Annotated in this window: 54 protein-coding genes, 3 tRNA genes and 1 pseudogene (1 of these 58 cut by a window edge); 41 read left to right on the top strand and 17 right to left on the bottom strand. The window is 69.3% G+C overall.

Annotated features, from left to right (window positions below; all coding sequences use genetic code 11):
• Positions 1–540, bottom strand: the 5' portion of a protein-coding gene (locus ABD172_RS14270; RefSeq protein ID WP_344310721.1) for a TetR/AcrR family transcriptional regulator. 111 nt of this gene lie to the left of the window's left edge; only the first 540 of its 651 coding nucleotides appear in the window; the start codon lies at positions 538–540; the stop codon falls past the left edge of the window.
• A gap of 95 nt (positions 541–635) precedes the next feature.
• On the opposite strand from ABD172_RS14270, the gene ABD172_RS14265 reads away from it, so the two are divergent.
• From ABD172_RS14265 to ABD172_RS14230, 8 genes are all read left to right on the top strand, one after another.
• A complete protein-coding gene (locus tag ABD172_RS14265; protein WP_344310719.1) occupies positions 636–1,919 on the top strand; it encodes an acetyl-CoA C-acetyltransferase in 1,284 nt (427 codons plus the stop codon).
• On the top strand, positions 1,919–3,307 hold the full coding sequence (locus ABD172_RS14260) for a 3-oxoacyl-ACP reductase (RefSeq protein ID WP_344310717.1): 1,389 nt from the start codon (positions 1,919–1,921) through the stop codon (positions 3,305–3,307). The genes ABD172_RS14265 and ABD172_RS14260 overlap by 1 nt, the downstream gene beginning before the upstream one ends.
• Positions 3,307–4,227: a MaoC/PaaZ C-terminal domain-containing protein gene (locus tag ABD172_RS14255; protein WP_344310833.1), complete on the top strand. Its 921-nt coding sequence runs from the start codon at positions 3,307–3,309 to the stop codon at positions 4,225–4,227. The genes ABD172_RS14260 and ABD172_RS14255 overlap by 1 nt, the downstream gene beginning before the upstream one ends.
• Before the next feature lie 133 nt (positions 4,228–4,360).
• Positions 4,361–4,447, top strand: a tRNA-Leu gene (locus ABD172_RS14250).
• 607 nt (positions 4,448–5,054) lie between these two features.
• Positions 5,055–5,141 (top strand) — tRNA-Leu (locus tag ABD172_RS14245).
• A 217-nt stretch (positions 5,142–5,358) separates the two neighbouring features.
• Positions 5,359–5,445, top strand: a tRNA-Leu gene (locus tag ABD172_RS14240).
• A 910-nt stretch (positions 5,446–6,355) separates the two neighbouring features.
• Positions 6,356–7,666: an LCP family protein gene (locus ABD172_RS14235; RefSeq protein WP_344310715.1), complete on the top strand. Its 1,311-nt coding sequence runs from the start codon at positions 6,356–6,358 to the stop codon at positions 7,664–7,666.
• 61 nt (positions 7,667–7,727) lie between these two features.
• Positions 7,728–8,342, top strand: coding sequence for a hypothetical protein (locus ABD172_RS14230; RefSeq protein WP_344310713.1), 615 nt, complete (start codon positions 7,728–7,730; stop codon positions 8,340–8,342).
• Between the two features lie 3 nt (positions 8,343–8,345).
• Here the strand turns inward: ABD172_RS14230 and ABD172_RS14225 are convergent, their stop codons facing one another.
• Both ABD172_RS14225 and ABD172_RS14220 read right to left on the bottom strand, forming a co-directional pair.
• The gene (locus tag ABD172_RS14225) at positions 8,346–9,533 is read right to left on the bottom strand and encodes a glycosyltransferase family 4 protein (protein ID WP_344310711.1); all 1,188 of its coding nucleotides are present in this window, start codon (positions 9,531–9,533) and stop codon (positions 8,346–8,348) included.
• A 7-nt stretch (positions 9,534–9,540) separates the two neighbouring features.
• On the bottom strand, positions 9,541–10,827 hold the full coding sequence (locus ABD172_RS14220) for an NAD-dependent epimerase/dehydratase family protein (RefSeq protein ID WP_344310710.1): 1,287 nt from the start codon (positions 10,825–10,827) through the stop codon (positions 9,541–9,543).
• 143 nt (positions 10,828–10,970) lie between these two features.
• Between ABD172_RS14220 and ABD172_RS15340 the strand changes: the two are divergent.
• From ABD172_RS15340 to ABD172_RS14195, 5 genes and pseudogenes are all read left to right on the top strand, one after another.
• A pseudogene (locus ABD172_RS15340) lies at positions 10,971–11,378 on the top strand (ATP-binding cassette domain-containing protein); the annotation flags it as partial.
• A gap of 121 nt (positions 11,379–11,499) precedes the next feature.
• Positions 11,500–11,865 carry an ABC transporter permease gene (locus ABD172_RS14210; RefSeq protein WP_344310706.1) on the top strand — a complete coding sequence of 122 codons (366 nt, stop codon included), beginning with the start codon at positions 11,500–11,502 and terminating at the stop codon, positions 11,863–11,865.
• On the top strand, positions 11,844–12,146 hold the full coding sequence (locus tag ABD172_RS14205; RefSeq protein ID WP_344310704.1) for an ABC transporter permease: 303 nt from the start codon (positions 11,844–11,846) through the stop codon (positions 12,144–12,146). The genes ABD172_RS14210 and ABD172_RS14205 overlap by 22 nt, the downstream gene beginning before the upstream one ends.
• A gap of 228 nt (positions 12,147–12,374) precedes the next feature.
• On the top strand, positions 12,375–13,724 hold the full coding sequence (locus tag ABD172_RS14200) for a M20/M25/M40 family metallo-hydrolase (protein ID WP_344310702.1): 1,350 nt from the start codon (positions 12,375–12,377) through the stop codon (positions 13,722–13,724).
• 111 nt (positions 13,725–13,835) lie between these two features.
• Positions 13,836–15,161, top strand: coding sequence for a M20/M25/M40 family metallo-hydrolase (locus ABD172_RS14195; RefSeq protein WP_344310700.1), 1,326 nt, complete (start codon positions 13,836–13,838; stop codon positions 15,159–15,161).
• Between the two features lie 184 nt (positions 15,162–15,345).
• Here ABD172_RS14195 and ABD172_RS14190 read toward each other — a convergent pair whose 3' ends face one another.
• Both ABD172_RS14190 and ABD172_RS14185 read right to left on the bottom strand, forming a co-directional pair.
• On the bottom strand, positions 15,346–16,305 hold the full coding sequence (locus ABD172_RS14190; protein ID WP_344310699.1) for a DMT family transporter: 960 nt from the start codon (positions 16,303–16,305) through the stop codon (positions 15,346–15,348).
• Entirely contained in the window at positions 16,305–16,508 is a 204-nt protein-coding gene (locus tag ABD172_RS14185; protein WP_344310696.1) for a DUF5703 family protein, read from the bottom strand. Before ABD172_RS14185 ends, ABD172_RS14190 begins: the two co-directional genes overlap by 1 nt.
• A gap of 189 nt (positions 16,509–16,697) precedes the next feature.
• Here ABD172_RS14185 and ABD172_RS14180 point away from each other — a divergent pair, with 189 nt between their 5' ends.
• Positions 16,698–17,378: a histidine phosphatase family protein gene (locus ABD172_RS14180; RefSeq protein WP_344310694.1), complete on the top strand. Its 681-nt coding sequence runs from the start codon at positions 16,698–16,700 to the stop codon at positions 17,376–17,378.
• 33 nt (positions 17,379–17,411) lie between these two features.
• On the opposite strand, the gene ABD172_RS14175 is transcribed toward ABD172_RS14180, so the two are convergent.
• Positions 17,412–18,236, bottom strand: a complete 825-nt coding sequence (locus ABD172_RS14175; protein WP_344310692.1) for an undecaprenyl-diphosphate phosphatase — start codon at positions 18,234–18,236, stop codon at positions 17,412–17,414.
• Between the two features lie 90 nt (positions 18,237–18,326).
• Here ABD172_RS14175 and ABD172_RS14170 point away from each other — a divergent pair, with 90 nt between their 5' ends.
• Positions 18,327–19,232, top strand: a complete 906-nt coding sequence (locus ABD172_RS14170) for an aldo/keto reductase (protein ID WP_344310690.1) — start codon at positions 18,327–18,329, stop codon at positions 19,230–19,232.
• A 148-nt stretch (positions 19,233–19,380) separates the two neighbouring features.
• Here the strand turns inward: ABD172_RS14170 and ABD172_RS14165 are convergent, their stop codons facing one another.
• A complete protein-coding gene (locus ABD172_RS14165) occupies positions 19,381–19,749 on the bottom strand; it encodes a hypothetical protein (protein WP_344310689.1) in 369 nt (122 codons plus the stop codon).
• A gap of 77 nt (positions 19,750–19,826) precedes the next feature.
• On the opposite strand from ABD172_RS14165, the gene ABD172_RS14160 reads away from it, so the two are divergent.
• The 3 genes from ABD172_RS14160 to mshC all read left to right on the top strand — a co-directional run bounded on the left by ABD172_RS14160 (position 19,827) and on the right by mshC (position 22,619).
• Positions 19,827–20,390 carry a DUF3090 domain-containing protein gene (locus ABD172_RS14160; RefSeq protein WP_344310687.1) on the top strand — a complete coding sequence of 188 codons (564 nt, stop codon included), beginning with the start codon at positions 19,827–19,829 and terminating at the stop codon, positions 20,388–20,390.
• A 44-nt stretch (positions 20,391–20,434) separates the two neighbouring features.
• Positions 20,435–21,298 carry an SCO1664 family protein gene (locus ABD172_RS14155; protein ID WP_344310685.1) on the top strand — a complete coding sequence of 288 codons (864 nt, stop codon included), beginning with the start codon at positions 20,435–20,437 and terminating at the stop codon, positions 21,296–21,298.
• A gap of 88 nt (positions 21,299–21,386) precedes the next feature.
• A complete protein-coding gene (gene mshC, locus ABD172_RS14150; RefSeq protein WP_344310683.1) occupies positions 21,387–22,619 on the top strand; it encodes a cysteine--1-D-myo-inosityl 2-amino-2-deoxy-alpha-D-glucopyranoside ligase in 1,233 nt (410 codons plus the stop codon).
• A gap of 3 nt (positions 22,620–22,622) precedes the next feature.
• Here mshC and ABD172_RS14145 read toward each other — a convergent pair whose 3' ends face one another.
• Positions 22,623–23,459, bottom strand: coding sequence for a proteasome assembly chaperone family protein (locus tag ABD172_RS14145; protein ID WP_344310682.1), 837 nt, complete (start codon positions 23,457–23,459; stop codon positions 22,623–22,625).
• Positions 23,460–23,514: 55 nt separating this feature from the next.
• On the opposite strand from ABD172_RS14145, the gene ABD172_RS14140 reads away from it, so the two are divergent.
• A complete protein-coding gene (locus ABD172_RS14140; protein WP_344310680.1) occupies positions 23,515–24,240 on the top strand; it encodes an HAD family hydrolase in 726 nt (241 codons plus the stop codon).
• Here the strand turns inward: ABD172_RS14140 and ABD172_RS14135 are convergent.
• Positions 24,188–25,030 (bottom strand): RecB family exonuclease, encoded by an 843-nt coding sequence (locus tag ABD172_RS14135; RefSeq protein WP_344310679.1) that lies wholly within the window; start codon positions 25,028–25,030, stop codon positions 24,188–24,190. The two genes, ABD172_RS14140 and ABD172_RS14135, sit on opposite strands and share 53 nt — an antisense overlap.
• A 97-nt stretch (positions 25,031–25,127) precedes the next feature.
• Between ABD172_RS14135 and ABD172_RS14130 the strand changes: the two genes are divergently transcribed.
• Genes ABD172_RS14130 through arc form a run of 3 tightly spaced genes read left to right on the top strand, consistent with a single transcriptional unit; the run spans position 25,128 to position 29,228 of the window.
• Positions 25,128–26,291 (top strand): site-2 protease family protein, encoded by a 1,164-nt coding sequence (locus tag ABD172_RS14130; RefSeq protein WP_344310677.1) that lies wholly within the window; start codon positions 25,128–25,130, stop codon positions 26,289–26,291.
• 31 nt (positions 26,292–26,322) lie between these two features.
• Positions 26,323–27,510 carry a tRNA (adenine-N1)-methyltransferase gene (locus tag ABD172_RS14125; RefSeq protein ID WP_344310675.1) on the top strand — a complete coding sequence of 396 codons (1,188 nt, stop codon included), beginning with the start codon at positions 26,323–26,325 and terminating at the stop codon, positions 27,508–27,510.
• Positions 27,507–29,228 carry a proteasome ATPase gene (gene arc, locus ABD172_RS14120; protein ID WP_344310673.1) on the top strand — a complete coding sequence of 574 codons (1,722 nt, stop codon included), beginning with the start codon at positions 27,507–27,509 and terminating at the stop codon, positions 29,226–29,228. Before ABD172_RS14125 ends, arc begins: the two co-directional genes overlap by 4 nt.
• A gap of 48 nt (positions 29,229–29,276) precedes the next feature.
• Here the strand turns inward: arc and ABD172_RS14115 are convergent, their stop codons facing one another.
• Positions 29,277–29,657 (bottom strand): DUF3054 domain-containing protein, encoded by a 381-nt coding sequence (locus ABD172_RS14115; RefSeq protein ID WP_344310672.1) that lies wholly within the window; start codon positions 29,655–29,657, stop codon positions 29,277–29,279.
• A gap of 70 nt (positions 29,658–29,727) precedes the next feature.
• On the opposite strand from ABD172_RS14115, the gene dop reads away from it, so the two are divergent.
• From dop to ABD172_RS14080, 7 genes are all read left to right on the top strand, one after another.
• Positions 29,728–31,287: a depupylase/deamidase Dop gene (gene dop, locus ABD172_RS14110; RefSeq protein ID WP_344310670.1), complete on the top strand. Its 1,560-nt coding sequence runs from the start codon at positions 29,728–29,730 to the stop codon at positions 31,285–31,287.
• Positions 31,288–31,335: 48 nt separating this feature from the next.
• On the top strand, positions 31,336–31,530 hold the full coding sequence (locus ABD172_RS14105) for a ubiquitin-like protein Pup (RefSeq protein WP_344310668.1): 195 nt from the start codon (positions 31,336–31,338) through the stop codon (positions 31,528–31,530).
• A gap of 122 nt (positions 31,531–31,652) precedes the next feature.
• Positions 31,653–32,417: a proteasome subunit beta gene (gene prcB, locus ABD172_RS14100; protein ID WP_344310666.1), complete on the top strand. Its 765-nt coding sequence runs from the start codon at positions 31,653–31,655 to the stop codon at positions 32,415–32,417.
• Positions 32,414–33,112 (top strand): proteasome subunit alpha, encoded by a 699-nt coding sequence (gene prcA / locus ABD172_RS14095; protein WP_344310665.1) that lies wholly within the window; start codon positions 32,414–32,416, stop codon positions 33,110–33,112. The genes prcB and prcA overlap by 4 nt, the downstream gene beginning before the upstream one ends.
• Positions 33,112–34,566: a Pup--protein ligase gene (pafA, locus tag ABD172_RS14090; RefSeq protein WP_344310664.1), complete on the top strand. Its 1,455-nt coding sequence runs from the start codon at positions 33,112–33,114 to the stop codon at positions 34,564–34,566. The genes prcA and pafA overlap by 1 nt, the downstream gene beginning before the upstream one ends.
• A 153-nt stretch (positions 34,567–34,719) precedes the next feature.
• A complete protein-coding gene (locus tag ABD172_RS14085; RefSeq protein ID WP_344310662.1) occupies positions 34,720–35,679 on the top strand; it encodes an FKBP-type peptidyl-prolyl cis-trans isomerase in 960 nt (319 codons plus the stop codon).
• A 68-nt stretch (positions 35,680–35,747) separates the two neighbouring features.
• Positions 35,748–36,122: an FKBP-type peptidyl-prolyl cis-trans isomerase gene (locus tag ABD172_RS14080; protein ID WP_344310660.1), complete on the top strand. Its 375-nt coding sequence runs from the start codon at positions 35,748–35,750 to the stop codon at positions 36,120–36,122.
• A gap of 176 nt (positions 36,123–36,298) precedes the next feature.
• Here ABD172_RS14080 and ABD172_RS14075 read toward each other — a convergent pair whose 3' ends face one another.
• Positions 36,299–37,438, bottom strand: coding sequence for a DUF3866 family protein (locus tag ABD172_RS14075; RefSeq protein ID WP_344310658.1), 1,140 nt, complete (start codon positions 37,436–37,438; stop codon positions 36,299–36,301).
• A 107-nt stretch (positions 37,439–37,545) separates the two neighbouring features.
• Between ABD172_RS14075 and ABD172_RS14070 the strand changes: the two genes are divergently transcribed.
• The 5 genes from ABD172_RS14070 (at position 37,546) to ABD172_RS14050 (ending at position 43,538) form a co-directional block, all read left to right on the top strand.
• Complete coding sequence (locus ABD172_RS14070) at positions 37,546–38,613, top strand: helix-turn-helix transcriptional regulator (protein ID WP_344310656.1); 1,068 nt, start codon at positions 37,546–37,548, stop codon at positions 38,611–38,613.
• The gene (locus ABD172_RS14065; protein ID WP_344310654.1) at positions 38,603–39,541 is read left to right on the top strand and encodes a WYL domain-containing transcriptional regulator; all 939 of its coding nucleotides are present in this window, start codon (positions 38,603–38,605) and stop codon (positions 39,539–39,541) included. Before ABD172_RS14070 ends, ABD172_RS14065 begins: the two co-directional genes overlap by 11 nt.
• 117 nt (positions 39,542–39,658) lie before the next feature.
• Entirely contained in the window at positions 39,659–39,952 is a 294-nt protein-coding gene (gene tatA, locus ABD172_RS14060) for a Sec-independent protein translocase subunit TatA (protein WP_344310652.1), read from the top strand.
• Positions 39,953–39,975: 23 nt separating this feature from the next.
• On the top strand, positions 39,976–40,788 hold the full coding sequence (tatC, locus tag ABD172_RS14055) for a twin-arginine translocase subunit TatC (protein ID WP_344310650.1): 813 nt from the start codon (positions 39,976–39,978) through the stop codon (positions 40,786–40,788).
• Between the two features lie 20 nt (positions 40,789–40,808).
• The gene (locus ABD172_RS14050) at positions 40,809–43,538 is read left to right on the top strand and encodes a DEAD/DEAH box helicase (RefSeq protein ID WP_344310648.1); all 2,730 of its coding nucleotides are present in this window, start codon (positions 40,809–40,811) and stop codon (positions 43,536–43,538) included.
• A 34-nt stretch (positions 43,539–43,572) separates the two neighbouring features.
• On the opposite strand, the gene secA2 is transcribed toward ABD172_RS14050, so the two are convergent.
• Complete coding sequence (gene secA2 / locus ABD172_RS14045; RefSeq protein ID WP_344310646.1) at positions 43,573–45,843, bottom strand: accessory Sec system translocase SecA2; 2,271 nt, start codon at positions 45,841–45,843, stop codon at positions 43,573–43,575.
• 118 nt (positions 45,844–45,961) lie between these two features.
• The gene (locus ABD172_RS14040; protein ID WP_344310644.1) at positions 45,962–47,758 is read right to left on the bottom strand and encodes a 5'-3' exonuclease H3TH domain-containing protein; all 1,797 of its coding nucleotides are present in this window, start codon (positions 47,756–47,758) and stop codon (positions 45,962–45,964) included.
• 32 nt (positions 47,759–47,790) lie between these two features.
• Between ABD172_RS14040 and ABD172_RS14035 the strand changes: the two genes are divergently transcribed.
• From ABD172_RS14035 to ABD172_RS14020, 4 genes are all read left to right on the top strand, one after another.
• Positions 47,791–48,864, top strand: coding sequence for a metal-dependent hydrolase (locus tag ABD172_RS14035; protein WP_344310642.1), 1,074 nt, complete (start codon positions 47,791–47,793; stop codon positions 48,862–48,864).
• Between the two features lie 420 nt (positions 48,865–49,284).
• A complete protein-coding gene (locus ABD172_RS14030) occupies positions 49,285–50,034 on the top strand; it encodes a polyprenol monophosphomannose synthase (protein ID WP_344310640.1) in 750 nt (249 codons plus the stop codon).
• Positions 50,035–50,213: 179 nt separating this feature from the next.
• The gene (locus tag ABD172_RS14025; RefSeq protein ID WP_344310639.1) at positions 50,214–50,675 is read left to right on the top strand and encodes a hypothetical protein; all 462 of its coding nucleotides are present in this window, start codon (positions 50,214–50,216) and stop codon (positions 50,673–50,675) included.
• A 52-nt stretch (positions 50,676–50,727) separates the two neighbouring features.
• A complete protein-coding gene (locus ABD172_RS14020) occupies positions 50,728–51,240 on the top strand; it encodes a hypothetical protein (RefSeq protein ID WP_344310637.1) in 513 nt (170 codons plus the stop codon).
• Positions 51,241–51,350: 110 nt separating this feature from the next.
• Here the strand turns inward: ABD172_RS14020 and ABD172_RS14015 are convergent, their stop codons facing one another.
• Both ABD172_RS14015 and ABD172_RS14010 read right to left on the bottom strand, forming a co-directional pair.
• Positions 51,351–51,692 (bottom strand): RNA polymerase-binding protein RbpA, encoded by a 342-nt coding sequence (locus tag ABD172_RS14015; RefSeq protein ID WP_344310635.1) that lies wholly within the window; start codon positions 51,690–51,692, stop codon positions 51,351–51,353.
• 69 nt (positions 51,693–51,761) lie between these two features.
• Complete coding sequence (locus tag ABD172_RS14010; RefSeq protein WP_344310633.1) at positions 51,762–52,553, bottom strand: glycerophosphodiester phosphodiesterase family protein; 792 nt, start codon at positions 52,551–52,553, stop codon at positions 51,762–51,764.
• 82 nt (positions 52,554–52,635) lie between these two features.
• Here ABD172_RS14010 and ABD172_RS14005 point away from each other — a divergent pair, with 82 nt between their 5' ends.
• On the top strand, positions 52,636–53,094 hold the full coding sequence (locus tag ABD172_RS14005) for a hypothetical protein (protein WP_344310631.1): 459 nt from the start codon (positions 52,636–52,638) through the stop codon (positions 53,092–53,094).
• A gap of 80 nt (positions 53,095–53,174) precedes the next feature.
• On the opposite strand, the gene ABD172_RS14000 is transcribed toward ABD172_RS14005, so the two are convergent.
• Positions 53,175–53,657 carry a GNAT family N-acetyltransferase gene (locus tag ABD172_RS14000; RefSeq protein ID WP_344310629.1) on the bottom strand — a complete coding sequence of 161 codons (483 nt, stop codon included), beginning with the start codon at positions 53,655–53,657 and terminating at the stop codon, positions 53,175–53,177.
• Positions 53,658–53,758: 101 nt separating this feature from the next.
• Here ABD172_RS14000 and ABD172_RS13995 point away from each other — a divergent pair, with 101 nt between their 5' ends.
• On the top strand, positions 53,759–54,178 hold the full coding sequence (locus tag ABD172_RS13995; protein WP_344310627.1) for a hypothetical protein: 420 nt from the start codon (positions 53,759–53,761) through the stop codon (positions 54,176–54,178).
• A 588-nt stretch (positions 54,179–54,766) separates the two neighbouring features.
• Positions 54,767–55,327 (top strand): GNAT family N-acetyltransferase, encoded by a 561-nt coding sequence (locus tag ABD172_RS13990; protein WP_344310625.1) that lies wholly within the window; start codon positions 54,767–54,769, stop codon positions 55,325–55,327.
• Positions 55,328–55,505: 178 nt separating this feature from the next.
• Here the strand turns inward: ABD172_RS13990 and ABD172_RS13985 are convergent.
• Positions 55,506–56,314: HNH endonuclease signature motif containing protein (locus tag ABD172_RS13985; protein WP_344310623.1), on the bottom strand; the 809-nt coding region annotated here is incomplete at its 5' end.

Raw genomic sequence — 56,314 nt, 5'->3', positions numbered from 1 at the left:
GGAGAGCGCGGGACGGTGCTGAGCCCGTTCGACCAACCACTGCTGGGTGCAGGCGCGGACGAATCCGAGGGCACCGAACGCCCACAGCCGCTCCCGCGCCTCGTCGAGGCCGAGGCGTTCGGCGAGCAGATGAGTGACCGAGGTGAAGAAGTCACGGCCCGCCTCGTCCCCGGTGGGAAGGACGACGGCGTCGCAGAAGGTGTAGACGGCGGGGGAGCCGGCGGCGAGGCGTGCGAAGGCGCGGATCATCGCCGCGAGCGCCTCCCGCGGTTCGTCGGCGTGCGCGCCCGCCGCGTCGATCTCGCGGCGGATCACCCGCATCGCCCATTCGCCCATGGCGAGCTGCAGGCCCGCGCGGTCACCGAAGTACCGGTAGAAGACGGTCTTCGTCGTCCCGGCGCCGGCGGCGATGACGTCCATGGGGGCGTCGGGGCCGTGTTCGGCGAGGACGGCGCGGGTGGCGCGGAGGAGTTCCCGACGCCGGAGACGGCGGTGGTCGTCCCACCGCGAACTCCGACCGTCGGCTGTGACGGGTTTCATGAGACCGACGGTATCAGGTACGGTCGGTAGCGGAGAACCGTTCGTGCACCCACGTCCTCGCTCACCCTTTCCTCACACCGATGTCTGGAGACCCCATGACCGATCGAACAGCTGTGATCCTCGGCGGCAATCGCATTCCCTTCGCCCGCTCGAACAAGCAGTACGCGCGGGCGTCCGCGCAGGACATGCTCACGAGCGCGCTCGACGGGCTCGTGGCCCGTTTCGGGCTCGCCGGGGAGCGCCTCGGCGAGGTGGCGGCCGGTGCCGTGCTCCGTCACACGAAGGACCTCAACCTCACCCGCGAGGCCGTGCTCGGTTCGGCACTGTCCCCGCAGACCCCGGCCTACGACCTCGGCCAGGCCTGCGCGACCGGACTCGAGGCCGTCGTCCAGATCTCCCAGAAGATCCGCCTCGGGCAGATCGAGGTGGGCATCGCCGGTGGCACCGATTCCGCCTCGGACGCACCGATCGTCGTGAGCGAGGGCCTGCGCGAGGCGCTCCTCGGGCTCATGCGGGCGAAGACCGTCCCGCAGAAGCTCACAGCACTCTCCCGGATCCGCCCGACCGACCTCGCGCCGCAGGCGCCGAACACCTCCGAGGCCCGCACCGGGCTCTCGATGGGCGAGCACCAGGCCGTCACGACCGCCCAGTGGGGCATCAGCCGCGCCGATCAGGACGCCCTCGCGGCCGCCTCCCACCAGCGCCTCGCCGCGGCCTGGGACTCCGGGTTCTTCGACGACCTCGTCACCCCGTTCCTCGGCGTCACCCGCGACACGAACCTCCGGCCCGACTCGACGGTGGAGACCCTCGGCGGGCTGAAGCCGGTGTTCGGTCTCGGGCTCAAGGCGGAGCCGACGATGACCGCCGGCAACTCGACGCCGCTCACCGACGGTGCCTCGACCGTGCTCCTCGCGTCCGAGGCGTGGGCAGCCGAACACGGTCACGCACCGCTGGCGAAGCTCGTCGACGCCGAGGCGGCCGCCGTCGACTTCGTCCACGGCGCCGAGGGGCTCCTCATGGCACCGGCGTACGCGGTGCCCCGTCTGCTCGCCCGGAACGGACTCACGCTCCAGGACTTCGACGTCTACGAGATCCACGAGGCGTTCGCCGCGACGGTCCTCACGCACCTCGCCGCGTGGGAGTCGGAGGAGTTCTGCCGGACGAAACTCGGGCTGCCCGGCGCGCTCGGTTCGATCGACCGGGAGAAGCTCAACCCGCTCGGTTCCTCGCTCGCGGCCGGTCACCCCTTCGCCGCGACGGGCGGGCGGATCATCGCCTCGGTCGCGAAGCACCTCGAGGAGACGGGGAAGAAGCGCGCACTCGTGTCGATCTGCGCGGCCGGTGGACAGGGTCTCGCTGCGATCGTGGAGGCGGTGTGATGAGCAACTTCCCGAAGAACCACGCGGCGAAGAACTCCGATGCCTACCTCTCCCTCGTGAATGGGCCGCTCGGGCGGATCACGAAGTCCCTCGGCCTGCCGGCGCCCGTTCCGCTTCGCCGTTTCGACGCAGAGGATCCGCACGGTGGGTTCCTCACGGACCCGGTCCTCGTGCTCGGCTCGACCCCCGGCGCCGAGTTCGTGGCGGAGCTCCTCCTCGACGAGGGCTGCGACGTGCACCGGCAGCCCGGCGCCAGCACGCGGTTCTCGGCGATCGTCGCCGGTTTCGACGGGCTCTCGGACCCGGGTGAACTCGAAGGAACCTCGCTCGCGATCGGCAGTGCACTGCGGGCGCTCGCGACGTGCGGGCGGGTCGTCACGCTGTCCGACGCGGAGGAGGACGGAGCCTCCGTGGCCGCGAATGCCACCCGCCGCGCAGTCACCGGGATCGTCCGCTCCCTCGCCCACGAGATGCGCAAGGGCTCGACCGCGAACGGCATCGTCCTCGACGGGGTCGCCCCGAGCGCACCCTCGGTGGCGGCCGCTCTGTGGTTCCTCCTCTCCGCGAAGTCGGCGTACGTCTCCGGCCAGTTCCTCACCGTCTCCGGGGACGCCGGTTCGCCGGTGACCCGTACGGCCTTCGCGGCGACGGGGACCGCCGGGCCTCTTGCCGGCAGGGTCGCGGTGGTGACGGGCGCAGCCCGCGGCATCGGCGCCTCGATCGCGGAGACCCTCGTCCGTGACGGTGCCGAGGTGTACGGCGTCGACGTGCCCGCGGCAGGTGAGGCGCTCGCACGGACGATGAACCGCCTCGGGGGAGTGTCGATCCAGCTCGACATCACCCGGGCGGACGCGGCCGCCGTCATCGCCGCACGCGTGAAGAAGCCGATCGACGTGCTCGTCCACAACGCCGGGATCACGCGCGACAAGATGCTCGCGAACATGGACGAGGCACGCTGGGCGTCGGTCCTGGGCGTGAACCTGCAGGCGCAGTTGGCGATGAACGCCGGGCTCACGGAGGCAGGAGCCTGGGGCGAGGCGCCCCATGTGATCTCGCTCGCCTCGACCTCGGGCATCGCCGGGAACCGCGGGCAGACGAACTATGCGGCGTCCAAGGCGGGGATCATCGGCATGGTCGCCTCGGCGGCCGAGGAGTTCGCGGCTCGCGGGGGCACGATCAACGCCGTCGCCCCGGGATTCATCGAGACGGACATGACCGCGAAGATGCCGGTGCTCACGCGCCAGGTCGCTCGTCGACTGTCGAGCCTCCAGCAGGGCGGGCTGCCCCAGGACGTCGCCGAGGCGATCGCGTTTCTCGCCTCCGAGGGCGCCGCCGGCATCAACGGCACGACGCTCCGCGTGTGCGGACAGAACATGGTGGGGGCGTGATGAACGCGAGTGGTTCGATGGGGCCCGTCTACCTGCGCGCGCTGCTCGGCGCGGTCCCGGGCCGGAAGAAGAGCTCCCCCCACATGCCGTCACGGGTCATCGAACGGACGCACGTCCTCGACGCCGAGGCGGTCGCCGGGTTCCAACGGGTCGTCGGCGGGCGGGTCCAGGACGTCGTCCCTCCCGCGTACCTCCACGTGCTCGGCTTCCCCGAGAGCATGCGCCTCATGACCGACCCGGGGTTCCCGCTCTCGGTCCTCGGCATGGTGCACATCGCCAACGGGTTCACCGCCCTGCGCGCGGTTCGCGTGGGGGAGTCGGTGACGGTCGCGGTGCAACTCGGTCGCCCGCACGCGCACCCGCGGGGTACGACGGTGCAGGTGCTCGTGAGTGGCACGGTGGACGGCGAGGTCGTGTTCCGTGAGGTGTCGACGTACCTCGCGAAGGGGACGACCCTGCCCGGTGTCGCACCGGCGCTGCCCGAGGAACGCGCGGAGTTCGTCGCGCCCGAGGTCCAGGCGTTGTGGAGACTCACGCCGGAGATCGGGCCGCGGTACGCACGGGTGTCCGGCGACTACAACCCGATCCACCTCAATCCGCTCGCCGCGAAGGCGTTCGGGTTCCCCCGGACGATCGCGCACGGCATGCTCACCGCCGCGCGCGGCTTCGAGGCGGCCGGCGTGCGGGCGGACGCCTTCACCTGGGACGTGCAGTTCGCGAAGCCGGTGCTGTTGCCGGGGAAGGTCGCGTATGCGGTCGTCCCGGCGGATCACGCTGCGGATGTCACCGCGGATGCCGCTGCGTCGAACGGTTCGGGACCGGGCAGCGAGAACGCCGAAGCACCCGTGGCCTACGAGATCTGGAACCCGAAGTCCGGCAAGCCGCACGTGCGAGGGAGGATCACGCCCGCACAGGGGTGAACGTGCGGGGATGAACGTGCAGGGGTGAAAGTACAGGGACGAACCGCACGTGAGCGTCACCACACTTCACCGGAAGTGCCCGTCTCGATTTGTGAACGCACTGCGGGTCGGGATAGTGTCTACTCCGTTGCCCGCGCGGGTGGCGGAATAGGTAGACGCGCTAGCTTGAGGTGCTAGTGTCCACATATCGGACGTGGGGGTTCAAGTCCCCCCTCGCGCACAGTGTCGCAGGACGAAGAGTCGGAAACGGTTCACGTCGGAAGCGACGAGAAGGCCCCGGTCGAAAGACCGGGGCCTTCTGCATTTCCGGTGTCCGACTCTGCTGCTCCGGGTGAATCCGGGGTAAAGGCCAAATCGGGGTTGAAGGCCACATCGTGTGCACGGTCCGGCCGTCCACCGTCTGCGGCCGCGTTCCCGCCGGCGCGCCTCGTGCCTCGGGCGACCAACCCTCCTCAGGTTCCGGCCTTCGCGTCGAGATCGCGATTCCCTGCCGCTGTGGCGTTCAGGTCGCACTCGAATGCGCGATCTCGCCGAAACCCAGCCGTCGATCGCGACATGAAGGTCGACGACCGCATTCGATCGCGAAACGAAGGTCGGTGCCCGCAGTCGATCGCACACTCGACGCCGATTGCAGAGGCCGGTCGCGCGGCGAGGTGGCTTCACGTTCTTCGTCGCATCGGTCGCGCAGTCGACGCACCTCGAGGTTGTCGCCCCCGTCCGGTTCGTGAAACAGGGGAGTGCACGGCGCTTCTCCCGCAGTGGCGCACATCACGCCCGCCCGATTTGGCAATCATCCTTCTGACCTGGTGGAATAGTTCCTGTTGCCCGCGCGGGTGGCGGAATAGGTAGACGCGCTAGCTTGAGGTGCTAGTGTCCACATATCGGACGTGGGGGTTCAAGTCCCCCCTCGCGCACAATGGAGAAGTCCCGAGACATCGAGCCCGATGTCCCGGGACTTCGTCGTTTCCCCGACGGCAGTCGTCGTGGACGCCGGGAGGGCGAACGGGCTCCGGCTTCGTGAATCCGGCAGCGCGGTGACGCCGGCGCACCCCGGTTCTGCCGCGTGGCGCAGATCACCCGTCCTCGATTTGCTGGCCGTTCACCCGCGCGTGTAGATTATTCGTGTTGCCCGCGCGGGTGGCGGAATAGGTAGACGCGCTAGCTTGAGGTGCTAGTGTCCACATATAGGACGTGGGGGTTCAAGTCCCCCCTCGCGCACAGTGTCGCAGGACGCACCGTCTGAGGACGCGCAGTCGGAAGCGACGAGAAGGCCCCGGTCGAAAGACCGGGGCCTTCTGCATTCCCGATAGCCGGCTCGGCCGATCCGGGTGAATACCGGGTTAATACCCAAAATGTGCGTACCGCCCGGGTGTGTCACCGTCATCGTCCGCCCCAGCCTGGCCGGCTCCCGTGGCTCGTCTTCCCGACCGGATTCTGCATCGTTCCCCCATGTGAGCGTCGGCGGAGGGAATCAGCTGCGCACTTTCGCACGGTTCCGGGATCAGGTGCGCACTCCGGCACGATTTCAGGCGGCTGGATCGTGCCAGAGTGCACACGTAACTGCGGGATAGTGCACCCGGCGGCCCGGACCGGCCTGTCTTCGCAATCATCGTCCCGGGATGAGCCGGTCCGTGCAGCGAGATCGCGATCGGCTGTGACTGTGCGGTTCGGATCGCGATCGACTGAGCGACCTCGCGGAAACCCCACCATCGATCGCGATCCGACCAGCGGCAACCGCACCCGATTGCGACCTGAGGTGGTCGAAGCAGCGTCGAGCCGTCGAAGCCGCTGTCGTGGTGCACAGTCGAGCTCGGCGTGTACCTCGTGGGAACCGCGGGAGTTCCGGTGGTGCGAGGGACTACGTCCGGCGCGGCGGCACGTCCATCATGGCGGGGCTGATGTCGAGGATCTGGCACCGAACATGCTGACCGGGCATGTTCACGAGGGTTTCGCCTTACGGGTTACTGGGCAAGAGGCCTATCCTGTACACATATTTCGAGCATCAACCCACCGCTCCCCGGGGCCTTCCCGCTGCTTTCCCGCTGCTGCGCCCGGCTGTTCCGCCCTCGTCATCATCCGAACCGCCGCACTCGGGAGAGCTGCATCACACATCTGGAATGATGGCCTCATGACCTCTCCTCATGACCGCCGAGCCGACCTGCGGCAGACGCATTCCGGTCCTGCGACCACCCCGCACGCTCTCTCCCCATCGCCACGAGCCTCGCGTTTCCGCCGTGCCTTCGCGCCGACCGCGTCCGTTCTCGCCCTCGCGCTCGTCGCCGGTTGTTCCGGGGGAGCCGATGACACCGGCACTCCCGAACCCGTGTTCGCCGAGACGACGACTGTCGCCGAACTCCCGACCGTGACGACCGGGTTCGAGGACGCCGACCTCGGTGCGCTCGTCGAGGGCTGGTACCGGGGCGAGGACGTCGCACACGGGGACGCCGTGGCGGATGCCGCCGAGGCCCGCACGACCCGAGCCGGCAGCATCACCGTCGACGGCGCGACAGGAACATGGAACGGCACACAGATCGCCGTTCTCACCACGGGGGAGGACGTCACGCTGGCCGTCGGGCCGGCTGCCCCCGAGACCGCCGGAGATGGAGAGGATGACGGCGAGGACTCCGAGGACACGACCGTCCCGGCGGAATGGACCGTCGTCGGCGGCTGGTGGCCGGGCCTCGGGCTCGACGAACCCGCGCTGGGGGAGGGCGCCCGTCACCTCCTGTTCGTGGGTGCCGACGCCCGTGAGAAGGAGGGGGAGAGCATCACGAACACCCGAGCCGATGCCATCCAGATGGTGGGCGTCGACGGCGAGGGCGGTGCTGCCGTTGTCGGGATCCCGCGCGACCTCTGGGTCCCCCTCGAGTCCGGGCGGGAGGCGAAGCTCAACGCCGCGCTCGTCTTCGACGGGCCGGAGGGCCAGCAGCAGGCGGTGACGAATGCCACGGGCATCGAGTTCGACGGGTACGTGCTCACCGGATTCGAGGGTTTCAAGGCGATCGTCGAGGACGCCGGTGGCCTGCCGGTCGATTCCCCGAAGACGGTGAAGGAGGTCTCCGAGGGCGAGTCGACCCTCGATCCGGACACGGCCCTCATGTACGTCCGCGAGCGCAAGACGCTCTCCGGGGGCGACTTCGACCGGAGTTTCCATCAGGGGATCGCGTTACTGGGATTCGCCGGAGCCGCCCTCGGGAAGGGACCGACCGGACTCGTCGACTCCCTCTCGCTCGTCGATCCGCACGTGGAGACGAACGTGTCCGCCGAGGACATGCTCACCTTCGCCGCGTGGACCTACCGCGTCGACCTCGCGCAGGTCGGCCACGACGTGCCAGATGCGCCGTACGGCACGAGCAGCGACGGCCAGTCGATCCTCGTGAACGACGACGGGGTGAAAGCCGTCTTCGAGGACTTCTCCGACGGCAACCTCGACGGGTGAGCATTCCGTCGCGCCTCGTCCGCACGGCCGGGAGGGGAGCGAACGACTAGGGTGAGGAGGCATGGCCGCCCCTGCTTTCAGCCCCGAGTCCGTCACCGCTGCCGTTCATGCCGTCTACGCGACCGTGCACGGTCTGAGCGGCCCCGCCTCGTCCGTGCCTCCCGATCTCCGGGCGGCGATTCCGGCGGACGCGGGACGCGAGGTGCTCACGGCACTCGCAGGAGCCCTGGCCGCGGTCCGGTCCGGGACGGCGAAACCCCTGAGTGCCGCCGCCTACGACTCCGGTCGGGCGACGCTTCTCGCCGACCTCGCCGCCGCGACGGGGACGTCCCAGCCCGCTTCGCGCGCCTGGCCCCCGACCAGCCAGACCGTTCGGAAGGTCCTCGGCGGCGGCTACTGGAACGATGCGATGACTGCGGCCGGGTACCCCGGCACGCGGGCGAGCGTGGGCCGGGCCCGAGGCGCGGGCCGGTTCTCCGCGGACGACTACCGGGGCACCATGGTGGGGTTCTTCTCCGATCCGACGGGCGCCTCGGCGGCGGGGGAGTCGTTCACGGCGTTCTCCGACTGGGTGAAGGTCCGCCGGGAGGAGGGGGAGGCGCTGCCGTCCCCGGCCGCCGTGCGGAACCACTTCGGATCGTGGGAGGCGGCGAAGGACGCCGGCCGACCGGAGTGAACCCTAGACCGCCCGCGGCATCGGCCGACCGAGCGTCTTGATGCGCCACCGCGGCTCGACGTGGTCGCGCCAGTGCAGATCGATCGTGCGCTCGTAGTGCTCGACGAGGCGTTCGGTCGACGCGCGCCACCCGTACTGCTGGACATCCGCCAGACCGCCCTCGGCCAGACGTGCACGGAGGGACTCGTCCTCGAGCAGACGGTTCACCTGTCGGGAGAAGTCGACCGGGTCGTGCGGCGCGGCGAGGAGCCCTCCGACGTCCTCGGGGACCGCGAAGGGGATCCCTCCGGCGCGCGCACCGACGACCGGGACGCCCGAAGCCATCGACTCGAGTGCGACGAGACCGAGGGTCTCGGTCGTCGAGGGGAACACGAACACATCGGCACTCGCGTACGCGGCGTCGAGTTCGGCGCCGCTCATGTAGCCGGTGAAGACGGTGTTCGTCCCCGCGAACTCGGCGCGCAGTTCCTCGATGTGGGGTCCCGACCCCACCATCGCCAGGCGGGTGCCCGCCGGTGCGCGGTCGATGACGGAGCGGAGGACGGAGAGGTCCTTCTCCTTCGACATCCGTCCGACGTACACGAGGAGCCGGTCCTCCGGATGTCCATCGGTGAGCTTCGCCCGCATCGCCTCCGAACGGTTCTCCGGTCGGTAGCGGGCGGTGTCGACGACCTTCGGCCACAGCGCGACGTTGCGGATCCCGAGGCCCTCCGCCTTCTCGACCATCTGCGGCGAGGTGCAGAGGTTGACCTCGGCGAGGTTGTGCATCGTCCGTATCCACGAGGTCGTCGTGTTCGTGATGAAGTCGAGGCCGAGGCGCTGCGTGTACTCGGGGACGTCCGTGTGGAAGGACGCGAGCATCGGCAGATCACGGCGGGCCGAGGAAAGTGCACCGTAAGCCGCGAGCCACACCGGGTTCACCGCATGGACGACGTGCGGGTGGAACCGTTCCATCGTCTGCGCGATCCGCGGGGTCGGCATCCCGACCTTGAGCTCGGGGTACCACGGTTTGAACGACACCGCGCGGACCCGCTGGACCAGGTGGCCCGCATACCGCGCCGGCGGATTCCCGGGGGCGAAGACGACGGCCTCGTGACCGAGCTCGGCGAGCTGGTCGAGCGTGCCCATGAGGCGGGTCACGACGCCGTCGATCTTCGGCAGGAAGGTCTCCGTGAAGAGCGCGATCCTCATCGTGGGTTCAGCGGGCCGTGGCCGCCGACTCCTCCGACGGTGCCGTCTCGTCCGAGGCAGCCGCGTCCTCCGGCGCCGCGAACTCCTTCGGCACACCCGCGGCCTGGTTCTTCGTCCACAGCGAGCGGCTCGGGATCTTCGTGAGGTCCGCACGGTCGCGGTAGCGCTCGGCGGTCTCCTCGACCTCGAGGAGGAGGCCCTCGGAGAGCGTCGTCGGGTTGAGGCCGAGGTCGAGGAACGTCTTGTTCTCGACGTGCAGCTCGTTCTCCGCGGACTCCTGGCGCGGGTTCGGCACGAGCTCCATCGTCGCACCGGTGATCCGGCAGATGAGCTCGGCGAGGTCGCGCACCCGGTGCGTCTCCGTCATCTGGTTGAAGATCTTCACCCGGTCACCGGCCGCCGGCGGGTTCTCGAGGGCGATCTGCACGCAGCGGACCATGTCCTGGATGTGGATGAACGCACGGGTCTGTCCGCCGGTGCCGTGCACCGTGAGCGGGTACCCGACGGCCGCCTGCATGAGGAAGCGGTTGAGCACCGTACCGTAGTCGCCGTCGTAGTCGAACCGGTTGACGAGGCGCTCGTCCTGCTTCGTCTCCTGGGTGTTCGTGCCCCAGATGATGCCCTGGTGGAGATCGGTGATCCGCAGCTTGTCGTTCTTCGCGTAGAACGCGAAGAGGTGCTGATCGAGGACCTTCGTCATGTGGTAGACGGAGCCGGGGTTCGAGGGGTAGAGGATCTGCTGGTCGATGGGGTGCGGCGAGGTCGGATTGCCCTCGGCGTCCTCGTGCGCCATGACCTGCACGTCGAGGTATCCCTCGGGAATCTTCATGCCCGCGGTGCCGTACCCGTAGACGCCCATCGTGCCGAGGTGGGCGAGGTGGATGTCCTGCCCGCTCTCGACGATCGCGGCGAGCACGTTGTGGGTCGCGTTCACGTTGTTGTCGACGGTGTACCGCTTGTGGGAGGCGTCCTTCATCGAGTACGGGGCGGCCCGCTGCTCGGCGAAGTGCACCATGTTGTCCGGCCGGTACTCGTCGAGGAGGTCGACAAGGCTCTCGTAGTCCTGTGCGACGTCGATGTTCCGGAAACCGATCGTCCGCCCGGTGAGTTCCTCCCACGCGGTGATGCGCTCGTCGATCGGGCGGATCGGCGTGAGGGACTGTGCTCCGAGCTCCTCGTCGATCGCACGGCGCGACAGGTTGTCGACGATGAGGACGTCGTGGCCCAGCGCGGACAGGTGCAGTGCAGTGGGCCAGCCGCAGAAGCCGTCCCCGCCGAAGACGATGGTCTTCACTCGGTTCTCCTCGAAGTACAGGTGGTGTGATCGGTAACAGGACTCCCGGAAGCCTATCGGTTTTCGACCCACCCCGCGTTCGGCACCGAGGCGGGCCGACGAACACGAGGTGAACGGCAGGGAATCCTCCTAGGATCACGTGCGTGCTCGTCTCACTCCGTGACGTCCGTGTCCCGGGGATTCCGCCGATCGCGCACCTCGACGTCCCCACCGGGATCACAGCCGTGCTCGGTGCCTCGGGCGTCGACAAACCGACACTGCTGCGCGTGCTCGCCGCCCTACGGGAGCCGGACGGCGGCGACCTCCTCTTCCGCGGAAGACCCCTGCGGGACCGCGACCCGGTCGACCATCGACGGCGCGTGACGCTTCTTCCGCAGCACCCCGTGATCCGCCCCGGGACCGTCCTCGAGAACGCGGGAGTCGGCCACCGCCTGCGTGGCACGGCCCCTCCCACCGCCGAGGCGGTCCGCGCCCGGTGCTCCGCGCTCGGTCTCGAGGTCGAGACCTCCGCCGACGCCGCACTGTTGTCCGGCGGACAACAGCAGCGCCTCGCGCTCGCGCGTGTGCTGCTCCTCGGGCCCGAGGTGCTCCTCCTCGACGAGCCCACCGCGGCTCTCGACGCGGACACAGCCCGGCTCGTTCTCGCCCGGGTCCGCGAGCGTCATCGTCCTCGTGAGCGCCGCAGTGATGCTGTGCCTGCGCGTCTGTCGGACGGGCGAGATGGTCCGGGCGTGCCTGCGGATGACCGCACAGCTCGTCCTCGTCGGACACGTCCTCGGGTTCGTGTTCGACCGGCCGCATCCGCTCGTCACCCTGGGTGTTCTCGCGCTCATGGTCGTCTTCGCGATCACCACGGTGCTCGGCAGATTCCGGGGACGGACGACCCGGGCCCTCCGGCGGATCGTCGCTGCGGGGCTCACGCTCGGTACCCTCACGAGCACCGGCTGGTTCCTCCTCGTGGTCCTCCGCCCGGAACCGTGGTTCGACCCGCGTTTCGCCGTCCCCCCCTCGGCGGAATGCTCATCGGCGCGGCGATGACGGGACTCGGTGTCGCGGTGAAGGGGCTGGTCGACGGGATGACGCAGCGCACCGCCGAGATCGAGGACGCGCTCGCGCTCGGTGCGACACCCGCACTCGCCTGCCGGCCGGTCGTCGCCTCGGCGTTCGAGAGCGCGATCCTCCCGACGATCAGCAGCATGCTCGGGACCGGCATCGTCATCCTGCCGGGGATGATGTCCGGCCGGATCCTCGCCGGGCAGAACCCGTGCACGCGATCCTCCACCAGATCGTCGTCCTCCTCGGCCAGCTGGGCGCGGTGAGTGCGAGTGCGTACCTCGTCCTCGTGTGGGGGAGTCGGACGTTCTTCACCTCCCGAGCACAGCTGCGGCGATTCCCGACCCGGGATTCCCGACCCGGGATTCCCCACCTGACAGGGAACACGGAGGCGAGGATGCAACACGGAGGACATGTACGGTTCCTAGACTCGGAATCATCCCCTCACGAGTCCTCCGTCCGGGTTCCCCACCCGAGGAAGCAGGAATTCCCGCATGACCACCGAGATCCCCACCCCGGCCACCGCAGGCGCCGTCTCCTCCCGGTTCGACGCCGCCTCCCGCGAGGCCGTCGACATCTGCCGGGAACTCATCCGGTTCGACACCCAGAACTGGGGCAACGGGAAGGCGAACCCCGAGCGTCCCGCGGCCGAGTACATCGCCGGTCTGTTCGCGGAGGTCGGCCTCGAGTCCGTCATCCACGAGGCCGCCCCGGGCCGCGCGAGCCTCGTGGCACGCATTCCGGGGACGGACCCGAGTGCCGGCGCCCTCGTCGTCCACGGCCACACGGACGTCGTGCCGGCCGACGCCTCCGAGTGGTCCGTCGATCCGTTCTCCGGCGAACTCCGGGACGGCCTCGTCTGGGGCCGCGGTGCGGTCGACATGAAGGACATGGACGCGATGATCATCGCGGCCGTCCGGCAGATCGTGCGCGAAGGGCTGCGTCCGCGGCGCGACCTCGTCGTCGCGATGTTCTCCGACGAGGAGAACGGTGGCACCTTCGGCGCCCGGTGGATGGTCGAGAACCACCCGGAACTCTTCGCAGGGGCGACCGAGGCGATCTCCGAGGTCGGCGGCTACTCCGCCGATGTGCGCGGACAGCGCGTGTACCTCGTCCAGACCGCTGAGAAGGGCGGCGTCGGGATCACCCTCCGCGCCACCGGTACGGCCGGCCACGGCTCGCAGATCAACCGGGACAATCCGGTGACGAAGCTCGCGCGGGCGGTCGCCCGGATCGGGAACCACGAGTGGCCGCAGCGCCCTCCGCTCGCCACCCTCGAACTCCTGCGCGGTGTCGCGGACCTCACCGGCATCCCGTTCGCCGAGGAGAACTACCCGGTCCTGCTCGACGAACTCGGTTCCGTCCGGAAGTTCGTCGGCGCGACCTTCGTGAATACCTCCAATCCGACCCAGCTCATGGCCGGCTACAAGCAGAACGTCATCCCCGGTACCGCGGAGGCGGTCATCGACTGCCGAACCCTGCCGGGCCAGGCGGACGAGCTCGTCGCCACCCTCCGGGAACTCTGCGGTGATGACGCCGAGGTCGTCGTCCGGCTGAACCGCGATGCCCTCGAGGCGCCGATGGAAGGGCGCCTGTGGGACACGATGGTCGACTCGCTCCTCGCCGAGGAACCCACCGCGAAGGTGCTGCCGTACACGCTCTCCGGGGGCACGGACAACAAGTCCCTCGCACTCCTCGGGATCGAGGGCTACGGATTCGCCCCGTTGCGGCTCACGAACGACCTCGACTTCCCGGCGATGTTCCACGGCGTCGACGAACGCGTCCCGGCCTCGGCGATCGAATTCGGCACGAAGGTGCTCGGGCGGTTCCTGCTCGAGGCATGAGCATGCTCCACCGGCGACCCCATCGCCCCGAGGGTGAGAGAATCACCGGGTCACACACATCCCCACCGCGGCCGGCGGCACACCCGGCGGCCGCAGAACGGAGTTCCCCGCATGACTCAGGACGGCACCGCCCACCTCTTCGCCTCGGCAGAGGCGGAGGTCGTCGACATCTGCCGCGAGCTCATTCGCTTCGACACCCAGAACTGGGGTGACGGCAAGGCCAACCCGGAGCGACCGGCCGCCGACTACATCGCCGGTCTGTTCGCGGAGGTCGGCCTCGAGTCCGTCATCCACGAGTCCGCACCGGGCCGCGCGAACCTCGTCGCCCGCATCCCCGGCACGGATCCCACCGCCGGCGCCCTCGTCGTCCACGGCCACACGGACGTCGTCCCGGCCGACGCCTCCGAGTGGTCGGTCGACCCCTTCGCCGGCGAACTCCGGGACGGCCTCGTCTGGGGCCGCGGCGCCGTCGACATGAAGGACATGGACGCGATGATCATCGCGTGCGTGCGGACGATGCTCCGCGAGGGCCTGCGCCCGCGCCGCGACATCATCGTCGCGATGTTCGCCGACGAGGAGGCCGGTTCCGTCTACGGCTCGAAGTGGATGGTCGACAACCACCCCGAGCTCTTCGCCGGCGCCACCGAGGCCGTGTCCGAGGTCGGAGGCTACTCGGCGGAGATCCGCGGACAGCGCGTCTACCTCCTCCAGACCGCGGAGAAGGGCATGGCGTGGCTGCGGCTCATCGCGAAGGGCACGGCGGGCCACGGTTCGCAGATCAATCGCGACAACCCGGTGACGAAACTCGCCGAGGCGGTCGCGAAGATCGGGACGCACGAGTGGCCGGTCCGCATGCCGAAGGCGACCCAGGTGCTCCTCGAGGGCGTCTCCGAGATGACGGGCATCCCGTTCACCGCGGAGACCTACGGTGAGCTGCTGCTCGAGCTCGGCTCGGCCTCGAAGTTCGTCGCCGCGACCCTCACGAACACCTCGAACCCCTCGCTCCTGAGCGCCGGGTACAAGCAGAACGTCATCCCCGGCGCTGCCGAGGCGATCATCGACTGCCGCACCCTGCCGGGGGAGCACGAGGAACTCCTCCGCACGATCGAGGAACTCGCCGGTCCGGACGTCGACATCGTCAAGGAGATCGAGCTCCTCGCCCTCGAGGCGCCCATGGAGGGAGCGCTCTACGACGTCATGGAGTCCTCGCTCCTCGCCGAGGACCCCGAGGCGCGCGTCCTGCCGTACACGCTCTCGGGCGGCACCGACAACAAGTCTCTCGCGAACCTCGGGATCAACGGCTACGGTTTCGCCCCGCTCAAGCTCACGAGCGACCTCGACTTCCCGGCGATGTTCCACGGAGTCGACGAACGGGTACCCGTCTCCGCACTCGAGTTCGGGTGTCGCGTGCTCGGCCGCTTCATGCTCGAGGCCTGAGCTTCACGGTCGAGGCCTGAGGGGTCACCCACTTCACGGGCCGGCCCCCACGCTCAGCACCACCGCCGAGGCGCTGCTCGGGTGAGGAGATCTCCTCACCTGCGCGGCGCCTCGGCTGCGTTCTGCCCCTCCACTCCCGGACGCACAGGACAGTGTCCTTCGGGCCGATCCGGCCCGATCCGCGTCAGCGCCTGCGGTTGCCGAAGAGACTCGTGACGAGGACTCCGGCGACGACGATCGCCATGGAGAGGTAGGTCGTCCACGTGACGTCGGCGGCGGCCTCGGCGATCGTGAGGTCGATGACGAGCGATCCGAGGAGGTTGCCGAGGAGGCTGAAGAGGCTCATGAGGAGCACGCCGAGCTTGCCGACCGCCATCGCCGAGTACCCGATGAAGAGCAGGCCGTAGAGGCCGCCGAGGAGCATCCACCCCTGACCGGGGAGGTCGGGGAAGCCGGTGATCGGGGTGCCGAGAAGGTACACGACCGTGCTCGCGCCGAGGAGGAAGACGGAACCGGTGAGGAAGTTCGTGAACGTGGAGGCGACGGTCGAGCCGGCGGCGATCCGCAGCCGACCGTTGAAGGCCTGCTGGAGCGCCGTGAACATGCCCGCACACGCCGGCAGCAGCGGGGCCCACCACTCGATGCCCTGGACGAGGACACCCCATGCGGACACGGACACGCCTCCCATGACGACGAGGGTGCCGAGGATCCGGCCGGGCGTGAGCGGTTTGCGGCCACCGGGGGCCAGGCGCGTCGCGTCGACCGCGAGCCCGCCGACGAGCTGCCCGCAGATGAACGACATCGTGAAGACCGCGACTCCGAAGAGCGGGACGGTGAGGGACTGCGAGATCACGACGGAGGCGCCCGCGAGCCCGCCGAGCATCATCCACCACGGGAACTCACCGGAGCGACCGAGGCGCCAGACGTTGGCGGTGGTCCGACGGTTGTTGGGGGTGCTGAGGGCGATGAGCGCGATGACGAGGAAACCGCCGAGGAAGGAGATCGTCGCGGCGTAGACGCCGTGCCCGATGACCGGGCTGAGGCCGCCGTTCGACAGCCCCTGGAAGGCCATCGTGCAGCCGATGAGGACGGTGAGTCCGGCATGGAGTGCGAAGGTCCGAGGGGGAGTGGAAGAGGATTCCATCAGGCGGTCCGCGCCACGCGGACGATCTGCCGACGGAGCCAGACGGTGCGGGTACCGCCCATCCCGATCCGGGTGCGTGCGAGTTCCCACCGGCCGTACTCGGCCTCCTCGGTGAGGAGTCTGCGGGACTCCGAACGCGAGGTCTCCTTGCCGAACCGGACGGTCCGGAACTCGTACTCGATGTGGGGGCGGGTGCGTTTCACGGTCTCTCCGTTTGTGGCGTCGCGGTGCTGCACGGTTCTCAATACTGCAGGGATCACGGTGCTGCGGTGGCGGCAGGTTATCACCGTGCACGTCGGACCGGGCCTCATCGCGGTCATGCGGACAGTAGGTGGAGCGGAGGCACTGCGGACGCTGCGGCAATCTCCTGTGCGCCCCAGTAGTCTGGCCCCATGGTGATCATCGTCCTCGTGCGGCACGGGGAGAGCACGGCCAACGTCGGCGGCGTTCTTGCGGGGCGCACCCCGGGAGTCGTCCTCACCGAGGCCGGTCGGACCCAGGCGCGTGGCCTCGGTGGGGTGTTCCCCTGCCGTGAGGTGACGGAGCTGCGGTACTCGCCCCTCGAACGCTGCGCCCAGACCACGGGGGAACTCCTCGAGGGCATCACGGCGGCGCGGATCACGGAGGCCCCCGAGTTCCTCGAGGTCGACTACGGCCGGTGGTCGGGCCGCACGATCCCCGAACTCGCGAAGCTCCCGGAATGGGAGATCGTCCAGCAACGTCCCTCTCAGGTCGCGTTCCCCGACGGGGAGCGCCTCGCGGATGCGGCCGCCCGCGCAGTGGCGGGCGTACGCGCGTTCGTCGCCGACCTGCAGGACTCCGGTGCCGAGGCGCCCGTCGGCGTCGTCGTCGCCCACGGGGACATCATCAAAGCGGTCCTCGCGGACGCCCTCGGGATGCCGCTCGACGACTTCCAGCGGATCGCGGTCGCCCCCGGGTCCTTCAGCCAGATCGTCTACCCGTCGCCGGGCCCGGGGACGGGAGCACCGACCGTCACCGCGATGTCGGTGACCGCTCCCACCCCCCGAGGCGCCCGCACGGGTGAGGCGGGCACGCTCGGCGGGGGAGTCTGACGCTCGGGAGTCCGGGGCTCAGCAGTCCGGAACTCAGGCAGCGAGCACGCCCGTGCCGAGCAGCACGTAGAGGAGCACGCCGAGGCCGATCCGGTACCAGACGAAGGGCATGAACGATTTCGTCGAGACGAACCTGAGGAACCAGACGATGACCGCGAGGCCGACGCCGAAGGCGATGACGGTCGAGAGGATCGTCGGGCCCCAGCCGAGCACCATCGGTTCGCCGATGCTCTTGAACGCCCCGTAGAACCCCGAGGCCATGACGGCCGGGATCGCGAGGAGGAAGGAGTACCGGGCCGCGGCCTCGCGGGTGAAGCCCATGAGACGACCGGCGGTGATGGTGCCGCCCGAGCGGGACACGCCGGGGACGAGCGCGAGCGCCTGGGCGAGGCCGTAGAGGATGCCCTGGCGCCACGTCATGTCGGTGAGCTCGAACTGCCGGCGGCTGAGCCGGTCGGCGAGTCCGAGGAGGATGCCGAAGACGATGAGCATCGTCGCGACGATCCACAGCGACCGGAACGTCGTCTCGATCTGCTCCTCGAAGAGGAGTCCGAGGACGGCGATCGGGATCGAGCCGAGGATGATGAGCCAGCCGAGGCGCACCTCGGGGTCCTTCCGATCGTGTTTCCCGACGAGGGCCTTGAACCACTTCGTCACGATATTCACGATGTCGCGCCAGAAGTACACGATGACCGCGGTCTCCGTGCCGATCTGCACGATGGCGGTGTAGAACGCACCCGGGTCCTCGCCGCCGTTGATCCAGTCCCCGACGATCCGCAGATGTGCGGACGAGGAGATCGGGAGGAACTCGGTGAGTCCCTGCACGATGCCGAGGACCGCGGCGACGAGCCAATCCATGTGGTGCTCCGTTCGTTGGTGGGGGAGTACGTCGGTCGGGTGCAGACCGCCTGCAAGGATAACGGCGCACAACCGGTAACCTTCACAGGTATGCAGACGAGAAGGGTCGGTTCATCAGGTCTCGAGGTCGCGGACATCGGACTGGGGGCTCTTGAATGGGGCACCCGGGTCTCCGCCGAGGAGGCTGCCACGATGCTCGGCGTGTACACGGGATCCGGCGGCTCGCTGCTCGAACTGCCGCCCGCGCACCTCCCGGCCGCGGACGTCCTCGGTGAACTCTCGGTACCCGCCGGCCTCACGGTCTGTGCACGTGTCGGAGGCCACGCGGGCCTCGGGCGTGCCGCACTGCTCGGACAGACCCGCGATCTCCTCACCCGCACGGGCCGCGAGGCGATCGACCTCCTCGTGCTCGACGGGTTCGACCCGGTGACTCCGCTCGAGGAGACCGCTTCTGCTCTCGACACGCTCCTCACGCGTGGGGACGTCGTCCATGTCGCCGTCGCGGGAGCGAACGCCTGGCAGCTCGCGTGCGCCGCCGGCGCCGGGTTGCCCGTGACGGCCGTTCTCACCGAGTGGTCACTCCTCGCACGTGGGTCCGAGGACCTCGTCGAGGCGGCCGAGTACCTCGGGATCGGGGTCATCGCCGGCGCCGCCCTCGGCCACGGAGTGCTCACCGGGAAGTACGCGAGCCGTACCCCGGCGGACTCGCGCGCGGCGAACGACGCCGGCCGGGGAACCTCCGCTCTCGAGGACTACCTCGGCCCTGTCGCGCGATCCGTCGTCAACGGGGTTGTCAAGGCCGCGACCGGCCTCGGCGTCACCCCGCTCGACGTGGCCCTCGCATGGAACCGCTCCCTGCCCGTCGCCTCCTCGCTCGTCGCCCCGCGGACGTCCACACAACTGGAGGAGATCCTCCGCAGTGCACTCGTTCTCGAGCCCGAGATCCGCGAGGCCCTCGACCAGATCTCCGAGCCACTGCGCCTCGCGATGCGCTGAGACCGGACGACGCACTCGGGAGACACTGCTCTCGGGACACACTGCGGGCCCCGTTCCTTCCGAACGGGGCCCGCAGTGTGTGTATGGGTGCTCGCGTGCGTGCGAGAAGAGCCTGTGCCTGCCGGGTGCCGAGGTGGCCCGTACCCGATCAGGGCTTCGTGGATGCGTCCTCGGAGTCGTCGGCGTCGTCCTCATCGGAGTCGTCGTCCTCGAGCGCCTCGTCGTCGAGATAGTCGTCCTCCTCGAGATCGTCGTCGGTGTCCTCGAGGTCCTCCTCGTCGAGGTCCTCGGCGTCGTCCGCCTTCGCGTCCTCGACGTCGTCGAAGAGCTCGAAGGGGGTGACCTCGTCGTAAGCGGTGTAGAGAGCGTCCTCGTAGATCTCGAACGCGTCCGCGAGGGCCATGTAGGTCGCCTCGACCCGGGGGTCCGTGTCCGAGGTGCGATGTGCCGCTGCAGCGAAGTGCGCGCGGATTGCAGTGAGGAACTCTTCGAGTGCCACGTCCGGTTCAAGGCTCATGCCCCCAATGTACCCCGTGCAACGCCTCGCGAAGGACCCGGATGTCGGGGGTGGGGCGGTGGAATAGGCTGGTGTCCATGGCACCCCACGTCTTGGATCATCCGCACCCCGATCGCTTCGTCGTCGGCACCGTCGGTCTGCCGGGGGAGAGGACCTTCTTCCTCCAGGCGAAGACGGGTATGACGGTCCACTCCGTCGTCCTCGAGAAGGAACAGGCGGAACTGCTCGGTGAACGCATGAACGAGCTCCTCGACATGGTGCGCGCGAAGTCCGCGGACCCACAGTCGATCCCGCTCGTGCCGCTCGCCTCGCACATCGACAACGCAGGCCTCTCGATCCCGATCGAACCGGAGTTCCGGATCGGGACGATGAGCCTCGGATGGGACACCCTCGCCGGTCATCTCGTCGTCGAGTGCTTCGAGCTCACCCAGGGTGACGCCGAGGCGGGGGAGAGCGCCGGGCCGGAGGTCGAGGACGGCAGGTCGAAGCTTCGCGTCGTCCTCACCGCCGCGCAGGCCCGGGAGTTCGCCCGGCGTGCCGACCAGGTCGTGAATGCCGGCCGTCAGGACTGCCCGTTCTGCTCCTTGCCGCTCGACCCCGACGGACACATGTGCCCGCGGGCCAACGGCATCGCCCGCTGACGGGCGTGCGGTTCGATGCCCACCCGTCGATCGACGGCCGGCGCATGACCGAGGAACAGGTGGTCGCGCTCCTGCGTACCGGTGAGGTGCGGGAGCTCGGACGGATCCCCGGCGCGAGCAACGACACCCGACTCGTCCTCGTCTCCGACGACGGGGGCACGACGGATGCGGGAGGCGGGGACGCGCCGCGCAACGCACCTCTGCGTGCCGTCCTCAAACCCACGGCGGGGGAGCGGCCACTGGCGGACTTCCCGTTCGGCACGCTCGCCGCCCGTGAGGCCGCCGCCTATGCCCTCAGCGCGTCGAGTGGGGCGGACGTCGTCCCACCGACCGTGCTCCGCACCGACCTGCCGTACGGTCCGGCGTCGCTCCAGGTGTACGTGGAGACGGTCGACGACGGCGATTCGGCGTCGTTCTTCCTGCCGCAGGACCTCCCCGAGGACTGGGCCCCGGTGTTCTCCGCGCAGACGGAGGACGGCACGCCGGTGCTCGTCGCCCACGCGACGGATCCGGAGGTCCGGATGCTCGCACTCTTCGACGAGATCGCGAACAACGCGGACCGCAAGGGCAGTCACATCTTCCGCGGGCACTACCGTTTCGACGCCGCGGCCTCGCCCCGGGTGTTCGGCATCGACAACGGGCTCACCTTCCACACCGAGCCCAAGGTGCGCACCGTGCTCTGGGGGTTCGCCGACGACGTCTTCACCCACGCGGAGTCCACGGTGCTCGAGTCCGCGGCCCGGGTCGTGGACGCAGCGCTCACCGGAGAGGCCGACGGGGAGCTCGGCTCCCTGCTCGATCCCGCGGAACTCGGCGCCCTCGCGGACCGGGTCGCCCACCTGCAGCACGCCGGACGGTTCCCCCTGCCGCCGGACGACCGGTACCCCATCCCGTGGCCGCCCCTGTAGTCCGGGCCCCGGAGTCCTGGCGCGTTCCGCGCACTGCCGCCGTCGGCATGCTTTTGAACTTCCCCGGCGCCGCTCGTAAGCTGACCCGGTGAAGTCCTGGTCAGCACCCGAGATCCCGTCCCTGCCGTCCGCCACGAAGGCCCCGACGGTGTTCTGTACCTCGCGGCGAGGACCGGTTCCCACTCCACGAGCCGGGGAGACCGCGCGGCTCTACGTCTGCGGGATCACGCCGTACGACGCCACCCACCTCGGGCACGCGGCCACCTACGTCGCGTTCGACATCCTGGTGCGCCTGTGGAAGGACGCCGGGATCGACGTCGTCTACGTGCAGAACACGACCGATGTGGACGATCCGCTGCTCGAACGGGCGAACGCGACCGGCGTCGACTGGCGAGAACTCGCAGCCGAACAGATCGAGCTCTTCCACACCGATATGGAGGCCCTGCGGGTCGTTCCCCCGCAGTCGTACATCGGCGCCGTCGAGAGCATCGACCTCGTCGTCGACGCGGTCGAGCAGCTCCTCGCCGCCGGACATGCGTACACTCTCGAGAACGGCGACGTCTATTACCGCATCGCGACCGAACTCGATCCGCCGTTCGGTTTCGAGTCCCGCCTCGACCGGGAGGCCATGCTCGAGGTCTTCGCCGAACGCGGTGGCGACCCCGAGACCCCCGGCAAGGAGGACCCGCTCGACGCCCTCCTGTGGCGTGCCGCACGCGAGGGCGAACCGAGCTGGGACGGACGATCGCTCGGCGCCGGGCGCCCCGGGTGGCACATCGAGTGCGCGGTCATCGCGGGGAAGTACGCGGGTTTTCCGCTCACCGTCCAGGGTGGCGGTTCCGACCTCGTGTTCCCGCACCACGAGATGTGCGCGGCCCACGCGACCGCCCTCACCGGGAAGCCGTTCGCGGAGACCTTCATGCACACCGGCATGGTCGGCTACGAGGGCCACAAGATGAGCAAGTCCCGCGGCAACCTCGTGCTCGTCTCGAAGCTGCGCGCCGCCGGCACGGATCCGATGGCCATCCGCCTCGTTCTCCTCGCGCACCACTACCGCAGTGACTGGATGTACGAGGACGCCCTCCTCGCGAGTGCCGAGGCCCGCCTCGCCTCCTGGCGCGTTGCCGCCTCCCGGCGCTCGGGCGTGCCCGCGAAGAAGGTCCTCACGGACCTGCGGTTGTCGCTCGCGGACGACCTCGACACGACGACCGCTCTCGACGTCCTCGACAACTGGGCGGCCGGTGTCCTCGACGAGCCCGCCGACGAGGACACCACCACCGTCGTCGCGGCGATCGACGCGCTGCTCGGTGTGAAGCTGTAACCCTCAGCGGTCCGCGTCGCCGCGCCGGCGGCTCAGGTACTTCTCGAATTCCCGGGCGATCGCGTCGCCGCTCGCCTCGGGGAGTTCGGAGGCATCCGTCATTCCCTCGATGCGCGCGACGTGCTCCGCGAGGTCCGGATCGGACTCGACGAGTTGGTCCGTGCCGAGTTCCCAGGCGCGCGACTCCTCGACGAGGTCGTACTGCGGGACGACGAGCCCCGTCGTCTCCTCGAACGCACCGAGGAGCGCGAGGATCGCCTTGGGAGAGGGACCCCCGGCGGCGTAACCGGGCACCGCGACCCAGAGGGACACCGCGGGGATGTGTTTCTCGAGCAGTAGTGCCGCGGCGACCCCGACGATCCCGACCGGCCCCTCGTACTCGGCCACGTCGACCGCGAAGCGCTCGCTCAGTTCCGCCGTTTCCGCCGTCGCGGACACCGGCAGGGGCCGGGTGTGCACGACGTCCGCGAGGAGCGCGCCGAGCAGGACGACACGGTCGTCGGCGGTGAGACGGTCCCGGATGATGTCGACGAACGCGGTCCACCGGTACGAGGGTTCGACCCCCACCCACACCTCGGCGGCGACGTCGGTGCCCGTGATCGTGCCCTCCCAGCGCTGCAGGCGGGGCCATTCGACGACCGGGCCGTGCCCGGTCCGCTTCACGACCGGACGGATGAACGTCATGTCGAAGTACTCCTCGCAGCGGTGGACCTCGGCGAGGCCGAGCTGCCACTGCTCGATGAGGTGATGGGCGGTGTCGACCGCTGCTTCTCCCGCGTCGTTCCAGCCTTCGTAGGCGATGACGACGAGTCGGTGTCCGTCGGTGGGAAGGAACTTCATGGCGTCCAGGGTACGCGCCGCACGGAAGGGTCGCCGAGTGTGATGGGATGGAGCCATGCAGACCTTCTCCGCCGTTCTCTGGGACATGGACGGCACGCTCGTGGACACGGAACACTATTGGATGGAGGCCATCGCGGCCCTCATGGGTGAGCACGGACTCACGTGGAGCCAGGAGCAGCAGCTCCTCATGGTCGGCAACGACCTCATCGACTCCGCGAAGATCCTCGTGGCACACGGACTTCCGCTCGACCCGCCCGTGATCGTCGAGGACCTCCTCGACCGGGTGGGTGTCCTCGTCGCCGAGCACGTGCCCTTCCGTCCGGGTGTGCAGGCGCTGCTCGCCGAGCTCCGTGCACAGCAGATCCCCTGCATGCTCGTGACGATGTCCTACCGGCGGCTGGCGGAGGCCGTCGTCGCCGCGTGCCCGGAGGGCACGTTCACGGGGATCATCGCCGGGGACGACGTCTCCCGGGGGAAGCCGGATCCGGAACCGTACCTCACCGCGGCTGCCGCCCTCGACCTCGCGCCGGGGAAGTGCCTCGCGCTCGAGGACTCGGTCCCCGGGATCACGAGCGCTGTTGCGGCCGGCACCCTCGCGATCGGTATCCCGCACCACGTACCGCTCGCCGACGGCCCCGGACGCGTCCTCGTGCCGACCCTCGACGGGATGACCGTGGAAACGCTCGAGTCACTCGCGCGGTCGTTCACCGGGCCTCACGCTGCGCTGCTCACGGAATCGCCGTCGTCACACCTGCCGGAGGCGTCCCGGCGATCCGGGTGATCTCCGGTGGCTCCGGTGCGGTGTTGCCCCACGCGGGGCAGATGCTCTTGAAGTGACACCAGTTGCACAGGGGTGAGCGCCGGGCGCGCCAGTTCCCGGAGAGCGCCATGGCAGTGATGTCGTTCCAGATGGCAAGGATCTCCTCCGCGGTCCGTTCGACGTCGCTCGGAGTGGGCCGGTACGCCTTGATGCTGCCGCCCCCACCGAGGTACATGAGCTGGAGCGTGTGCACGAGGTGCCCGGTCGCCCGGAACTGGAGCACCGCATAGAACCGCATCTGGAACTCGGCCTCCCGCCCGTACTGCGGTTTCGGTTGCTTCCCGGTCTTGTAGTCGACGAGGCGCACCTCACCTCCGGGGGCGACGTCCACCCTGTCGATGAATCCGCGGAGCACGAGACCGTTGTCGAGTTCCGCGGACACGAACTTCTCCCGCTCCGCCGGTTCGAGGCGCCCGGGCAGTTCGAGCCCGAAGTACGCCCCGAGGAGTGCGGAGGCCTCCTTCCGGAGTTTCTGCACATCGGCCTCGGTGGGGTACATGAGAGGGACGTCGGGATTCTTCGCCGCGAGTTCCTCGTAGAGGGCCGGGACCTTCGACACCGCGACCTCGTGCGTGCGCCGGTCGGCGGGTTCGTCGAAGAGGTGTTCGAGGACCGCATGGACGAGCGTGCCGCGGAATGCCGCGGGCGAGGGCGGCTCCGGCAGCTTGTCCACCGTGCGGAACCGGAACTTGAGCGGGCACGAGACGAAGTCGTTGGCCCGGGACGGCGACAGTGCGGCGAGTTCGACCATGGGCTGCACTCTAGTCGGGGCCACGGACACCGGCTCTCGACCAACACAGGCCCGCGCCTCCACCGTCCGTCCCGATCGTCCCACTACGATGGTCCGCATGCCCGAAACCACATCAGCACGGAGAACCGGCGCCTCGACGGGACTCACCCTCGGCCGGGTCCTCGGCGCCCCCGTGATCCTGTCCTGGTCGTGGTTCATCGCCGCCGTGCTCATGACCGTGCTGTTCTCCCCGTGGGTGATGAGCGTGCGCCCGGACCTCGGGACCGGCGCATGGGTCATCGGGTTCCTCTACGCGGTCCTGCTCTTCGCCTCGGTGTTCCTCCACGAACTCGCCCACGGTGTCGCCGGCCGGCTCTCCGGCCAACGGGTCGCCGCCATCGAGCTCAACGTGTGGGGCGGTTTCACCCGCTTCGAGCCCACGATCGACACGGACCAGAAGTCCTCGAGCTGGGCCGGGTTCGTCATCTCGATCGTCGGCCCGCTCGTGAACCTCGTCCTCGCCGCTGTCGGATGGGGACTCCTCCACGTCGTCGATCACGCCTCGGTCGCGTGGTTGCTCCTCCTCGCCGTCGCGTTCGCGAACGTCGCGCTCGGCGTCATCAACCTCCTCCCCGGGATCCCGCTCGACGGCGGCTGGGCACTCCAGGCCCTCGTCGCACGTTTCACCGGCAGCCAGTACCACGGCACGATCGTGGCGGCCTGGGTGGGCCGGGTGATCGCCGTCTGCTTCCTCGCCTACGCGGTGCTGCCGCCACTGTTCGCGGGCGAACGCCCCTCCGTCATCACGCTCGCGTGGATGGGCGGGATCGCGCTCATGTTGTGGTTCTCCGCCGGGGACGCCGCGACCCACGCGAAGCGCGCCCGTCGGATGGAGACCTACGACCTCGCGCAGGTGATCCAGCCGGCGATCTCGGCGACCTGGGACGCGGACGTCGACCGCACCCTCGCGTACGCGGACACCGTGGGGCCGGCCCGCACCTCCACGCTCGTCGTCGTCCTCGACGAGCACGGTCTGCCGTTCGGGATCCTCGACCGGCACGCCGCCTCGGCCGTGCCCGCCGGTGGCGAACGGCACCACGTGAGCGCATTCGCCCGGCCGCTCGGACCCTGGATCGGGGTTCCCCGCGACATCACCGCCCCCCACCTCCTCGAGTCGCTCACCCACCGTCCGAAGGCCCGGTTCTGCCTCGTCATGGACGGCTCGACCCTCGTCGGGGTCATCGACCTCCCGGAGTTCTTCGACGAGCTCCTCGCTGCCTGAACGGAAGTCCCGGACCTCGTAGAATCGGGGGATGACCTCTTCCGTTCCTTCCACCGATCCCACCTCCGTCCCCCTGGGCGCGGCCGACCGCCGCGGACCGCTCAAGGTCGGCGACAAGGTCCAGCTCACGGATCCCAAGGGACGCCTCCACACCGTCGTCCTCCACGCCGGGGAGGCCTTCCACACCCACAAGGGCCTCATCCGTCACGACGACCTCATCGGTCGTCCCGAGGGGATCGTCGTCGAGAACTCCGGGGGAGTGCCCTTCCAGGTACTCCGCCCGCTCCTCGAGGACTTCGTCCTCTCGATGCCGCGTGGTGCTGCGGTCGTCTACGCGAAGGACGCCGCACTCATCGTCACGATGGCCGACATCTACCCGGGAGCCACCGTCGTCGAGGCGGGCGTCGGGTCCGGCGCCCTCACCCTCTCGCTCCTGCGGGCGGTCGGCGACCACGGCACCGTCCACTCCTTCGAACGCCGTGAGGAGTTCGCGCAGATCGCCGCCGGAAACATCAAGGACTTCTTCGGCGCCGAGCACCCGGGGCACAAGCTCACCGTCGGCGACCTCGTGGAGGAGCTGCCGCAGGCGTACGCGCCGGGCACCGTCGACCGCGTCGTCCTCGACATGCTCGCGCCCTGGGAGTGCCTCGACGCCGTGGCGACCGCTCTCGTGCCCGGTGGTGTCGTCATCTGCTACGTCGCCACGGCGACGCAGTTGTCCCGGACCGCCGAGGCGATGCGCGCCTCGGGCCGGTTCACCGAACCGACCGCGTTCGAGTCGATGGTCCGCGAGTGGCATCTCGAGGGACTCGCCGTCCGCCCGGAGCACCGGATGATCGGCCACACCGGGTTCCTCGTCATGGCCCGCACGATGGCGCCGGGGGAGGAGACCCTCGAGCGCAAGAAGCGTCCGCAGGCGGCCGAACCCTCGGCCGAGGACCGCGAGGCGTGGGAGGGCGGCGAGATCACCGATGCGGCCCTGGGGAACCGGGAGGCAACTCCCAAGAAACTTCGGCGTGTTATTCGTGAAGTGGGCAAACGCGAACGCGCGATCCACAAGGCAGCCGCCCGGGAGGCGGCCGACGACGAGGCCGTGGCACAGGACGCCACGGCGACACACGACGTGGACACCCCCACGACCGGGAACCCCGTTCGTGGCACAGTCGAAGGTGCAGCCGGCGAGACGCCGGTCCCCACTGCACCCGAGGAGGACTCATGACCCACAGCCCGGCCGGCGACGAACTCGCACGGCTCCGCCAGGACGCCTCGCAACTGCGTCAGCAGTTGTTCAACGCGGGCAAGCGCAACGAAGCACTCTCGAAGACCCTGCGCACTGCGCGGGAGGAACTCGTGCGGATCAAGGCGGAGGCCGAGCGCCTGTCGGACCCGCCGAACTCCTTCGGTACCGTGATCGGTACCGTCGAGAACGAGGACGGCACGCACAGCCTCGACATCACGACCGCAGGACGTCGCATGCGGGTCGCGATCTCCCCGGATCTCGACCTCCTCCGGCTCGTGCCGGGTATCGACGTGCGGCTGTCCGAGGGCCTTGTGGCGATCGGGATCGAGGGATTCGCCTCGGTCGGCAATGTGTTCCCGATCCGCGAGCTCCTCCCGGACGACCGCATCCTCATCGGTACTCCCGGTGACGACGAACAGGTGTACTCGCTCGCGGCTCCCCTCGCCGCCGAGGGTGTACGGGTCGGCGATCACGTGCTCGTCGACACCCGCACGCATTTCGCGACGGAGAAGATCGAGAAGCCCGAGGTCGCCTCGCTCCTGCTCGAGGAGGTGCCCGATATCTCGTACAACGACATCGGTGGGCTCTCGGCACAGATCGACATGATCCAGGACGCCGTCGAGCTCCCCTTCGAGCACCCGCACCTGTACACCGAGCACGGCCTCAAACCCCCGAAGGGCATCCTGCTCTACGGTCCCCCCGGGTGCGGCAAGACGCTCATCGCGAAGGCGGTGGCCCATTCGCTCGCCCAGCGGAAGGCCGGTTGTCAGGGCTCCGGTGGAACCGCCTCCTCGGATGCGACCGGCACCGTCCGCTCGTACTTCCTCAACATCAAGGGTCCCGAGCTCCTCGACAAGTACGTCGGTGAGACCGAACGACAGATCCGGATGATCTTCGCCCGCGCCCGGGAGAAGGCCTCGAGCGGTTCGCCGGTCGTCGTCTTCTTCGACGAGATGGAGTCCCTGTTCCGCACCCGGGGCACGGGCAAGTCCTCGGACGTGGAGACGACGATCGTGCCGCAGCTCCTCACGGAGATCGACGGCGTCGAACGCATGGACAACGTCATCGTCATCGGCGCCTCCAACCGCGAGGACCTCATCGACCCGGCGATCCTCCGTCCGGGACGCCTCGACGTGAAGATCCGCATCGAGCGTCCGGATGCGGAGGCCGCCCGGGACATCTTCTCGAAGTACCTCACGGCAGCCCTGCCGCTCCACGCCTCCGAGGTCGAGGCGGCGGGTTCCCCCGAGGCCGCGGCGGACTCGCTCATCGAGCGGAGTGTCGAGCGGATGTTCGCGCACACCCCGGAGAACCGGTTCGTCGAGGTCACCTATGCGACCGGCGCGAAGGAGGAACTCTTCTTCTCCGACTTCGCCTCCGGCGCGATGATCGCGAACATCGTCGACCGCGCGAAGAAGTTCGCGATCAAGGACCTCCTCGCCGAGGGCGAGCGGGGCCTGCGGATGGCGCACTTCGAACACGCGATCGCGGAGGAGTTCGCGGAGCACGAGGACCTGCCGAACACGACGAACCCGGACGAATGGGCGCGGATCAGCGGGAAGAAGGGCGAACGCATCACCCAGCTGCGGATGATCCACGGCGAGGGCTTCTCCCCGGTTCCGGACGCCGGGCTCCACGGAGGCGGCGCCGGAGCGCCCGGGGTGGAGACCGTCGAGGCGGACCCGAGCCTGGTCTGATCCCTCACCCGGGGACCGGTCCGGCAGCCGACCGGTCCGTGGTTCCCGTCAGCGGCGGGAGCCACGGCGGGTCGTCGCCGAGGCGATGACCCGCCACCCCACGAGGGTGAGGAGGTTGAGCGAGGCCGCGACGACGATGAAGGCACCCGCGGTGCCCTCACCCGTGACGGCCCGGATCACCATGCCGAGCAGCACCGTGATCGCCCACACCGCGGTACCCGTCTTCAACGGGGAGAGCGGCCGGTCCCACACGGCCGCGAGGATCCACGCGGCGACGAGAGCGGTGACGAACGGCCACGCAGTGCTCACGATCCCCTCGAGATCGAGCGAGTGGGCGTGGGTGTAGTGCCCGACGACGGTGAAGAGGACGACGAGCACGAGGTCGATGACGAGGGCCAGGAACACATGGGAGGTTTTCTTCGATGCCACGCGTAGAGTCTACGGAAGGCCGCACTCCTCCCTGCGAGTACACATCCCCAGCACACAGGACGGAACGAGAATGCTGAGTGTCAGGCGCGTCATGGGCGCGGAGACCGAGTACGGGATCTCCCAGCCCGGGAACCCCCATGCGAATCCGATGCGGGACTCCGCGCGCGTCGTCGATGCCTATGCGGGCCCGCGGGGTCTGCGATCGAGCCAGAACTTCTGGGACTTCGAGACCGAATCGCCCCTCCGCGACGCCCGTGGTTTCCTCATGAACGTCGAGGACGCGGACATCAGTCAGCTCACCCACATCCCGCAGGCGCAACCCGAGGCCCAGTACCTCGCGAACGTCGTCCTCGAGAACGGGGCCCGTCTCTACGTCGACCACGCGCACCCCGAGTACTCGTCCCCGGAGACCCTCACCCCGCGCGACGTCGTCGTGTGGGACCGGGCCGGCGACCTCGTCGCCCTCGAGGCGGTCGAACAGCTCGCGCACTCGCGACAGCCGGTGAACCTCTACAAGAACAACACGGATTCCAAGGGCGCGTCCTACGGCGCGCACGAGAACTACCTCGTGCGTCGCGACGTCCCCTTCGAGGACGTCGTCGCCGGGATCACCCCGTTCTTCGTCACCCGGCAGATCCTGTGCGGAGCCGGGCGTGTCGGGGTCGGACAGGCCGGGCAGACCCCCGGTTTCCAGATCTCGTCCCGCGCGGACTTCTTCGAGGCGGAGGTCGGCCTCGAGACGACGCTGCGCCGACCGATCGTGAACACCCGCGACGAACCCCATGCGGATCCGACGAAGTACCGCCGCCTCCACGTGATCCTCGGGGACGCGACGCTCGCGGAACCGGCGACCCTCCTGCGGTTCGGCACGACCTCGCTCGTCCTCGGGCTCATCGAGGCCGGTCTCGCACCACGCATCGAGCTCGATGACCCGCTGCAGTCGCTCTGGGACGTCTCCCACGACCTCACGCTCTCGGCCCACCTGCCGCTCGCGGACGGATCCTCGCTCACAGCCCTCGAGATCCAGCAGGCGTACCTCGATGCGGCTCGCGACGCGGCGGGGGAGGGGCCGGACCCGGACACGGCCGAGGTCCTCGACCTCTGGCAGGAGTTCCTCGACGCCCTCGCGCGCGATCCGATGGAACTGCGGGACTCCGTGGACTGGATCGCGAAGCTCGCGCTCCTCGAGGGCTATCGCACGCGCGAGGGCCTCGACTGGTCCCACCCGAAGCTCGCGCTCGTCGACGTCCAGTACCACGACGTGCGGCCGTCGAAGGGGCTCTTCCACCAGCTCGAACAGGCCGGTCGCATCCGCCGCCTCTCCACCCCCGAGTCGGTCGCCACCGCCGTCACCACCCCGCCGTCCGACACCCGGGCCTATCTCCGCGGGACCGTCGTGAGCCGGTTCACCCCGGACCTCGTGTCGGCGAGCTGGGACTCCCTCATCCTCTCGACCGGACCGGAGACCGCGGTACGGATCCCGATGAAGGAGCCCCTCAAGGGCACCGAGGCGCTCGTCGGCCCGGCGCTGGCCGGCGCCTCGGACGTGGCGGAACTCCTCGCGGCGCTCGGCGTCCGGGGTTCGCAGCGACCGGCCCGCCCCTCCGATACGACGCGCACGGCCCATTAGGATCGTGTCCACACACCCCGCATACCCGGTTACCCGAAGGAGCCCACGATGAGCGGCCAGGAACAGATCTCGAAGAACCGGTCGGACTCCGCCGAGCCCGCGGACCTGCCCGACCTCCAGCCCCAGGCGCAGGCGCAGGTGAACACCCAGGCGGTCGACGACATCCTCGACGACATCGACAGCGTCCTCGAGTCGAACGCCGAGGAGTTCGTCCGCAACTTCGTGCAGAAGGGCGGGCAGTGACAGGAGCACTCGGCCGACACGGGGACCTCGGGTTCGGCACCGATTTCCGGAACGTGACGACGAGCTCCTTCCTCGAGTTCGCGCGTACGGTCGCGCCGGAGGTCCTGCCGGGAGGAGGAACGATGACCGGAACGCACCCCGGCGGCCGTGATCTCGGTGCACCTGATTTCGGTGCCCGTGTTTTCGGTGCCGCCGACCACCTCGGCGTCCCCGAGGGTACGACGATCGTCTCCTTCAAGACGGCCGAGGGCATCCTCATGGCCGGTGACCGGCGGGCGACGGTCGGCAACGTCATCGCCAGCCACACGATCGAGAAGGTGCATCCGGCGGACTCCGCCTCGGTCATCGGCATCGCCGGTGCCGCGGGCCTCGCGCTCGAGCTCATCCGTCTCTTCCAGCTCGAACTCGAGCACTACGAGAAGATCGAGGGCACGCCGCTGTCCCTCGAGGGCAAGGCGAACCGCCTCGCGGCGATGTTGCGCTCGAACCTCGGCATGGCGATGCAGGGGCTCGCGGTCGTGCCGCTCTTCGCCGGCGTCGAACCGGGCGCCGGCGCCGGGCGCATCTATTCCTTCGACGTCACCGGCGGCAAGTACGAGGAGGTCGCCTTCCACTCGATCGGCTCCGGATCCGGCTTCGCCCGCGGTGCCCTCAAGAAACTGTGGAAGCCGGACCTCGACCGGGAGTCCGCGGTGCGGGTCGCGATCGAGGCGCTCATCGACGCCGCCGACGACGATTCGGCGACCGGTGGCCCGGACTTCATGCGCTCGGTCGGACCGCTCGTGTACCTCGTCACCGGTGACGGGATCTCCCTCGCGGGGCAGGACGAGGTGCTCGCCCTCGCCCGTACCGTCATCGATTCCCGCTCGGAAAGGGGCCGGCGATGAGTGCACCGTTCTACGTCTCTCCCGAACAGCTCATGAAGGACCGCGCGGAGTTCGCGCGGAAGGGCATCGCCCGCGGCCGGTCGGTCGTCGTCCTCCGGTACACCGACGGCATCCTCATGCTCGCGGAGAACCCCTCGTCCACTCTCCACAAGCTCGCGGAGATCTACGACCGCATCGGCTTCGCAGCCGTCGGCAAGTACAACGAGTTCGAGACGCTCCGGCAGGCCGGAGTGCGGTACGCGGATCTCCGCGGGTACTCCTACGACCGGGCGGACGTCACCGCCAGGGGCCTCACGAACGCCTACGCGCAGACGCTCGCGGGGGTGTTCACGACCGAGTCGAAGCCCTACGAGGTCGAACTCGTCGTGGCCGAGGTCGGTCGCACCGCGGAGGAGGACCGCCTCTACCGGCTCTCCTACGACGGTTCCGTCGTCGACGAGATCGACCACGTCGCGATCGGCGGTCAGGCCGAGGCGGTCGGGGCGAGACTCGCGGCACTCACGACCGCGGACAAGGAGCTCGGCACCGTGCTGCGCCTCGCGGTGGAGGCGCTCTCCGCCTCCTCGGCCGGTGACGCACCGCTGCCGGTCGAACACCTCGAGGCGGCGGTCCTCGACCGCACCTCCGCCTCGCACCGCACCTTCCGTCGCCTCACGGACCCCGAGGTCACGGCACTGTTGGAGAAGGACCAGTGATGAAACGCATCTTCGGGCTCGAGACCGAGTACGGCATCGCCTTCACGGCCGGTGAGGGTCGCCGCCTCGGGCCCGAGGAGATCGCACGGTACCTCTTCCGCCCCGTCGTCGCGTGGGGCCGCTCCTCGAACGTCTTCCTCACGAACGGCGCACGGCTCTACCTCGACGTCGGTTCCCACCCGGAGTACGCGACCGCGGAGTGCGATCGCCTGCCGGACCTCGTCGCCCAGGACGGAGCCGGTCAGGAACTCATGATCGATCTGCTGCGGCAGGCGCAGGAGACGATGGTGGAGGACGGTCTCGACGGCACCGCCCACCTCGTGAAGAACAACACGGACTCCGCGGGCAACTCCTACGGCAGCCACGAGAACTTCCTCATCCGCCGGACGATGGACTTCGCGCATCTCACGACGGTGCTCCTGCCCTTCCTCGTCACCCGGCAGCTGCTCGTCGGCGCGGGCGCCGTGCTGCCGGCGCACGTGTCCATGGATCTCCGACCCGCCGAGGCGAACCGGGCGAACCCGAATGCGCCGCAGACCGTCGTCCCGCCGCTGCCGGCGGACCTCGTCTACGGTCTGTCGCCGCGCTCGGATGTCATGTGGGAGGGAGTGTCGTCCGCGACGACCCGTTCCCGCCCCATCATCAACGCCCGGGACGAACCGCACGCGGACGCCGAGAAGTACCGGCGACTCCACGTCATCGTCGGGGACTCGTCGATGTCGCAGACGACGACGGAGCTCAAGGTCGGCTCGGCCGGACTCGTGCTCGATCTCATCGAGACCGGCGCCCCCATCGAGGACCTCACCCTCCGCAACCCGATCCGCGACATCCGCCACGTGGCCCGCGACCTCACCGGCTCCCACGTCCTCGAGCTCGCCTCCGGACGGACGCTCACCGTCCGCGACCTCCTCGGCATCTATCTCGAGCGTGCCCGGCACCTCGTCGAGGGCGGTCATCACTCGCTCGGCGACGACGCCACGGCGCACCGGGTCCTCGACCTGTGGACCCGGATGCTCACGGCGACGGAATCCGGGGACTTCTCCACCGTCGACACCGAGATCGACTGGGTCATCAAGAAGAAGCTCGTCGACCGGTACCTCGCGCGGTCGGAGGCGGGGCTCGCGGATCCCCGGATCGCCCGTCTCGACTTCGCGTACCACGACCTCACCCCGGGGGTGGGGATGTTCCCCAAGCTCGAGGCAGCGGGGCTGGCCGCGCGGACCGTCGGGGCGGAAGCGATCGCCCGGGCGACGACGGAACCGCCGGCGACGACCCGTGCCGCCGTCCGTGGTCGGTTCGTCGGCGCCGCCCACGACGCCGGACGCGATTTCACCGTCGACTGGGTGCACCTGCGCCTCAACGACCAGATGCAGCGCGCCGTCGTCCTCAAGGACCCGTTCGATCCGACGAGCGAGTCCGCCGACACGCTCATCGACGCGATCGCACGGGGCTGAATGAGTCCCCGCTGAACACCGCCTGGACATCCGCCCGGGACCTGCGCCCCTAGACTGGTCCGCGAACCACGGGACCGGTCCGTGAACCACCGGCACCACAGCGCCACTGCGGGACCACCTCCGCAGATCAGAGCCACAGCGAAAGAAGGAAACGTGCTCCGTTCCACTGCGCTCAGCGCACTCGCCGTCGCCGTCGTCCTCCTCACGGGATGCGGCAGCACCGACGAGGGGGCGCAGTCGGACCCGACCGCGATCTCCACCGAGGACGCCAAGTCGACCTCGATCGACGACATCACCGTCGAGGGCGAACCGACCGCGAAGCCCACCGTCACCTTCGAAGCCCCCCTCGTCGTCGCGGAAACGGTGTCGAAGGTCATCTCCGAGGGGACGGGACCGGAGGTCGCCGACGGACAGCAGGTGACCGCCCACATGAGTATGTTCTCCGGAACGACCGGGGAGGCCATCGAGTCGTCCTACGACCTCGGAACCCCCTCCGGCTTCCCGTTGGACACCTCGCAGATCAACCAGGGCCTCTACGACGCGCTCCTCGGCGTGCCGGTCGGCAGCCGCGTCCTCATGACCCTCAACGGCTCCGCGGCGCAGGGCAGCCCGACCGAGACCCTCGTGTACGTCGTCGACGTCACCGATGCGAAGGACGTGCCGAAGCCCCTCGAACGCGCCGAGGGCCAGCCGCAGGACCCGGTCCCGGGCATGCCGACGGTCACTCTCGAGGAGTCCGGCAAGCCGACCATCTCGCAGCCGGAGGGCACCGCACCCACCGATCTCCAGGTGCACCCGACGATCAAGGGCGAGGGTGCGACGATCGCCGAGGGCGACACCGTGAGTGTCCACTACTCCGGCTGGCTGTGGGACGACGCCTCGGAACCCTTCGACAACAGCTGGGACCGTGGTGAGCCGTTCTCCGTCACCCCGGTCGGTTCCGCCCCCGTCATCGACGGCTGGAATCAGGCGCTCGTCGGACAGACCGTCGGATCGCAGCTCCTCGTCGTCATCCCGCCGTCGCTCGGGTACGGTGAGGCGGGCTCGCCGCCGAACATCCCGGGCAATGCGACGCTCGTCTTCGTCATCGACATCCTCTCGGCGGTGAACTGAGGGCCGCACAGGTCCTCGGCCGTCCGTCGACGACTCATCCATCACCAACCCGGAAGCAGGTACCGCACATGGCCAAGAGCAAGCCCGAGGTCGAGTTCCCCGGCGACACCCCGCCCGTCGAGCTCGAGATCGTCGACAACGAGATCGGAACCGGAGCCGAGGCGAAGGCCGGCGACATCGTGTCCGTGCACTACGTGGGCGTCGCCCACTCGACCGGTGAGGAGTTCGACTCCTCGTGGAACCGCGGCACCCCGCTGCGTTTCCAGCTCGGCGTCGGCATGGTCATCTCCGGCTGGGACCAGGGCGTCCAGGGCATGAAGGTCGGCGGACGTCGCACCCTCCGCATCCCGTCCTCGATGGCGTACGGTGACCGCGGTGTCCCCGGCACCATCGCACCGGGCGAGACACTCGTGTTCGTCTGTGATCTCGAGGGCATCGGCTGACCGGACGCCGACGCCTCTGCGCGGAAGAGCGACGGGCACCCACTCCACAACCGTCGGAGTCGGTGCCCTTCGTCGTACCCGGGGCGCGGGCCGCGGCGCCGGGCCGTGCGCGCTGGTCAGTCGCCCACTGCTCAGTCGCCCACTGCTCAGTCGCCCATCGCTCAGTCGCCCACTGCTCAGTCGCCCAACAGTGTCGCGACGTACCGTCCGGTCGCGGCGGCGGCGAGGAACGAGGCGGGATCCTCGGTGAGGCCGCGGCCCATCGTCGAGAGCGTCACCGGCGAGGCACCGAGCGCCTCCCACAGGCCGGTGAGGTCGATCTCGGCGAACGCGTGATGCGCGAGGGCCGCCTTCTGCGCACGGACGAGGTCGACGATCTCCACGGGATCCGCGGCGCACTGCGCGCGTTCGGCGTCCGCGAGCGTGGAGAAATCGGGGAGGGGTACCCGGCACGTGACGAGCGCACCGCGCCCCACCGCGGTGAGGGTGTGATGGGAGATTCCTGCATGACGCCCCCGGAGGTCCGCGTTCGACATCCGGGGCAGGGCGACGGGAACTCCCTCGAGCGCACCGACGGCGTTGAGGTGGTCACCGACGACCATGCCGGAGAAGCCGAAGGGCGTCCCCGTCCCGAGGTTCCCCGGGCCCTGGGACACGACGACGACATCCGCCCCGAGCACGTGTTTCGCGGCGAGGAGTGCCGAGTGCACCGTGACCGCCTCGTGGTCCCCGCCCCAGGCCTGCCCGACGGTGATCGTGCCGGTGAGCCACCCGGCTTCCTTCAGCCCCGCGACCGCGCGGGAGAACGGCAGGGGGAGCGCGGCGCCGTCGGTCATGACGTAGACGACCCGGGCGTCCGGTGCCTCGGCCCGCAGACCCGCGAGCACAGCCGGGAGCGCGGAGTGGAGATCCGCGACGACGACGGGCATCTCCTCGATCGACCGGGCCCGGGCGAGCACGCCGTGGTGCTCGGACTCCTGGTCGTCGATGCCGAGGACCATGGTCTGGGTGGGGGAGTAGCGGTCCTTCACGAGGTGACCGGGGCCCGGGGCCGGGTCGGCCGGGAGTGCCTCCGGGAGGGCGACGACGAGGGCGAAACCGCCGGTCCCGAGCCCGCGTGCGAGCGCGGAGACATTGAGGACGAGCGCATCGCCGACCTCCGGGGTGCCGACGAGGTCGGTGTACGCGAGGGCACGGACGGGTTCGCCCGCGTCCTCCCGCCCGGGCAGCGGCGTGTCGAGCCGCGCCCACACCTCCCGGACCCCGGGCCACTCGGATCGGACGGACTCAACTGTCGCTGTACGCCAATGGATCATGCCCTCACCGTACCCGGGAAGGGCCCGTGACGATCCCGCACCGCCCCGCACGATCCCGGACGGTCCGGGTCGGTCCCGGCCGCGCTCGGCGTAGTACGTTATTGCCCGTGACCGTGAGCAAGCAGCGTCGACAGACGGAACGCCTGATGAACCTGCTCTTCGCCCTGCGTGCGGCGCGGGGCTGGGTGGACCGGGACGACCTCCGCCGGGCGATCGTCGACTACCGGGATCTCTCCGACGACGCGTTCGACCGACAGTTCTCCCGGGACAAGGACGCGCTGCGCGAACTCGGCATCGAGATCAGCACGACGGACTGGGACGACATCCACGAACCCGGTCGGTCCGCCTACGGGTACCGGATCACCGACGAGGACTACGCGCTCCCGGAGATCGACCTCACGCCCGAGGAGGCCTGGGTCCTCTCGATCGCGCAGAACTTCTGGCAGGGCACGGCGCTCGGCCGGGACGCCCAGAACGCCCTGCACAAGCTCCGCGGGCTCGGCCACGACCTCGCGCCGACGACGGAACCGGGGGTTCCTCAGGGCGTGTTCGCGACCCCGGCCTTCTCCGAGGCGCTCGCACAGGTCCGCGCCCGCCGCACCGTCACCTTCACGTACCGGAAGCCGGGGGCGGCCCCGGAGCAACGCCGCGTGCAGCCCTACGGGGTCCACAGCCGGGCGGACCGGGCGTACCTCGTCGGCTACGACCTCGACCGCGCGGACGTCCGGAACTTCCGGCTCTCACGCATCGAGGGCGGGTTCTCGCGGCTGCGCGGAACGAGGGACGGCGACTACGAGGTGCCCGCCGGATTCGACGCGCGGTCGGTGTTCCCGGGAACCGGCACCGCGGCCGGGGAGGGCGGCACTACCGAAGGCGAGGACCTCACGACCGTCACCCTCGCGATCGCGCCCGGTCGGGCCGACCCCCTGCGGCGCGAGGGAACCGCGGCGGGTACCGATGCGCTCGGTCGGGACCTCGTGACCCTCCGGGTCTGGGCGCTCGACGGGCTGCCGGCCCGGCTGGCCGTCTTCGGCCCGAGCGTCGAGGTGCTCGCTCCCGCGCACGTCCGCGAGGCCCACCGGGCGCACCTCGGGGCCGTCCGGGACCGCCTCGCTGCGCTCGGCGGGGACTCACCCGCTCCGAACGAACAGGAGAGTGACCGCCATGGCCGATGAGAAGGCACTCGACCGGATGCCCCGACTCCTCGGGCTCGTCCCGTACCTCCTGCGCAATCCCGGCGCGGACCTCGCGGAGACCGCCGCCCGTTTCGACGTCGACCCCGAGACCCTCGAGAAGGACCTCGAACTCCTCACGCTCACCGGTCTTCCCGGTGGGATGCCCGACGACCTCATCGACATCGACTGGGAGTCGGACGGCATCTATCTGAGCAATGCCGACCTCGTGTCGCTCCCGGCCCGCCTGTCACCGGAGGAGGGTGCCGCTCTCGTCCTCGCCCTCGACTACCTCGAGTCCGTCGCCGGGGACGAGGAGGAAGTCGTGCGCCGGGTGCGCGCGAAGATCCAGGCGGCGGCGGGTGCCTCGGACGCGGTCGCGGTGAGTGCCCCCCGCCTGCCGGAGGACATGGCCCCGGCGATCCGGCGGGCCCTGCGGGAGGGCTCCGGCCTCGCGATCGAGTACTACGTGCCGTCCCGCGACGAGGTGACCCGGCGCGTGATCGTGCCGCGGGCACTCCGCCTCGTCGGTGGCCTGCGGATCGACGCCTGGTGCCACACGGCACAGGGCGAGCGGACCTTCCTCGTGGAGAACCTGCGGAGCGCGGTCCCCGCACCCGAGGCGCCACCGGCACCGGCCGGCACCTCGCCCCGGCAGGACACGCCGGACGCGCACGACTCCCCGGGAGAGACCGTGCATGTGACCTTCGACCCCGCGGGGGCGTGGATCGCCGAGGAGATCCCGGGGGCGGTGCTCGAGACCGACGTCGACGGTTCGGGAGCCGTGCGGGCGACTTTCACCGCGTATTCCCAGGAGTGGTTCAGCGGCCTGATGCTGCGGCACGGCGCGCACGTCCGCGCGGTGGAGCCGGACAGCTGGATCCGGGGCGCACTGTCGACGGTGGAGGACACCCTGGCGCTCCATTCCTGAGCGTCTGAACATCCGGTGAACGATCCGCGGCCGGTGCCGGCCCGGGGCCTGACCGGGTCCCCGCGCGGAGGTCCGGGGTCTAGAATGAACCGTCACGTTATCTACCGAAGGACTGAAATGGGACGCCTCTTCGACTCACCGGTGACGATCATCATCCTCCTCGTGGTCATCCTCCTCCTGTTCGGTGCCCCGAAGCTCCCGATGATCGCCAAGAACGTCGGCAAGTCGCTCAAGATCTTCAAGTCCGAGGTCAAGGACCTGCAGAACGACGACGAGAGCCGTTCGGCACCCAAGGAGATCACCGACGCTCCGGCCACCGGGACGCAGGCCGCCGACCCGCACACCGACTCCGCGCAGCAGCAGTCCGCACAGCCGCAGTCCGCCGAGGGCTCCGACCGCCGCCAGAACTGACGGTGGTCGCTCCGCCTTCCCCCATGAAGAAGAACCAGAAGCGCACCCGGAACCCCGACAAGCGCATGCCCCTCACGGGGCACCTCCTCGAGCTGCGCAACCGTGCGATCGTCGCCGCGGTGGCGCTCGTGCTCGGCGGCGTCGTCGGCTGGTTCCTCTACGACCCCGTGCTCGCACTGCTCCAGGCCCCCATCGAGTCGATCTCGCTCGAGGAGGGCCGCACCGCCGAGGTGAACTTCGCCTCGGTCGCCTCGCCGTTCGACATGAAGCTCAAGGTGTCGTTGTTCATCGGCGTGCTCGTCTCCTCCCCGGTGTGGCTGTGGCAGGTGTGGGCGTTCATCGTCCCGGGCCTCACGAAGCAGGAGCGGAAGTACGCGGTCGGTTTCATGTTCGCCGCGATCCCGTTGTTCCTCGGGGGAGCGGCCCTCGCGTGGTTCGCCCTGCCGAACGCGGTCACCGCGCTCACCTCGTTCACCCCCGAGGGGTCGACGAACATCATCCCGGCGCAGGACTACCTGTCCTTCGTCATGATCATCATCGTCACCTTCGGGATCGCCTTCGTGCTCCCCGTACTGCTCGTCGCCCTCAACATGCTCGGGATCCTCTCGGCGGACATGATCCGGAAGTCGTGGCGGTGGATCATCGTCCTCATCTTCGTGTTCGCCGCGATCGCCTCGCCGGCCCCCGATGCACTGTCGATGTTCTTCCTCGTCATCCCGATGGCCCTCCTCTTCCTCCTCGCGTGGGTCCTCTGCTTCCTCGGTGACCGCCGCCGGAAGAAGCGGATGATCGCGGAGGGGACCTGGGTGGACCCGGCGGATCTCGAGGACGACTGACGCGACTAGACTCTCTCCACATGGACGAACAGCTCTCGCCGTCGCAGGCCTACGCATCCTTTCGGGCACGTGCAGCGGAGATGGAGTCCCCCTTCGAGACCTTCCGGCTCTCCCTCGACTACGGGCTCGACGACTTCCAGATCCGGGCGTGCAAGTCGCTCCAGGCCGGGAAGTCGGTCCTCGTCGCGGCTCCCACCGGAGCCGGCAAGACGGTCGTCGCCGAGTTCGCCGTCGCCCTCGCGGACGCCCAGGACGTCCGGGTCTTCTACACGGCTCCCATCAAGGCGCTGAGCAATCAGAAGTACCAGGAGCTGTGCGAGCACTACGGCACCTCGCGCGTCGGTCTCCTCACCGGTGACACCACGATCAACCGCGATGCCCAGATCGTCGTCATGACGACCGAGGTGCTGCGGAACATGATCTATTCCGGCACCGATCTCACGAGCCTCGGGTACGTCGTCCTCGACGAGGTCCACTACCTGGGCGACCGTTTTCGCGGTCCGGTCTGGGAGGAAGTCATCATCCACCTCCCGGCGCACGTCGCCCTCGTGAGCCTGTCCGCGACCGTGTCGAACGCCGAGGAGTTCGGCGCCTGGTTGGGGGAAGTCCGCGGCAGCACGGACGTCATCGTCTCCGAGCACCGGCCCGTCCCGCTCCACAACCACGTGAGTGTCGGCACCGAGCTCTTCCCGCTCTTCGAGCCCGGTTCCGCCCGCTCTTCCGGAGGTACGGGCTCGGCCGGCTCGGATCGGATCAACCGGGAACTCCAGTCCCGGATCCGCCCCTTCACCGGGCGGGGTGGTTCGCAGCGCGACCGCCGGCGCGGAGTGAACCTCCGCTTCCGTCGTCCCTCCCGGACGACGATCATCCGGGAACTCGCCGAGGCGAACCTCCTGCCCGCGATCTTCTTCATCTTCTCCCGCAACGGGTGCGACGACGCGGTCGAGCAGTGCCTCACCGCAGGCGTCGATCTCACCACCCGCGAGGAGAAGACCCACATCCTCGAACGCATCGACGCCCTCGCGGAGGAACTCGACGGGGAGGACCTCTCCGTCCTCGGATTCCACTCCTTCCAGGCGGGCCTCGTCCAGGGGTTCGGCGCCCACCATGCGGGCCTCATCCCGGTGTTCAAGGAACTCGTTGAGGAACTCTTCAAGGAGGGGTACCTCCGGGTCGTCTTCGCCACGGAGACCCTCGCTCTCGGTGTCAACATGCCTGCACGCACCGTCGTGCTCGAGAAGCTCACGAAGTTCAACGGCGAGTCCCACGTACAGATCACGCCGGGGGAGTTCACCCAGCTCACCGGGCGCGCCGGCCGTCGCGGCATCGACGTCGAGGGGCATTCGGTCGTCGTGTGGCATCCGAGCATCGAGCTCGGGGACATCGCCTCGCTCGCGTCGAAGCGCACGTACGCACTGCGCAGCCGGTTCACGCCCACGTACAACATGACGGCGAACCTCCTCGCGCGGATGACGCGGGAGGACGCCGAGAAGGTGCTCGAGACCTCCTTCGCCCAGTTCCAGGCGGACAAGGGCGTCGTCGAACTCGCCCGACGGGTGCGGAAGAACGAGGAGGCCCTCGCCGGCTACCGGAAGTCGATGGAGTGCGAGCGGGGCGACTTCTACGAGTACGCGCAGCTCCGCCAGACCCTCTCGGACATGGAAAAACGGGCAGGCCGGTCGCGGTCCCGGCTCAAGCAGAAGGAGATCGTCGAGTCGCTCGGCGCACTCCGTCCCGGGGACGTCGTCACCCTTCCCGGTTCCCGCGTGTCCGGACCGGCCGTCGTCATCGCTCCCATGCAGAACCGGGACGGCGTCACCCGTCTGCCCTCGGTGCTCACGGACCAGGGGAAGGTCTGGCACCTGCGCCCGCACGAGGTCACCGCTCCGGCGCAGGAACTCGGCCGCATCAAGGTGCCGAAGAACTTCAACCACCGCCAGGCGAAGGAACGCCGGAATCTTCTCGCGTCCCTCCACGACGCGCTCGAATCGGGGCGGGTGTCGGCCTCGACCGGTGCGGCCCGGAAGTCCTCACGCGGGCCGAAGGTGCAGACCGACGAGATCGAGATCGTCCGCGAACAGTTGCGCGCACATCCGTGCCATGCGTGCCCCGACCGGGAGATCCACGCGCGGTGGGCGAATCGCGCCTCGAAGCTCATGAAGGAGGGAGCGGCCCTCACCCGCCAGATCGAGGGCCGGACGTCCTCGATCGCGAAGGTCTTCGTCCGCGTCCAGGACGTGCTCACGACCCTCGGTTTCCTGCCCGATGACAGCCGGATCCTCCGCCGTATCTACGGGGAACGCGATCTCCTCACGGCGATGACGGTCCGCGCAGGTATGTGGGACGTGCTCTCCGAGCCCGAGGTCGCGGCCTTCGCCTCGTGCCTCGTGTACGAGGCACGGCGCGCCGAGGGGCTCGGCCGGATGCGGTACCCGACCGCGAGCCTCGAGGCCGCCGTCGGGGAACTCCACACGATGTGGCAGAACCTCTACCGGGTGGAGGACGACGCCCGGCTGCCGACGACACCCGAACCGGATCCGGGCCTCGTCGGTGCGATGTTCCGCTGGGCGGAGGGTGCGAGCCTGAGCCGGGCACTCGGCCGGACCGACATCGCCGCCGGCGACTTCGTGCGTTGGACGAAGCAGACTCTCGATCTCCTCGGCCAGGTGTCCGACGTGTGCCGCCCGGAGACCGCTGTCGTCATCCGCCGGGCCGCCGAGGCGATCCGCCGCGGCGTCGTCGCGGACTGAGGGAGCGCGGCCGGGTACGGCCCGCGTCCGGCCCTCAGCCGTTCACCGACCGCCCGACGCGCTTGACGAAGCTCTCGATGTCCGAACCGAACGTCGAGTCGGTCGTGAGGTAGGTCCACGTCGACGAGGGTCGCTTGAGCCCGTGCGCCGGCAGGTCGATGCCGCCGGCCGTGAACTCGGCGTCCTTCGCGACCTCGACCGCGGACGCGAGAACGTCGTCCCAGAAGGTGTGGAAGGCGCGGATCGATTCGGTGTTGAACGCCTCGTGCGGCTTCTCCCGCGCGAGGGTCCGCAGGTGGATGCCCTCACGGAGGTCGTTGAGGAACGCGAGGTGCTCGACCCACCGCTGATCGACCTCGAAGAGGAGGAGGTCCCTCACCGCTTCGGCGGCCGTGTCCTCGCCGACCGCGTCGACGATCTCGGCCCACCGATCGCCGAGCCCCTCCTGCACCTCGGCGAGGCCCTCGTTCTCGGTGCGGACGGCGGCACGACGACGGAGCACGACCTCGCGCTGCCGGCTCATGAGCTGGTTGAAACGCCAGGTGTCGCGGTGGACCGCGGTGTTCTCGCCCTCGGACATGCGCTGGGCGTGCTCCACGAGCTGCGCGGCGCGCTTCGAGGCGATGAAGCCGGTCTCGTCGCCCTCCTCCTTGAACCGCTGGGCCTCGGGGACCCGGGTCATGAGTTCGTCCTCGAGCGAGGTGAAGAACACCGAGGACCCGGGATCGCCCTGGCGGCCCGCACGGCCGCGGAGCTGGTCGTCGAGACGGGAGGACGGGTACCGGCCGGCACCGATGACGAGGAGACCACCGGCGGCGGCCGCGTCCTCGTCGAGACGGATGTCGGTGCCGCGGCCGGCCATCTGGGTGGAGACCGTGACGGCACCGGATTCACCGGCGTGGGAGATGATCTCCGCCTCCGCGGACTCGTCCTTCGCGTTGAGGACCGCGCACTCGATACCACGGGCCCGCAGGCGCTCGGCGAGGGACTCGCTCTCGGCGACGGACCGGGTCCCGATGAGGATCGGTCGTCCTGTCGCGTGCGCGGTGACGACCTCCTCGACGATCGCGCGTTCCTTCGATTCCTGGTACGTGTACAGACGATCGGGTTCGTCGACGCGGACGACCTTCTCATTCGGTTCGACGGGCACGATCTCGAGTTCGTAGAACTCGCGGAGGTCGTCGCCGACCGCGAGTGCGGTGCCGGTCATGCCGCAGACGGTCGTGTACCCGTGGATGAGTTCCTCGACCGTCATCTGGTCGAGGATCTCTCCGCTCTCGGTGGTCTGCAGCTTCTCCTTCGCCTCGACCGCCGCCTGGAGACCGTCGGGCCACCGCTGGAGGTCGGCGATGCGTCCCCGGGACTCGGAGATGAGCTTGATCCGGCCGTCGACGACGAGGTAGTCGACGTCGCGGTGGACGAGTGCCTTCGCATAGAGGGCGAGATTCACGGCGGCGAGGACGTCGGAGTCCTCGCCGAAGAGGTCGACCTCGAGGCGCTGTTCGACCTCCTCGATGCCCTCGTCGGTGAGGGAGACCGCGCGACGGTCGTCACTCACCCGGTAATGCGTACCGGGGGAGAGGGTCTCGACGAGGGCGGCCATCTCCTCGTTCGCGTCCTCGAGGGTCGACGAACCGGCGAGAACGAGGGGCACGCGCGCCTCGTCGATGAGGACGGAGTCCGCTTCGTCGACGAGGACGACGTCGCGGTCGCCGACGCGGATGTGGGCGTCGTCGAGGGCGAAGCGGTCGCGGAGGACGTCGAAGCCGACCTCGGTGACCGAGGCGTACACGACCTCCCGGCGGTAGGTCTCCCGCCGGGCCTCCTCGGAGTCGCTCGCGGAGATCGCGCCGACCTCGACACCGAGGAGGTCGAACAGCGGTTCCATCCATGCGCTGTCGCGTTCGGCGAGGTAGTCGTTGACACTCACGACGTGCACGCGCCGTCCCTGGAGTGCGTAGCCGGCAGCGGCAATCGCGCCGACGAGGGTCTTGCCCTCGCCCGTGAACATCTCGATGACATTGCCCTCGAGGAGACCGACGAGGCCGATGACCTGGGACCGGTAGGGGCGCTCACCGAGGGCGCGCTCTGCGGCCTCCCGTGCGAGTGCGACGTAGCTCAGCAGTTGCTCCCGCCGGTCGCCGGTGTCGAAGATCCTCGCCGCCTCCGCGGTGAGCGCGGCGTCGTCGAGTGCTGCATAGTTCTCACCCCGCGTGTCGAGCTCGGCCCAGGACCTGTGCAACCACGCGAGTTGCTTGTCCGCCCCGGTGCCGGGTCGATTGAGCAGTCGGGCGAAGAATCCCATGGAACGTCATCCTTGTGTCGGTGTGTCGGTCGTCTCAAGCATAGGTTCGCCGCGGAGGACCCCCGTGCAGGAGTCACTCAGGGGCGGGCGGGCACAGCGGAGCGAGCGAATCGGGGTTTCAGCCCTCGAAGGGCCAGCTGCCGCTGATGACCGCGTGGGGGTCGCGTTTCGCCCGCAGGTACGCCTGGAACGAGGCCGCCTGGTCGCGCTTCCACCCGATCTGCGCCGCGTGGAGCGCGGCCGCGTCCATCCGACCGACTTCGGGCACCTGGGTGGCGATCGCGAGGGCGACGGCGGTCGCGGCGATCGCGTCCGCGGTCGCGTCGTGGGCGTCGAGGAGTTCGACGCCCCACCGCGCGGCGAGAGCCGTGAGCACCCGCGAGCCCTTCCGGTACGTGTCGACCTGTTTGTCGATGACGAGGGTGTCGACGACGGCGCCGACGACGTCCTCGGCCGCGCGGGACTGCCCGGTCCGCAGCGCCTCGGCCCGGAGGACCGTGAGGTCGTACACGATGTTGTGGCCGACGATCACGCCGCCGGCGTCACGAACAGCGGCGAGGGCGTCGAGGATCTCCGCGACACCGGCGGCCGCGGGTGTGCCCTCGGCACGCACTCGCGCGTTCGTGATGCCGTGGACGGCGATCGCGGCTTCGGGAATGGACACGCCCGGGTCGAGGAGCCACTCGCGCGCCGGGGCGGGGCGACCGTTCTCGAAGGGGACGAGCGCAGCGGAGACGATCCGCGCCTCGAAGGGGTTCACGCCGGTCGTCTCGAGGTCGAATCCGTAGACCGGTCCGGCGGGCCAGGGGAGTGCTCCCGGATACGCCGAGGCGCCCGCCGGCCCACCGCGTGCCGGCCCGCCTCGTGCCGGCCCGCCTCGTCCGGGCCCACCGCGTGCCGGCCCGGCCGCTCCCGCCACCGCTGCGTCCCGTGCCGTCCGGTCGAGCGCGGCGAGGAGCCGCCCGGCGCTGCGGTCGACCGCGTGCTGCTGCGCGAGTGAGGTGAACCCCGCCGTGTCGGTGTGGTCCGGGACGTCGTCCGCGGCGGTGACGACCGCCTCGACGGGCAGGTCCTCCCGGCACGTCATCACCTCGAAGGTGCGGCGGACGAGGTCCTCGTGGGCGAGGATGTTCTCCCGGCGCCTGGGGGAGAGGCCGTGGCTCGAGAGCGAGGCCCGCGCGGCGCCGAAGATCTGTTCGAGGTCGCCGTACCCGGCGAGGAGTTTCGCGGCGGTCTTCTCCCCGATGCCCGGCACTCCCGCCAGTCCGTCCGAGGGATCACCCCGGAGCGCCGCGAGCATCCGGTACTGGGTGCCGCCCTCCACCCCGTAGAGCGCGGGCAGATCCGCATGTGTGACGCGTTCCCACACCCCGCCCTTCCTCGGGCGGTACACGCTCGCGCTGCGGTCCGGGCCGAGGAGGGAGAGCAGATCGCGGTCGGGGGAGACGATGACGACCTCGGTGGTGCCTGAATCCTGCGTGGTGCCTGAATCCTGCGTGGTGCCTGCCTCCCGAGTGGTTCCGGCATGCTGCGCGACGATCGAGGCGATGACGTCGTCCGCCTCGGTCCCGTCGATCGAGGCGATGGGGATCCCGGCGAGGCGGAGGAGTTCGGTGAGGACCGGGACCTGGGGTTCGAGGAGCTCCGGCGTCTCCGTACCGCGTTCGTGGTCGGTGACCCGCGCGGCCTTGTACTCGGGGACGATCGCGGTGCGGAATGCCGGCCGCCAGTCCGCGTCCATCGCCGCGATCACGCGTGTGGACCCGAGGTCCTGCATGAGCGTCGCGACGGTGTCGAGCACACCGCGGATCGCGTTCACCGGCATTCCGGAGGCGTTCCGGACGGTGTCCGGCAGAGCGTAGAACGACCGGTAGTAGAGCGCGGGTGTGTCGAGCACGACGAGAGGAGAATTCACGCGGGCCAGCCTATCGGTGGAATACTCTTCGCGTGACTTCCACGCCGACTGATTCCCCCGACACGCCCGTCGCCTCCGCACCCTCGGTCCCGGGTGCCACCGTCCTGTGCTCCGGTGACGTCTACAGCAGCGTCGATCCCTTCGCGACCGCGATCGCCTTCGACGGGCCGACGGTCACCTGGGTCGGGTCCGACGAGGCGGCCGCGGAGATCGCCGGCGACCACGTCGATCTCGGGGAGGACTTCGTCGCCCCCGGGTTCGTCGCCGCGGGCCTCGATCTGCGGGAGGGCGCCGCCACGGCGGGCACGACCGCCGGCGCGCTCGTGTCGCGCGGCATCGTCGGTGCTCACGTGATCGGCACCCCCGAGGCCGTCGCGACCTTCACCGCCGATGCGCCGGCCGGGTTCGAGACCGTCGCGTACGTCCTCGCAGGCGCCTCGGAGAACGGAGCGGAGGGAGTACCGACCGACGCCGGAGCAGACTCCCGGCTCGCCGCGCCGGTCGCCGCGCTCGATCGGTCCGCGCTTCCGGCACGACCCGTTTTCGTCCTCGTCGACACGGATGCCGACCTCGGGGCACTCCTCGATCTGCTCGGCGACGCCTCCGTGCGCACGCACTTCCAGCGCTCCGGATACCGCGTACTACTGGGATCCGGGATTCCCACCGAGGCGGTGGACGTGCTCGCCGCCTCGGGCGTCCCGCTCACGCTCGATCCGAAGGCTCACGGCCTGCCGCTCGCCGCGCTCTTCTCCGCAGGCGCGCAGATCACCTTCGCCCTCGACGTCGAGAGCCCGTGGTCGACTCTCTCCGCCGCGGTCTTCGGGCCCGGCGACGGAGTCTCGGCACGTGCCGCGTTCAACGCCGTCACCCGGTTCGCCCACCGTGCCGTCGGCCGGTTCGACGGTGGTGTGCTGGCGCCGGGCGCCTCGGCGTCGATGAACCGCTGGGTCGCCGCGGACCTCGTCGTCCAGGTCGCCGATGAGCGCCTGGCCGCGTGGAGCACCGACCCGCGCTCCGGTACCCCGGGGCTCCCGGATCTGTCCGACCCGCAAAAGCTGCCGCAGTTGCGCAGCGTGTGGGTGCAGGGGACGCGCGTCCTCGGCTGAGCCCCACGTCATCGGCCCTTCCGCCCGCCGCGCACGACACGCCCGAGGCGAATTCCGGTCGAACTTTTCGTATGCGTGAGATGTACCTCCTCACCTGGGGAGACGGTCATCACGCCAGGTCACTGGGGATTTTGCTCGCTCCGAACGCGCCTGTATGTTCGTAGCGACATCTTCCGCCAGGGGGATGCGACCCGGCACCACTCACCAATAGAAAACTCGTGGCAGTCACCGGTTCTCCGGCGACTCCCAGACGGCCCGCGCGGCCGTCGCAGCCACGAGGTCCGAAGGTGGTCGTGGTGCCGGGTCCATTTTTTGCCCGAAGGTGTGCCATGGGACCGGGCGTCCCGCTGCCGTGGGACCCGAGTGTCCCGCGCCCTGCCGTTCGTCCTTCGCGGGAGTGCCGTCCTCTAGGCTGGTCCGGTGCTCACTCTCCTCGTCATTCCCACGTACAACGAACGCGAGTCCCTGCCCGTCACGCTCGCGTCGATCCACCGCCATGTCCCCGAAGCGCACGTCCTCGTCGTCGACGACGCCTCCCCGGACGGCACGGGGGAGTGGGCCGCGGAGCAGGCCGAGGCGGACCCGCGCATCCATGTCCTGCACCGCACGGAGAAGGCCGGCCTGGGCGCCGCCTACGTCGCCGGATTCCGGTGGGCGCTCGAGAGCCCGCACGGGTACGGGATCATCTGCGAGATGGACGCCGACGGCTCCCACCGCGCGAAGGACCTCCCGCAGTTGCTCTCCGCGGTCGAGGACGGACGCGCCGACCTCGCGATCGGGGCACGCTGGGTTCCCGGCGGTGCCGTCGTGAACTGGCCGCGGAACCGCCTGGTCCTCTCGCGCGGCGCGAACATCTATGTGAATGTCCTCATGGGACTCGGCGTGCACGATGCGACCGCGGGATTCCGTGCCTACCGCGCCGAGGTGCTCCGCGCCCTCGACCTCGAGGGGATCGAGAGCCGCGGGTACAGCTTCCAGGTCGACATGACGCGCCGGGTCCGGGACGCCGGGTTCACGATCGTGGAGATCCCGATCGTCTTCGTCGAACGCGAGCTCGGCGAGTCGAAGATGAGCGGGGACATCATCAAGGAGGCCGTCGTCCGGGTCGCGAAGTGGGGGCTCGAACGCCGGCTGGCCCAGGTGATGAGGCTGTTGCCCGGCCGGAGCTGAGGCCCGGACGTGGAGTCGTGTCACCGGACCGGTACGCCGCGCGGTAACGCGACGGCCTGCTCGTCGTCGATACTGAGGGCATGAGTTCGATTCCGCCCTCGCCTTCCGGTCGCACCGTGGAGCCCGGCGAACCTCTGCAGGTTCACACCCACTCGAGTGCGTCCCCGTTGCCCCGGGATATGCGACCCCGTCATCCGCTCGACGACAGCGTCGCGGCACTGGGCCTTCAACGGCTCCGATTCATCGTTCTTTTCGCCGTCTGCCTCTTCGTCACGGGCGCCGGTGTTCTCACCTTCATCGTGCTTCTCATGGCGGACATGGTCGGTCTCGGCGGCGCGGTCCTCGTCCTCATCGCCACACTCATCGCAGTGGCTGCACCTGTGACGGTGGCACTGGCGAGCCGGGAGACGTACTTCGGGGCGCCCGCGGACCGCCTGCGCCTCAAGGCCGAGGTGGCGCAGGCGGAAGCTGTACACCTCCGGGTGTACGGGCGTCGGCTCACCTATGCGGACGTCCTGCGGCGGGGAACCGAACGCCGCACCTACACCGTGGCGCTGGCGACGATCTTCGGAGGCGCCGCCACCCTGTTCCTCTGGGGCATCGTCCTCACGGTGTACGTTGTCGCCACCTATCCGATCTGAGGGGTTCCTCCCGAGCCTCTCAGCAGCACGCCCGTACCGGAGGAGACCCACCATGCACGCGGCAGAGCCGCAGCGCCGCCCGACACCGCGGTTACCGCGGGACATGCACCCCCGCCGTCCACTCGACGAGCTCCTGGCCGAGTACTACCGCCAGTTCCACGCCGGTGTGCTCACGTCCACCGCGGCCGTGGCGTGCCTCGCGTTCGGCGGGCTCGGGTGCCTGACCATCCGTGTCCTGGACCCCGGCCGTGGGGGAGTCCTCACGTACATGGTCGTCATGGCCGTCGCATTCCTCGGATACCTGGGTGTCACCGTGCTCTATCGCGGGCTCGGATCGCTCTTCAACCCGATGGGGCGCCGTGCGACGGAGTTCGCCCGCGTGCGCGAGGAGGCCGAAGCCGCGCACCTGACGCACTACGGGCGGAGGCTCCGGGTGACCGAGATCCTGCACCCGGGCCCCGAGACGACGCTCCGCCGCACCTTCTGGTGGGCATTCCTCACGACCGTGTGCCTCATGCTCGTCTGGGGGATCGTGATGGTGGCCGCTCTCATTGCACGTCTCTGAAGGGCCGCGTGATGAATGCACGACGGCCCCGTTCCTGACGAACGGGGCCGCACTGTCGGTGGTCCTCGGCGGGGTCGGTCCTCGAGAGACTCACGCCGGGGGAGCGGTGCTCACACCTGCGGCGGAAGCTCTCCGCGGCGGATCTTGAGACGCTCGTCGAGGAGCACCTCGAGTTCCTCGAAGGAGCGGCGCTCGAGCAGCATGTCCCAGTGGGTACGGACGTGCTTGCCCTCTTCCTCCTCGGGCTTCTCGATGCCGACGCGCTCACCGATTCCGTGGGTGCCGGAATCCCAGGTCGCGGGGATGTCCGCCTCGACTGAGAACGGGACCGTGAAGCGGTGGCCGTCCTCGCAGACGTATTCGATGAGCTGGCGCGGTGCCGGTTCGACTCCCGCCTCGGATTCGAGACTGCGGGATCCCAGCTGGGTCCCGCGCAGGCTGCGTTCACTCATGGGGTGTTACCTTCCGGTCGATGACGGGATGAGCGTCCCCGAAGGGACAGTCCGGACGAATACAACAGTCTAACGGGTGCGTCCATTCCCGGACGCCACGCGGGACGTGACCTCGAGCGCGAGGCGCGGCTCGTCGGTGACGAGCACGTCGACACCCAGCCGGAGGAGTCGTTCCATCTCCGACTCCTCATTCACCGTCCACACGTGGACCTCGAGCCCGGCCGCGTGGGCCGCGCGCACGGTCGCGGCCGTCACGACCGGCACCACCCCCTCCCGGACCGGCACCTGGAGGCAGTCGACGCTCGGATGAAAACGCCGCGCGATCGTGGTTCGTCCGAGGAGAAACGCTGCGATCTCCGCCGTCCCGGCGGACGTCCGCACGCCCGGCAGGGCGCTGCGCAGGGTGCCGAGGCGCCGGCTGGAGAACGATGCCACCCGCACCCGCGCCTCGGCTCCGGTGGAGCGCAGCGTGCGCACCGTGGAGGCGATGGACCGGTCGGCCTTGACGTCGATGTTGAAGGACGTCTCCGGGAACTCCACGAGGACCTGTGCGAACCGGGGGATGCGGGTGCCCCCGGGGAGTTCGAGCGTGTCGATCGTGGCGGCGTCCAAGTCGCCGATCGCGAGGTCGTGTCCGGCGATCCGGTCGAGGCGGTCGTCGTGGAAGGCGTAGAGCACACCGTCCCGTGAGGCATGCACATCCGTCTCGATCCACGGCAGGCCGAGGTCGACCGCAGCGGCGAACGCCTCGAGAGTGTTCTCGGTGAGTCCGGACCAACGGCCGCCGCGGTGGGCGACGACGCACTCGGCGGGCCGGCCGACGACCTGCGAATACTCCGGGAATGACGGGGTGCGGGGCATGGTGTCAGGCTACGACACACAGGGGGCCGGGCTAGAGTGGGATGTGAGCCAGGCAACCGCCCCGCGAGAAACGGAGCCCGTCATGACCGAACCACGAGAGCCGATCGAACCCACCGAGGTGTACGACTCCACCCGTCGGAGCACGTCCGAGAAGATCCGTGCGGCCGCGCAGACCGTCACCGGCGCCGGTGCGGGGATCAAGGACTTCGCGACGAGCACCGTCAAGGACGGTTCCGAGAAGCTGAGGTCCACCGCCGAGTCACTCCCGGGCGACCCGCTCACGAAGGCGCGCACCTACTCTGATCGCGCCCGCACCGAGAGCGAGAACCTGCGAGCGAAGGCGCGTGAACAGGCCGGGAGGGCCGCAGCGCCGGGCGGACCGGTCGATTGGACCGAGAACACGATCAACAAGGTGCTCGGCGGCGTCAATGGACTCATCACCGATGCTGTGCAGAGCGGCAAGGTCGAGAAGGTGTTCGGCTTCGCGCAGAGCACCGTGTCGAAGGGTGCGACGCAGGCGCGGAAGCTGCTGCGCAAGTAACACCCGCGTACTCACGCCGGCGGTGGCCCTGTCCTCGGGACGGGGCCACCGGCGCATTCACGCCGCTCGCGCACGTGCGATCAGAGTGCGAGTTCCATGTACACGCTGCTCGGGTCGACCCGGTACTGCCCGAACGGTTCGCACTCGGTGAATCCGTAGCGCGTGTAGGCGGCGCGAGCGGGGATGAAGTAGTCCTGGGTGCCCGTCTCGAGTTTCATCACGATGTGCCCGGTGGATCGCGCCTCGGCGACGAGACGATCGAGAAGGCGATGCGAGAGCCCACGGCCGCGCGCCTCGGGTGCGATACGCATGGACTTGAGCTCCGTGAGGTGCGCATCGTGCCGTTTGAGGGCGGCCGTGCCGAGCAGCGCGTCGGCGCCGCGCTCGTCCGCGTCCCATGCGGTGAACACGGTGATGTCGGGCGCGCGCAGCCCGTCGAGGTCGAGGGCGTGCGAGCTCTCGAGCGAGGTCGTGCCGCGCATCTCGGTGAGGTGGGTGAGGAGGAAATCGCGGACGACGGGGGAGTCGAGCGGATCTTCGACGATCGTGAGGGTCGTGGTCATGGCAGCAGCGTAGTGAGAAGGGTTTTCCCGCGGGTTTCGCGCGAGACTCCCCAGCACGGACCGGTCACATGAGGAGGGCCCGTTCTCACTAAGATGGCCCGGTGACTTCCGAACGCATGCGCGCCTCCGTGTCCCCCCTGCCCACCGAGGAGCTTCTCCGGAACTTCTGGGAGGACGACTATCCCTATGCGGCCCTCGGCGAGCACCTCGAGGCCGGAAAGGCCGTCGTCGCGGAGCTGGGGGAGCGGTGGAGCGCGGGGGAGAGGTTCGACCCGCCACCGTTCGTTCTCGGTCCCGATGAGCTGCTCTATCACCTCGCCCGGCATCTTCGGGAGGACCCGAAGGGCAAGAAATCGGCGTTCTTCCAGATGCACGTCGGCATCGCCCTGCAGCGGGCGGGAGTGCAGTCCGCTCAGACTCTCGACGACTTCATCGCCGCGGTGCGCGACGGGAAGCCCGGGAGTGTGACGGGACCGTTGTCACGTGAGCTCAAGCGGCAGATCACCGGGCAGGGCGAGTAAGAGGGCTGGAGACCGGATTCTCGGGTCGGCTGTGAGGGCGTGTTCGCTCGTTGAAGGATCCTCGGGGCATGGCGACGGCGCAGTGGGGCGATATTATGTCAAGTACAGCCGTCGAAGAATCCCGTCCAGGGGAGCGGCAGCGAACCCCTCGTACGCAGGGAAACCAACTCGACGCCCAGGTCAACACCCTCGGCACACCGGCAGGATCACACTGAGGAATCACACGCCTCACGTCGCGGGTCGCCACATGAGGGCAGCGCCGTCCCGACCGCAGCACCGAGGAGCGAGCCCCGGCGGCGAGCCGAGACGAACCACGGCGAAGCCGACCAGTAATTTCGTGCGTGATCCGAGCCTGCCGTCAACGCGACGGTCGAAACTGTCTGCCGGGCGGTCGGAACAACACACCGGCGTCCGCCAGAGCTGATCCGGGCGACGTGATTCCACTGGTCCAGAAGCAGTAAGTTCGCGTGCACACATTTCTCCTCGAGACCGCAGGCGCCCTGAACGCCGACGAACAGCGCGCGAGCCATCCGCCTCCCCGTTCTGTCATTACGCCGATAATATACATTATGTTAAGTATCAGTTCTGATGAGCACTCCTCACGGGTTGACCGAACTCGTCCAGTACCGCCACACGGACGAAACCCTGTACCAGCACGCTCAGAACATGACGATTCAGGACCCGTGCGTGAAAGCGTGGACTTTCCGCCCCTCTACATCGGACGACATCGAAGACATCGCCGAACTCCGAGCGCGGGTCCTGCGCCCGGACCTGGAACGACTCGGGCGGTACAACGGCGAAGCGGTGCGTCAGAGGCTGCGGGATCACTTCACCGCAGAACACACTCGAATCATCGACGTCGACAGTCGGCTCGCGAGATGCGTTGCCCTGCGGCCCGATGGGAACGAGTTCTGGCTCGAGCATTTCTATCTTGCAGACGAGCTGCACGGGCGCGGTATCGGCACGGAGGTACTCGATATCCTCATCGACGAGGCGGACGCCAAGGGCCTTCCTGTACGGCTCAACGTACTCGTCGGCAGCCGCGCTCAGAAGCTATATGCCGCACACGGTTTCGTCGTGGACTCTGCGGACGCTGTCGATGTCTTCATGACACGTTCCGTGCTACCTCGTGAATCACGTCGCGACTGAGGCTGCTCTTCCACACGCCACTTCCCCGAAACCACACCGCTGCTCGGGACCGAATGGCTCGCGGTGCGCAGGCAACCGAGCCTGTAGCTGCGGGCACAAGGTTGCGGGTTCCGCGCCTTTCTGCGGGACGAGACGGCCCGGTACTGCCGCATCGTGCAGACGAGAACCGTCGAAGTCGTCAGAACGGCGGCGGTTCGTCATCGAACCCGCCGGAGTGCCGGACCGCGACGGCGGCCGATGATCCTCCATGACCGACTCCACGACCGGCATTGCTGCCGCGATCGGCGGTAGAGATGCGGTCGACCGCGCCGCCAACGGGACCGGGGCCGTTCTCGCCGGGGCCGGCAGGACCACGACCGGCACCGCCGTTCCCGGAATCGTCACCCCCGCCGCCGTTTCCAGAATCGTCACCCCCGCCGGGATCGCCGTTGGAGTCGTCACCGCCGTTGGTCAGTCGTCGGAACTCTTCCGCGTGCATCACCTCCACCGGATCCCCCGGAGGGAACACCGTCACCTCGTTCCCGTAGGGCAGGACCCAGCGCACTCCCCCGTCCGGGGTCGCTGACACACGCAGTCTCCTGTCGGTCTTCGCCTGATGATGACGCTTACACAGCGGGTGCAGGTTCTCGAACACGGTCAACCCACCGGAGTCCGGGTTCTCGTGGTTGTACTCGCGTATGTGGTCCATCTCCGATCGCGCGGCCTGCCTCGTGCATCCCGGCGCGGTGCAGTACCTCCACTTCTGGATGAGTGCCGCTCTCACATCCGGAGGAATCGCGTACTTCTTCGCTCTCGCATCGATCGGTGTGCCAGTTGCCGGGTCCGTGAGCATCCGGGTGAGGGTTCTCGAGTGACCGGCGAGGATCCTGGCGACTTCCGCGGGGACCGGGGATCCGTCCGGGAACACCCCGGACAGGTTTCCTTCTCCGAAGAGGCTCAGGTACGGGACCGTCACCACCACCTGCGCCTGATTCCGCAGATAATCCC

This window comes from Brevibacterium samyangense, from assembly GCF_039529845.1.
GTDB lineage: Bacteria > Actinomycetota > Actinomycetes > Actinomycetales > Brevibacteriaceae > Brevibacterium > Brevibacterium samyangense.
This window is presented reverse-complemented; position numbering and strand designations above follow the sequence as displayed.

Bases quoted from the DNA above. Each gene is read 5' to 3' on its own strand.
- ABD172_RS14265 (WP_344310719.1), top strand. From the start codon at position 636: ATGACCGATCGAACAGCTGTGATCCTCGGCGGCAATCGCATTCCCTTC.
- ABD172_RS14260 (WP_344310717.1), top strand. From the start codon at position 1,919: ATGAGCAACTTCCCGAAGAACCACGCGGCGAAGAACTCCGATGCCTAC.
- ABD172_RS14255 (WP_344310833.1), top strand. From the start codon at position 3,307: ATGAACGCGAGTGGTTCGATGGGGCCCGTCTACCTGCGCGCGCTGCTC.
- ABD172_RS14235 (WP_344310715.1), top strand. From the start codon at position 6,356: ATGACCTCTCCTCATGACCGCCGAGCCGACCTGCGGCAGACGCATTCC.
- ABD172_RS14230 (WP_344310713.1), top strand. From the start codon at position 7,728: ATGGCCGCCCCTGCTTTCAGCCCCGAGTCCGTCACCGCTGCCGTTCAT.
- ABD172_RS14225 (WP_344310711.1), bottom strand. From the start codon at position 9,533: ATGAGGATCGCGCTCTTCACGGAGACCTTCCTGCCGAAGATCGACGGC.
- ABD172_RS14205 (WP_344310704.1), top strand. From the start codon at position 11,844: ATGCTCATCGGCGCGGCGATGACGGGACTCGGTGTCGCGGTGAAGGGG.
- ABD172_RS14200 (WP_344310702.1), top strand. From the start codon at position 12,375: ATGACCACCGAGATCCCCACCCCGGCCACCGCAGGCGCCGTCTCCTCC.
- ABD172_RS14195 (WP_344310700.1), top strand. From the start codon at position 13,836: ATGACTCAGGACGGCACCGCCCACCTCTTCGCCTCGGCAGAGGCGGAG.
- ABD172_RS14190 (WP_344310699.1), bottom strand. From the start codon at position 16,305: ATGGAATCCTCTTCCACTCCCCCTCGGACCTTCGCACTCCATGCCGGA.
- ABD172_RS14180 (WP_344310694.1), top strand. From the start codon at position 16,698: ATGGTGATCATCGTCCTCGTGCGGCACGGGGAGAGCACGGCCAACGTC.
- ABD172_RS14175 (WP_344310692.1), bottom strand. From the start codon at position 18,236: ATGGATTGGCTCGTCGCCGCGGTCCTCGGCATCGTGCAGGGACTCACC.
- ABD172_RS14170 (WP_344310690.1), top strand. From the start codon at position 18,327: ATGCAGACGAGAAGGGTCGGTTCATCAGGTCTCGAGGTCGCGGACATC.
- ABD172_RS14165 (WP_344310689.1), bottom strand. From the start codon at position 19,749: ATGAGCCTTGAACCGGACGTGGCACTCGAAGAGTTCCTCACTGCAATC.
- ABD172_RS14160 (WP_344310687.1), top strand. From the start codon at position 19,827: ATGGCACCCCACGTCTTGGATCATCCGCACCCCGATCGCTTCGTCGTC.
- ABD172_RS14155 (WP_344310685.1), top strand. From the start codon at position 20,435: ATGACCGAGGAACAGGTGGTCGCGCTCCTGCGTACCGGTGAGGTGCGG.
- ABD172_RS14145 (WP_344310682.1), bottom strand. From the start codon at position 23,459: ATGAAGTTCCTTCCCACCGACGGACACCGACTCGTCGTCATCGCCTAC.
- ABD172_RS14140 (WP_344310680.1), top strand. From the start codon at position 23,515: ATGCAGACCTTCTCCGCCGTTCTCTGGGACATGGACGGCACGCTCGTG.
- ABD172_RS14135 (WP_344310679.1), bottom strand. From the start codon at position 25,030: ATGGTCGAACTCGCCGCACTGTCGCCGTCCCGGGCCAACGACTTCGTC.
- ABD172_RS14130 (WP_344310677.1), top strand. From the start codon at position 25,128: ATGCCCGAAACCACATCAGCACGGAGAACCGGCGCCTCGACGGGACTC.
- ABD172_RS14125 (WP_344310675.1), top strand. From the start codon at position 26,323: ATGACCTCTTCCGTTCCTTCCACCGATCCCACCTCCGTCCCCCTGGGC.
- arc (WP_344310673.1), top strand. From the start codon at position 27,507: ATGACCCACAGCCCGGCCGGCGACGAACTCGCACGGCTCCGCCAGGAC.
- dop (WP_344310670.1), top strand. From the start codon at position 29,728: ATGCTGAGTGTCAGGCGCGTCATGGGCGCGGAGACCGAGTACGGGATC.
- ABD172_RS14105 (WP_344310668.1), top strand. From the start codon at position 31,336: ATGAGCGGCCAGGAACAGATCTCGAAGAACCGGTCGGACTCCGCCGAG.
- prcB (WP_344310666.1), top strand. From the start codon at position 31,653: ATGACCGGAACGCACCCCGGCGGCCGTGATCTCGGTGCACCTGATTTC.
- prcA (WP_344310665.1), top strand. From the start codon at position 32,414: ATGAGTGCACCGTTCTACGTCTCTCCCGAACAGCTCATGAAGGACCGC.
- pafA (WP_344310664.1), top strand. From the start codon at position 33,112: ATGAAACGCATCTTCGGGCTCGAGACCGAGTACGGCATCGCCTTCACG.
- ABD172_RS14080 (WP_344310660.1), top strand. From the start codon at position 35,748: ATGGCCAAGAGCAAGCCCGAGGTCGAGTTCCCCGGCGACACCCCGCCC.
- ABD172_RS14075 (WP_344310658.1), bottom strand. From the start codon at position 37,438: ATGATCCATTGGCGTACAGCGACAGTTGAGTCCGTCCGATCCGAGTGG.
- ABD172_RS14065 (WP_344310654.1), top strand. From the start codon at position 38,603: ATGGCCGATGAGAAGGCACTCGACCGGATGCCCCGACTCCTCGGGCTC.
- tatA (WP_344310652.1), top strand. From the start codon at position 39,659: ATGGGACGCCTCTTCGACTCACCGGTGACGATCATCATCCTCCTCGTG.
- tatC (WP_344310650.1), top strand. From the start codon at position 39,976: ATGAAGAAGAACCAGAAGCGCACCCGGAACCCCGACAAGCGCATGCCC.
- ABD172_RS14050 (WP_344310648.1), top strand. From the start codon at position 40,809: ATGGACGAACAGCTCTCGCCGTCGCAGGCCTACGCATCCTTTCGGGCA.
- secA2 (WP_344310646.1), bottom strand. From the start codon at position 45,843: ATGGGATTCTTCGCCCGACTGCTCAATCGACCCGGCACCGGGGCGGAC.
- ABD172_RS14025 (WP_344310639.1), top strand. From the start codon at position 50,214: ATGCGACCCCGTCATCCGCTCGACGACAGCGTCGCGGCACTGGGCCTT.
- ABD172_RS14020 (WP_344310637.1), top strand. From the start codon at position 50,728: ATGCACGCGGCAGAGCCGCAGCGCCGCCCGACACCGCGGTTACCGCGG.
- ABD172_RS14015 (WP_344310635.1), bottom strand. From the start codon at position 51,692: ATGAGTGAACGCAGCCTGCGCGGGACCCAGCTGGGATCCCGCAGTCTC.
- ABD172_RS14010 (WP_344310633.1), bottom strand. From the start codon at position 52,553: ATGCCCCGCACCCCGTCATTCCCGGAGTATTCGCAGGTCGTCGGCCGG.
- ABD172_RS14005 (WP_344310631.1), top strand. From the start codon at position 52,636: ATGACCGAACCACGAGAGCCGATCGAACCCACCGAGGTGTACGACTCC.
- ABD172_RS14000 (WP_344310629.1), bottom strand. From the start codon at position 53,657: ATGACCACGACCCTCACGATCGTCGAAGATCCGCTCGACTCCCCCGTC.
- ABD172_RS13990 (WP_344310625.1), top strand. From the start codon at position 54,767: ATGAGCACTCCTCACGGGTTGACCGAACTCGTCCAGTACCGCCACACG.